Raw genomic sequence first — 56,936 nt, 5'->3', positions numbered from 1 at the left:
GTCACCCGGCGCATCTCGCGCAGCGCCCGCACCGGGTCGCCCACGTGCTGGAGCACCTGGTGGGCGTGGACCAGGCAGAAGGTGTCGTCGGGGAAGTCGAGCGCGTGCGCGTCGGCGACGGCGAAGTCCACGTTGCCCAGCCCGCGCGCGCCGATCTCGGCCCTGGCCAGCGCCAGGGCGTCCTCGGTCACCTCCGACGCCGTCACGTGGGCCACCAGCGCGGCCAGGTCCGCGGTGATCGTGCCGGGCCCGCTGCCGACGTCGAGGACCTTCATCGCGGGCCGCAGGTGCGGCAGCAGGTACGCGGCCGAGTTCTCCGCGGTGCGCCACCGGTGCGAGCGCAGGACGGACTCGTGGTGCCCATGGGTGTAGACGGCGTCCATCGAAAGACTCCTTCACGACGATGTGTGCTCCGACCCTAGCGCGAGTCTCATCTATCGAGAGGATGTGTCTTTCTATGTGAGACTGCGTCGTGCGTCCGGCGGCGCTCATAGACTGGTCGCGGCAATGTTTCGGCAAAAGGAAGGCGTGGTCGTGGGAGAGGTCCGGCCGATCGTGCACGTGGGCGATCCGGTGCTGCACCATCCGTGCGAGCCGGTCACCCGGTTCGACGGCGAGCTGGCGGCGCTGGTCGACGACATGTTCGCGAGCATGTACGCGGCCGAGGGCGTGGGCCTGGCCGCCAACCAGATCGGCGTGCCGCTGCGCGTGTTCGTCTACGACTGCCCCGACGCCGAGGGCGTCGGCCACAAGGGCGTCGTGGTCAACCCGGCCCTGGAGCTGCCCGGCCTCGGCGAGCGCCGCCTCGATCCCGACGACGAGGGCTGCCTGTCGGTGCCCGGCCAGTTCGCCCCGCTCCCCCGCCCCGACCACGCCACCGTCCACGGCTTCGACGCCGAGGGGCGGCCGGTCACGGTCGAGGGCACCGGCCTGCTGGCCCGCTGCCTCCAGCACGAGACCGACCACCTCGACGGCTACCTGTACATCGACCGCCTGCCGGCCAAACGCCGCAAGCAGGTGCTGGCAGCGTACGAGCAGTCCATGGCCGCTAAAGAGGACATTTCTCCGCTATAGTGGAGGGATGCAAGGTGAAGGCGTACTGTCCAGCGGGCTGTCCCTGGCCGCGCTGGGCGGTCGCATCCGCGCCGAGCGGCGCGGGCGCGGGTTGTCCGTCGAGCGCCTGGCCGAGCTGAGCGGCATCAGCCGGAGCATGGTCTCCGACGTCGAGCGCGGCGCCAAGTCGCCGACCGTGCTGGTGCTCGACCGCCTGGCCACGGCCCTCGGCACGTCGATCTCCCGGCTGCTCGACGAACCGGCGCGCGAGGACGTGCGCGTGCTGCGGCACGACCGGCAGCGGGTGCTGCGCGACCCGTCGGGCTGGGAACGCCGGGTGTTGTCGCCGGTGCTGGCCGACGTGGAGTTCGAGTTCATGCGGACCACCATCGGCCCCGGCGTGGACGCGGGCGAGTTCGCCCCGCACGCCCGGGGCTCGCGCGAGTACCTGGCCGTCGAGCGCGGCACGCTGCGCCTGACGATCGACGACCGGCCGTACGAGCTGGCGGCCGGCGACTCGGCCGCCTACCCCGGCGACCACCGCCACGCCTTCGCCAACGACGGGGCCGACGACTGCGTCTTCTACCTGGCCATGGAGCTGAATGGCGGCCGCCACGAGACCGGTCACCACGACACCCCGAACCACGACACCCGGAGGGAATCCCCGCATGGATGAGCTGCGCCGCGCCGGCGTCAGGGCTGCCGAGATCGCGGCCGCCCATCTGGAGGGCGTCCCGGCCGGGCCGGTGTGGCGGCCGGTGCCCGCCGACGAGCGCGCCTGGCTGGGCGAGCTGCCGCTGCCCGAGGCCGGGCGTCCCCTCGACGCGCTGCTCGACGACGTGAGCGCCCATGTGCTGCCGTACCCGATGGGCAACGGGCACCCGCGCTTCTTCGGCTGGGTGAACTCGCCGCCCTCCCCCGCGGGCGTGGTGATCGAGCCGCTGGCCGCCGCGCTCAACCCGAGCTGCGCGGGCGGCGACCACGCGGGCCCGCTGCTGGAGCGTACGGCTGTGCGCTGGCTGGCCGAGCTGGTCGGCTTCCCCCACCCGCCCGGCGGCGGCCTGCTGACCAGCGGCGCGTCGATGGCCACGATCATCTGCCTGGCCACGGCCCGGCAGCGCGCCGCGCTCGCCGACGGCTGGGACGCCCGCGAGGAGGGCCTGCACGGCCGCCCGCCCATGATCATGTACGTCACCGAGGAGGGCCACAGCTGCCTGCACAAGGCGGCCCAGTTGCTCGGCCTCGGCACCCGGAACGTCCGGAGGGTGCCGGTGGACGCCGCCTTCCGCATGGACGTCGGCGCGCTGCGCACCATGATCGCCGACGACCTGGCGGCCGGCCTGCGGCCGTTCTGCGTGGCGGGCAGCGCGGGCACCGTCAACTCCGGCGCCGTCGATCCGCTCGACGCCATCGCCGACGTGGCCGCCGAGCACGGGCTCTGGTTCCACGTGGACGGCGCCTACGGCGCGCTCGGCGTGCTCGACGCGCGCTCGGCGCCCGCCTACGCGGGGCTGGACCGGGCCGACTCGCTGGCCCTCGACCCGCACAAGTGGCTCGGCGTCCCGGTGGGCTGCGGCTGCGCGCTGCTGCGCGATCCGGCCGCCGCGCGGGCCGCCTTCAGCCTGGTGCCGTCGTACCTGATCGACGACAACGCCGACGACCTGGGCTGGTTCTCCGAGTACGGGCCCGAGCAGACCCGTCCGTTCCGGGCGCTGAAGACCTGGGCGACGCTGTCGTACCTGGGCAGGCAGGGCGTCACGCGCCTGGTCGAGCACACCGGCGGCCTGGCGCGCACGCTGGCCGCCATGGTCGAGCAGGCCCCGGACTTCGAGCTGCTCGCGCCGGTCGCCACCTCCATCACGGCCTTCCGCCACACGCCCGCGACGGCCGGGCCCGGCGGGCTCGACGCGCTCAACCGGGCCCTGCCGGGGGCCGTCCAGGCGCGCGGCAACGCCTTCCTCACCGGCACCCGCCTCGGCGGCCGGGACGCGCTGCGGGCCTGCTTCCTGCATCCCGACACCACCGAGGACGACCTGGCGATCCTGCTGGAGGAGATCCGCCTGGCAGCGAAGACGCTCTGAGCCCCGGTAAAGGGCTTCTCCACGGACGTACCGGACACGCACGGCCGGACGCCGGGATCCGACAAAGCCCTGTGAGCGGTCCCCCGGCCCGGGTAGTAAGCGGCCGGGACGTGAGCAAGCAGGAGGATCCCATGGCAGAGACCGTGGCAGACGTGATGACTTCCCACCCGGCGACGGTCGAGTGCGACCAGCCGGTGTCGGCCGCCGCGGCGCTCATGCGCGACAACGACGCGGGCGCGGTGATCGTCAACGAGAACGGGCGCATGAAGGGCATCGTCACGGACCGGGACATCACGATCCGGGTGGTGGCCGACGAGCGGGGGCCGGAGACGCCGGTCAGGGAGGCGTGCAGCCCGTCGGTCGAGGCGGTCGGGCCCGACACGAGCATCGACCAGGCCGTGCAGATCATGCGCTCGCACGCCGTGCGCCGCCTTCCGGTCGTCGAGGACGGCCGTCCCGTCGGCATCGTAAGCCTGGGCGACCTGGCGGTGGAGCGCGACCCGGACTCCGCCCTCGCCGACATCTCGGCCGCGGAGGGCAACCGCTAACGTGGCCGTGTGATCACCGTCGAGGACGTCCGGCGCTTCGCGCGCACCCTTCCGCGCTCGTCGGAGCACCTGATCCGGGACCGGGTCAAGTTCCGCGTGGGAAAGATCGTCTACGTGGCGTTCTCGCGGGACGAGACGCTGATGGGCTTCGGGTTCCCGAAGGAGGAACGCGAGGCCCTGGTGGCGGCCGAGCCCGGCAAGTTCCTCATGCCGGGCGAGTCCGACCTGCGCTTCAACTGGGTGGTCGCCCGCATGGACGCCCTCGACGCGGCGGAGATGCGGGAGCTGGTGCTGGAGGCGTGGCGCATGTGCGTCCCCAAGAAGGTCCGCCTGGAACAGCAACTCCAGACCGGCCCCTGACCCGTCCGGCCCGGTCCGGCCGTGCACGCCGGCCGGTGAAGGCCGCGTACACCGGCCCGTGAACCACCCCTGAGGCGCGCCACCGGCCGATCCTGCCCGTGCGCGCCTCTTTCGGCGTGCCCTGTCCACCGTGCCCTGTCCGCCGTGCCCTGTCCGCCGTGCCCGATCCGGCGAGCCGTGCCTCGGCAGGGGGGACGATGGGCCCCCGCGGAATGGGACCCCTGTGGCATGGCCCCCTTTCGGGAACGAATCCCACAAAAAGGGCAGAAGCCTGTAAGTCAGATAAGTCCCCCTTCTCTGCATATTTCCGTTGAGTCGGCAGCCCTGGGCCAGAACCCGACTTCTTCCATTCGGATTCAACAGGCAATTCTTGGCACCAGTCACACCAGCACCACCCGTAACACCCCGAATCCTCCCGATTCGGGCTATACACCGCTTACCCGCATTGCTGCGGGTTGGCAGGTCACGACATGCGCCAGCATTCCAGGCGCGACCCTCACCCGAAGCCTATTCACATTACCGACAATCCGGACAGCATCCCCCAAAGGCTACTCCTGCCCTGGAATTTAGTTCGGATCACAGTGAAGTAACAAACCCTCCTAAATGTCGTCTAATTCGGTCAGTATGGCCGCTAAAAATGAGAGGGATACGCGTCTCGAACGGGGCGAGACCCATTCATGCCCTCATCTGGCAACGCCTTTTCACCGAAGGACTCGGATATGACATCAGCCTTGCGCTGCCGGGCGACGCGCGCTCTCGTCGTCATGGCGGGGGCGCTGGCGCTCGCGCTGCCGGTACCGCCGCACGCCCTACCCGCCCGCGCGGCGGCGGCCGCCGCCCCGGAGACGCTGCCCCTGGACATGGTGGTCGCGGTCGACGAGTCGGGCAGCCTGTCGGCCGGGGCCGTGTCCCGGGAGATCGAGGCCACCTCCACGATCGCCCAGAGCGTGCTGAACCCGCAGAGCAGGGTCACCGTGATCGGCTTCGGCAGCAACAACGGCCGGCCCGGTCAGAACGCCGTCGACCAGGTGTGCCGGCCCACCGTCGTGGGCGACGGCGTCAGCCTGCAGTACCTGGCGGAGTGCGTGAAGGGCCTGCACCGGCGGACCGACGAGGAGGGGAACGACACCGACCACGTGGCGGCGCTCACCCAGGCGCTGGCGACGCTGCGCGACGGGTCGCCCGCCAACGCGCTCAAGGTGGTCTTCCTGCTGACCGACGGCCACCTGGACGTGCCGCGCAGCCCCGCCTACGGCAGCGGCTCCGAGAGCGACCCGGTGGTGCGGCAGCGCCGCAACGAGGGCGCCGCGCAGCAGCTCGGCGACGTGATCGGGCAGACCCAGCGGGAGGGCGTGCAGATCTGGCCGCTGGGCTTCGGCGCGGGGGTCACGCAGGAGAACCTGGACAGGTTCGCCGCCGGCGGCTCGCGCGCCGGGTGCGACGCCCGCGCCGAGTCCCGGCCGCGGGCCCGCATCGTCCGCGACGACAGGGACGTCACCCGCTCGCTGTTCGAGGCGTACGCCGCGGCCAGCTGCTCGGGGCTGACCCCGACGGACTCCACCACCGTCGAGGACGGCCAGGTCCGCGAGCTGAAGGTCGAGATCCCGCTGATCGCGACCGACGGCACCATCACGGTCAGCAAGAGCGACCCCCGAGTGCTGGCCGAGTTCGTCGACCCCCGCGGCCGTACGGTGACGACCGGCACGGACGGCGACTCCACCTTCGCCCACAGCGGCGCGAACACCGCGACGGAGGCGCTGCGCATCGTCAACCCGCTCAACGGCACGTGGACGGTCCGGCTCAAGGCGCCCCAGCGGCTCAGCCGGCGGCTGGTGAGCGCGACCGCGCTGTGGCAGGGCGCGGTGCAGGCCACGATCGTGCCGGAACCGCCCTCGGCCCGCGCCGGGCAGGAGGTCAGGATCCGGCTCTCCCTGGTCACCCGCAAGGGCGCGATCACCGACGAGGAGGCGCTGCGCGGCCTGACGTTCTCGGTGACCGCCACCGGGGGCGGCCTCGCGCAGCCGCAGACCGTCCAGGTCAGGGACGACGGCAGCGCCCCGGACGACAGGGAGCACGACGGCCGGTACGCGGGCGTCTTCGCCGCGCCGCGGGGGCCGGGCGACGTCACCCTGACGGGGGTCGTCGCGGGCATCGGCATCAGGGCCGAACGGGTGCCGACCACCGTCACGGTGGGCTCCGCGGAGACCGTCGTCCAGGGCCAGATCGAGTTCGACGGCGACGGCACCGTGCGTCAGGGGGAGGTCGTGCGCGGCCGGGTGACCGTGCACAACGGCGCCTCCTCGCCCAGACGGGCCCGCCTGGCGCTCCGGAGCGTCGCCGGGGTGCGCGCGACTCCCGCCCCCGACGGGCCGGTCACGCTGCCGCCCGGCGACTCCACCACCCCCTTCGCCATCGGCTTCGGCAAGGACGCGGCGCTCGGCGGCGCGTCCGTGGAGGTGCGGCTGGCCGACGACGGCGACCCGGCCGTGGCGTACGCCTCCGGGCTGCTCACCGTCACGGTCGAACGCCCGCCCACCTGGTGGGAGACCTACCGCAGGTACATCGCGGCGGCCGCGCTCGTCCTGCTGCTGGCGGCCGTGACGCTGCTGATGGTCCGCGCCGCCCGCCGGCGCAGGGTGAACGTGCGCGGCCTATCCGTCGCGCTGACGCTCGACGGCGAGCGCACCGGCGCGGAGCTGAAGGCGCCCAGCAGCTGGTCCCCCCGCTTCCGGTTCGCGCTGCGCGGCGACACCTACGCCGCGCGTCTCGTGCCGCCCAGGCCCGGCGACGACGACCAGGCGTTCACGGTCTGCCGGGCCGGCGCGGGCGTCACCGTCGAGACGCCCGAAGGCGACCGCTACCCGCTGGGGATGGGGGTGGAGAGCGAGCCCCTGCCGAGCGGGCACCGGCTGGTCTTCCGGGACGCGGCGAAGCGGCGCGGCACGACCCGGCGCACCGGGCTCCGCCGCCCTCCGGACCCGGCCACGGCGGTCCCCGAACCCGGCCCAGACCCCGGCCCAGACCCCGGCGGCGAGCCGCGGGACCGGGAGGACTCCTGGCAGCGGACCGCCCCCGACTACGACAGCCCCTGGCTCTGAGGCCGCGAGGAGACACCCCATGAAGCTCTACCAGCCCCTGCTCTTCGTCGGCCTCGGCGGCACCGGCTGCGCGATCGGCGCCGGCCTGGAGCGCCGACTGCGCGAGGAGATCTGCGGCCCCGACGGCAGCCTCTTCCAGCGCAAGCGCGAGGACGCCCAGCGCTACCAGCTCCCGGCCTGCCTGCAGTTCGTCTACGCCGATGTCAACCAGGCCGAGCTGGACCGGCTGCCGCTGAGCGTCGTGCCCGGCCCGCAGCACGTGCACACGGCGCAGCTCACCGCCCACTACGTGCGCGGCCTGGTGCCGCAGGTGGACTCCTACCCCCAGGTGGCGGTGAACCTGCGGCTGGCGGCCGGGGAGGCCGTGCGCGGCTGGCTGCCGCCCAGCCACGGGGAACCGCGGGTGCTGCCCCTGCAGAAGGGCGCCGGGCAGATGCCGACCGTCGGGCGGGCGGCCCTGTTCGAGACCTTCCGCGACGGGATCGGCCCGGCCATCCGCGACATCAACGCGGCCATCGGCAACCTGTCCGGCAACCAGGCGGCCACCGACCTGTTCCGGCTGGCCGACGGCGCGACGATCAACCCGAGGGCGGTGGACGTCTTCGTGGCGTTCTCCGTCGCCGGGGGCACCGGCGCGGGCATCTTCTACGACTACCTCCACCTGATCAGCAGGCAGTTCCAGGAGACGGACCTGAAGCCCAAGATCTACCCGCTGGTGCTGATGCCCTCGGCCTTCGAGTCGGGCGCGGGCGGCGGACGACCGGCCGAGCTCAACGCCGGCCGGGCCCTGCTCGACATGTTCCAGCTGGTGGACCACCAGAACACCGCCGACGCCGTACGCCACCTGCCCGGTCTGGAGGGTGACCAGGCCGACCCGGAGGAGATCGCGGTGCGCTACCCGCTGGAGGGACGCGTGGCGATGCGGCCGGGCGTCGCCCAGACCGCGTTCCTGTTCTCCCGCCCGACCGGCGCCAAGCCCGGCGACCTGCGGCGCTCGGTGGTGTCGCTGGTGATGTCGCTGATCGGCACCGAGCTGAGCCCGAAGGTCCGCAACGACGGGGAGCAGCACCAGTCCTTCGCCGACAGCTTCATCAACTCCGTCGCCCAGCGGCAGACCATGGCCGAGAACGGCGTGGGCAACCGCGGGGTGTCCACGGCGCTGGTGACGTCCCTGACCACGCCGGTGGAGGAGCTGGCCGACGTCGTGGCCGGACGGCTGCTGCGGGCCGCCGTCGAGGAGCTGCGCGAGCCGCCGCCGGGCGCGGAGAGCAACCGGGCGCTGATCGAGGAGTTCTTCACGCTCTCCCACATCCACCAGGTCTTCGCCCGGCGGCAGGTCGAGTACGCCGAGCCCGGACCGGCCACGGGCGCCCGCGAGGTGCTGGCGGCGCTGGCCGACCGCCTGGCCGCGATGCGGATCGGGCTGAACGAGCTGCGGGCCCAGCTCGACCAGGCCGTCCCCGCCATGGTGAGCCAGTTCGACCCGGGCAGCGCGGTGCTCGGGCTGCTCGGCGCGAACGACCCGTTCCGGGTGCGGCGCGTGCTGTTCGGGCACGCCTCGCTCGCCGACCCGGTGGACCGGTTCGGGGCCAAGGGCCTGATGCAGCGCCGCAGCGTGCCCCCGCCGCCGCCGCCGGGCATCCGCGAGGTGCCGCCCGCCCTGCCCCAGCTGCGCGACCGCTCGCTCGGCATGGTCAAGGTCAAGTGGACCGACGACGCCCCGGCCGAGGCCCGGCAGCAGCAGGAGAGCTGGTACAGCTGGCGCAGCCGGGTGTTGTGGACCGAGCCGTGGGCGTCCCAGCACCAGCGGTGGGAGCGCGCGCTCGGCGTGGCCGAGGACCACCTGCGCGCGCTCAACCAGACGCTGCACGACCTGGCCCGGCAGGACCCCGACCGGTTCAGGGAACGTTCCGAACATCTGTACCGGCCCCGGGTCGGCGTGGTCTTCCACCTGCCCACCGGCAGCCTGGAGCAGTTCTACCGCAACGCCGTGGGCCGCATCCGGGAGCGGCTGATGATCGAGCCGACCGCGGACGACGCCGAGGTGCTGCGCCGCCTGATGGGCCAGGACGGCTGGCAGCGGATCTACCGCCAGTCGATCGAGACGACCCCCGAACGGGCGGTCCACGAGCTGCGCGAGCGGATCAAGACCGACGTCAAGACGTACCTGCAGGAGGAGACGCAGGGGCGCGCGACGCTGCTGCCCAAGCTGCGCGACCTGCTGGACCAGGCGGCGGGGCTGGGCTCGGACCGGCCCCGGTTCGGGGAGGCGGAGCTGGAGGAGTTCCGCAGCCGGCTCACCGGCCTGGTGCCGGCCAACTTCACGCCGCAGGGCACGGGGCCGCTGAAGGTGCTGGTGTCCTATCCGGGCGCCGAGAACCCGGCCGTCGCCGCCTACCTGCGCACGTCGTTGCAGCTTCCCGCGGGACCCGGCATCACCTTCGAGTTCAGCGGCACCACCGCCGAGTCCGTCTCGGTCGTGCTGTTCCGGTCCTCGATGGGCATCACCGACGTCAAGGAGGTCCGGCACGTCCTGCGGACCTGGGCGGACGCGGTGCACCGGCCGCGCCGGGACGACTTCCTGCCCTGGCGGCAGCGCACCGGCTACGACTTCGGCTACCTCGCCACCCGGGAGGAGCACCGGGTGCTCATCCTGCACCGGCTGCTGTGCGCGATGTGGAACGGCGACGTTCGGGTGCTGGGCGACCCGGCCTCGCCGTCGCAGGCCGAGGTCCGGCTCAATGAGGTGGCCATGTCGCTCGGCCTCAAGGCGCTGGAGGACGCCTCCTCCTGGGGCAGCCTGCTCCAGGCGTACGAGCTGTGGACGCTGGCCGACAACGACGACGCCGCCCGGGTGTTCTGCGCCCAGCTCATGCAGGCGGCGCCGTACAAGCTGGACGAGGGCACGCAGCCGCCGTCGAAGCTGTTCGAGCTGGTGGTGGGGCTGGCCGGGGAGCAGGTCGACTGCCTGGACCGGATGCTCGTCGAGATCGCCCCGGCGAACCGGGCCAGGGCCCGGATGCTGCGCCGGTTCTGGCACGAGACGCTGCCCGCGGCGATGGCCGTCAAGTTCGAGCTGCCCGGCGCGACGCGGGAGAACCTGCACGCCCTGTACGAGGCGTACAAGCGCCGGACGGGCGGCGCCGCGTGAGCGGGCGGGTGGTCCGGCTGAACCTGCGGGGTCTCGGCGAGGAGGGCGCGGCCGGCGAGGTGGCGGCGCTGCTGTCCGACGACGGCCAGGAGGACCTGACGTCGCTGCTGGTGGTGGACGACGTGGCGGCCCTGGCCGGGCACCGCCGCGCCTACGAGATGCTGCTGGCCTCCCGCTACACCGACGAGGTGCTGTGCGTGGCGGTGGGCCGGCCGCGGGACGAACCACACCGGATCGTGCTGCCGGGCAGCCTGACCCAGGCGGCCGGGGTGTTGTGGGTGCCCGATCCGTACGGGATCGACTGGCGGCCGGCCGCGGCGGCGCCCGCGGTCCGGCGGGACCGGGCGGAGGGCGCCGAGGCGGGCCTGCTGCGCCTGCTCGACGTGCTGTCGCTGAGCGAGGTGTTCCACGACGCGCTGCGCCGGGTCGAGCGCCTGCCCGGCCGCATCGCCAATCCGGGGATCCGGCTGGCCTGGACGGGCGCGGGCGGCGGCGACCTGCGCCAGGCGCTCGCCGCGGCGGGCGGGCGGCTGCTGGCCGCCGCCGGCGGCGGCGAGCTGCCCGAGCCCGCCGGAGCGCCGGTGGGCCCGCCGGCGCAGCCCCTGCGGCCGGCCCCCGGCGGCGTCCTGGCGAGCCTGGTTGCCCAGGCCCGCACCGCCCTGGACGAGGCGGCCGCCCTGGGCGACGAGCTGGGCGACGACCTGTCCCTCATGCTCGGCCCGGTCCCCGCGGAGCCGGCGGCGACCGCCGCCGGGCAGGCACTCGGCCGGCTGCGGGAGCGGCTGGAGGAGCTGTTCGTCGCGGCACACAGCGGCGCCAGGCCCGACGCCGGCTCCCGGGCGGCCGTCACCGCGGCCGGGATCGTGCCCGCCGAGCCGGAGGAGTTCGACGCCGCCCGCGTCCGCGCCTCGATCCGCCGGTACCTGGACCATGGCCTGCGGGCCGGCACGCCGCTGCCCCGCCTGGTCGAGGGCCTGGACCGGTGGCAGACGCGGCTGATGCCGCGCGGCAGCCGGGCGCTCGTGCCGCGGCTGCGGGAGGTCTGCCCGGACGCGCTGGTGGCGGGGCTGCGCGATCCCGAGCCGATGGCGGGTCCGCAGCCGTGGCTGCCCGTCGTCGGCCTGGTGAGCGCGGCGCTGGCCGGGCTCACCCCGTTCGGGGTGGCCAGCGGGCTGGTGATGGCGCTGCTCTGGGCGCTGTCGGTCGCGCTGACCGTGCTGCGCGGGCCCGGCGGGCGGCCGGGCGGGCACCTCGGCGCGCTCGCCGCGAACGCCGCCGCCGCCGTGGTGGGCGGCGTCGCGGGCGGGCTGGCCGGCGCGGCGCTGGAGGCGGCGGGGATCCTGCCGCAACCGGCGTGGGCGCTGGTGCTGATCGTGGCGCTGGCCGGCGCGGTGCTGGCGATCCGCGGCTCCTGGCGGCGGCGTACGGCGGCCTGGGCGGCGGCGCGGCGCTTCGACGCGGCCGCGAAGGCGGTCGACGACCTGCTGTCCGTCGTCGGCGCCGCCGACCGTGAGTGGGCGCGGGCGGGGGCCGGGGTGGACGCCGCCGACGCGACGGCCCGGGTGAGCGCCGCGCTCGCCCACGTCGCCGCCGTCGTCGCCGAGCGCACCCGGCCGCCGGGCGGCGCGGCGGACGACGTCCCCGGGCGGCGGGACCGGCGGGTCGAGCGCTTCCTGGCGGACCTGGTGCTCGAGGCGGCGGCGCCGGCACTGCGCGGGCTGGCCGCAGGCTCGACCGCCGAGCACGGCGAACGGGCCGGCGGCAGGGCCGCCGAGCTGTTCTCGGTCTGGGAGAAGCACGTCGCCGAGCACGGCCTGGACGATCCGCCGCCGTTCGCGACGGAATGGGCGGTCGAGGCCGACGGCGCCGCGCCGGAGGAGGACCTGCCGGAGCTGGCCTCGGCCGCGGGGCACGACGTGTCCGCCGTCATGTGGCAGCTCTGCCTGGCCCGCGACCTGTCGCTGCTGGACGTCGGCGCCGGGCCGCCCGCCGCCGTGCGCTTCGCCCCGCGCCCCTGCCGGGCCGCGCTGGAGGAGTCGCTGCCCGCCGGGACGGTCTGGGTGCCCTCGGCCCGCCACGCCGGGACGCTGCGCCTGGTCCCGGTACGGCCGGGCGTCGCCCGCCAGACCTGGGCGGACGAGCCGGAGCCCGTCCAGGAGGGCGAGCGCCGATGACCGCACCGACGACGGCGCCGACGCCCGAACCGGGGACGGTGCTGCGCTTCCGCGACCGCCACGGCGCCCCCGCCGAGGTCACGGTGACCGCCCGCCGCGAGGATCCCCATCCGCCCGCGCCGCCGCTGCGGTCCTGCCTGCTCGCGCTCTCCTGGCCCGGCGGGAGCCAGCGCGAGGTCCGCCACGTCGGCCCGTCGGCCGCGGGTCCCGGGTCCGGGTACGACGCCCTGGACAACGAGATCCTGGCGGGCCTGCGGCTGAGCAGGCTCTGCGGCTCGGCGCCGTACCCGCCGGAGGTGTCCCGGCTGATCGGCTACGAGGCGGACGGCGAGCTGCCGTTCGTGCTGCTGGAGCCCTGCCGCGGCAAGCCCGTCGGCGGCACGCTGGGCCGGATCCTGCCGAGTGAGAACCTGCCGTTCCAGCGGAGCCTGCTGACCGGGCTGCGGTGGACGAGCGCCGCCGGGATCGCGCACCGGGCGCTGTCGCCCGAGACCGTCCACTGGGACACCGTGTGCGCGCAGATCACCGGCTTCACCGAGGCCGCCCTGGCCGGGACGCCCCGGTCGGTGGCGGGCGCGCCGCCCTGGTGGGCGCCCGAGCAGCGGCCAGGCCAGACCGCCGGCGTGGTGACGGGCGAGGACGACGTCTGGGCGGCGGGACGGCTCATCTTCTGGGTGGCGACCGGCCGCGCCCCGGAGCGGGCCGACCTGGCCGACGCGCCGCCCGACCTGGCGCGCCTGCTGCGGGGCGTCTTCGGCCCGCCCGAGGGGCGTCCGTCGGTCCGCGAGCTGCTGCGGCGGCTCGACGTCCCCGACCCGGTGCCGCGCGGGATGTCGCCGGACGTGGCGCTGGAGCGCGGCAGGGCGGACTTCTTCGCGCTGCGGGCGCTCAAGCACCCGCAGACCGCGCCGGTCGCGCCGGCCGAGCCGGTCCCGGCCGCCCCGGCCGCCCCCGAAGAGCCGTCCCGGCGCGGGCGTCCCTGGAGGCGGCGCAGATGAGCGTCCTGCACCAGGTCACCTACGGATGGCAGCGCTCGGCGTCGGGCCCGGCCTTCGGGCCCACCGCCTCCACGCTCCGGCCGGACGAGCTCGCGCGGCTCCACCGCCGGGTCGAGCACTGGCTGCGCACCGATCCCGGCGGCTCGCCGGGGGTCAGCCACGTCTACGCGATCTTCGACCGGCAGGCCGTGCTGGTCCGGCGCGAGCAGCCGCACGGCGGGCGCAGCGCGCTGGCCCGGCTGCTCGTGGGCGCGCCCGAGCTGCTGACGCCCCGGCTCGCGCTGGAGCTGCGCGACTGGCGCTGGCTGCGCGGGCCGGGCGGCCGCCTGATGCCGCTCACCGGGCGCGGCGTCGAGCCGTACCGGGCCGGCCTGGACGCCGAGGCCCGCTCGCCGGAGTCGTTGGCGCAGCTCGTGCCGCTGCTGTCGCACGTGCTGGCCGGCGCGGAGGGCCCGATCGAGCTGCCGCCGTCGCGGTGCGCGCACGCGCTGCTGTGGGGGCTGGACGCCGTCCTCGGCGCGGCCGCCGGCGAAGCGGGGCGCACCCTCCGGCCGCTGGCCTTCGAGACCTACGACGACCGGGCCAGGCCGCCCAGCCATCCGGGGCTGCTCGTCCGGTTCCGCCGGGGCGCGGTGACGCTGTCCCCGCATCCCGTCCATGACAGCGTCGCCGGCCGGCTGGTGGCCGGCTACGCGCGCAGAGCCAACGGAGCGCCCATGCCCCCTTCCGCACCGTCCGGCCCGGCCGCCCGCGAGGCGAGCGGCCCCCTCGTGCCGTGCCCGATCTGCGCCGCGACCCTGACCTGGGACGAGCGCGAGCTCTACCGCTACGACCGCGGCGAGGGCGCCTACGTCACGCTGACGATCCCGGACGGCGCGAGCCCGACGCAGCGGGCGGTGCTGCGGCGCACGGCCTTCGTCCGCTGCCCGGGGCCGGAGGAGGACGGGCCCGCGGCGGCCCACTACCTCCCGCTCGCCTACGGCGGGCACGGCACGCCGTCGGTCTATGGGTTCGTCGGCGCGACCAACTCCGGCAAGACGCACCTGCTGATCTCCATGATCGCGCAACTGGAGAAACACGGCCTCGGCCCCGGCCTGAGCCATCAGGCGATCAGCCTGGCGGCCCACCAGAGCCTGGTCGACGAGCAGGTCAGTCCGTTCCTCAACGACTCGCGGGTGGTCGAGCACACCCGGCCGGGGGCCGTCGGCCTGGTGGACGTCTTCATGGTGCGCGAGGCGGGCGGGGACGCCCGCCCGATCGCGCTGTTCGACGTGGCGGGCGGCGACCTGCTGGAGATCGAGTCGGCGCGCCGCTTCCTCGACGTGGCCGACGGGCTGATCTTCGTGGTGAACGCCGCCGAGCTGGGCCGGGACGCGCTCGGCGACCGCACCTTCGCCACCGTGCTGGAGCTCCTGCAGGGGTCGGGCCGCCTGGCCGAGCTGAGCACGGCGATCGTGCTGGGCAAGGCCGACCTGCTGCGCTTCGAGGACCCGATCGCGTGGTGGCTGCGGCAGCCGGACCGGGTGCTCGACCCGGAGTCGTCGCTGCGGGAGAGCGCCGACGTCTACGCCTACCTCCGGGCCAGGCAGGCTGACGCCTGGACGCGGCCCTACCGCGAATGCCGCAAGGCCACCTTCCACGTGGCCTCGGCGGCCGGCTCCGACACCGTGGCGGGCAAGACGTTCGTCCGCGGCGTGCGGCCCTGCCGGGTGCTCAATCCGCTGATCTCCCTGATGGCGATGACCGGCGTGCTCACCTCCCCAGAAGCCCGGAGGATCGGAATCTGATGAACGCGACGTCAGTCGACCAGGTCGAGTTCCGCTGGCGGCCGGACAAGGACTTCGGGCCCATCGCCTACTCCACCGACGATCCGCGCATCCACCACGCCTCCCGGCTGATCCTGCCCATGGCCACGCTGCCGCGGGGGGTGAGTCCCGGCCATCGCAGCCTGGTCTACCTCGTCCTGCCCGGCGACGAGCTGGCCACGATCATCGAGCGCTCGTACGACCCGGACGCGCTCGTCCTGCCCGTGCCGTCCGCGCAGGCCGGCGGCGGCCGGCATCCGCAGGTGGCGCGCGCGCTGATCGGGCCGTGCGCGGCGGTGAGCGTCGACCTGGCGCTGGCCTGCCTGTGGCAGGGGCTGGAGGCGCTGTGCCCGGCAGAGCCGCCCGGCCGGATCTCCCCGGGCCGGACGCTGGCCAAGCTGCCGGCCGACGCCCGCGAGGAGCTGACCGCCGCCTTCCTCACCCGGGCCGCCACCCGGCCGCAGCCCGTCCCTGGCCTGGCCGCCCTGGTGGCCGCCGTCCTGCGGCAGCCGGGACGGCCCCTCGCGGCGATGCTCCCGTCCGCCGACTTCCAGACGCCCGTCCAGGGCGCCTACCTGCGAGGGCTGCGGTTCACCGCCGCGGTGCTGCTCCAGGGGACGGCGCACGCCTGGCGCCCGTCGTTCTCCACCTTGGAGGCCGCGCAGGGCGACGACCGCGGCGGCCTGCAGCCGCACCTGGTCTTCCGCGTGGCCCAGGCGCACGGCGGCGCGCCGCCCACCCAGCCGCGGGAGGAGAACAGGGTCGCCCTGCGGGAGGAGCAGCGGGCGCCCGCCGACGAGTGCGACACGCTCGCCCGCTGCCTGGTCAGGGCCTACCAGGAGCTGGGCGGGACGGGCGTGGCCGGGCGGCTGGAGGCGGTCGTGTCGCAGTACCGCACGCTGGAGGCCCGGCTGGAGGCGGCGGCCGTCTGCCTGCGCCAGTACGCCGACCCGCCCGCGCCGGGCTACGTCTTCGCGGTGCAGCAGCCGGCCTCGCCCGCCGCCCCCGGGGCGCACCGCGCGCCCGGCGGCGCGGAACCGGTGAGCCCCCCGCCCGCCGCCCCCGGCGGCACGGACGAAACGGATGCCATGGACGGAAAGCTGCTGGCCGAGCTGTACCGGATGCTGCCCGCCCAGCACGGCGACGCCTTCTTCCAGCTCGTCGAGTGGATCTGCGCCGCCGCCGTCCGCCGGGTGACGGTGCCGGAGGCCGAGGCGGCGCAGATCGCCGAGCAGCTCAGTCACGTGGACTGGCACGCCGCCCGGCTGACCGAGCACTACCGCGACCTCGCCTCCTCGCGGCTGGCCGGCCTGCTGCAACCGCTGCTCGGCCCGCGGCTCGACAGGGGGCAGCCGATGCGCTGGCTGGCCGCGCGGCTGGCCCGGGAGGACGGCGCGGAGGTGTGGTCGCGGGCGGGCGCGCTCATCTACGCCCGGCTGGACGATCCGCGGCAGGCCGCCGTCCTGGCCGACCGGCTGCTGCCCGAGCTGCTGAACCGCATGGCCGAGCCCCGCCAGGAGACACCGCGCCTGCCGGCGGCGCGTCCGGCCCGGCCGCCGGGCCTGCTGCTGGACTTCTGGCTGCGGCCGGCGCGGGTGCCGCGCTGGCTGCCGGTCGGCCTGGTCCTGGCCGTGATCGTGCTGAGTCTCCTTCTGGTCCGGTGGTGAGCGCATGGGCCACGATTTCGAACGCAGGCTGGTGCTGGCGGTGCGGGCGCACGGCTACGACACGCGTACGGCCAGGATGCAGGGGCTGATCCGGGAGGGACTGAGCGGCGCGCTGGACGTGGCGGCCCGGCGGGCCCGGCTCGACCGGCCGTCCTGGGGACGGGTCGGGGAGGTCGGGGGCGAGCTGGCCGTGCTGCCGCCGGGCGAGCCGGAGCCGGTGGTGTGCGACGCGTTCGTCCACCAGGTGCTGGGCGCGGTGCGCGAGCACAACCGGGTGACCGCGCCCGAGGGGCGGCTGCGCCTGCGGCTGGCGATCAACTTCGGCATGACGGCCGGGGAGGCGGCCGGCGGGTACACCGGGCCGGGCCCGGTGGTGGCCAGGGAGCTGGCCGGTTGCGCCGCCGCGCGGGCCGTGCTGGAGCGGGGCGCGGCCGAGCTGGTGGTGGTCATGTCGGCGGACGTCGTCGAGGACACCATCGCCGGGCAGCTCACCTCGCTGGAGACCAAGGACCTGCGCGAGGTCGACGCGGGCGGCCGGCGGGCGTGGCTGTGGCTGCCGGGCGGGCATCCCTGGCCCGAGGACCCGGCGGGCGCCGTCCCCGCTTCCGAAGCCGCCCCCGACACCGCCACCGCTCCTGCCCCGCCCGCCCCCGGCACCGGCAACGGCGGCGGCGGGCCGTTCGCGGGGGCGCACATCATCGCCGGCACCGTCGCCGGCCGCGACGTCCACCAGCACTTCGGAGACAGGACATGAGCGACAAGGAACCGCCGAACCAGGAGGAGCCGAAGAGCCCCGACCCCCAGAGCCCGGAAGGCGAGCCCGAGCCCGGCGAGCGCAAGCCGCACGACCTGGGCCGGGAGATCTCCGCCAGAGCCGCCACCCCCGGCGTCGTGCAGGACCGGCTGGGCACCGAGGCGGACGCCTTCTCCAGCTTCGGCGGCGCGGACGTGCGCGCGGGCCAGGCGGCCGGCCGCGACCTGTACATCACCTACCACGCCGTGTCGGCGGCCACGGACGCCCCGCGCGTGTGGCGGCTGGGACCGGCCGACCTCGAACACGCGGACAAGCGGTTCGTCGCCCCGGCCGACTTCGACGCCCTGGCCGAGGCGGCCGGGACGCGCCCGGTGCTGTTCCTGCGGGCCGACCCCGGCAGCGGCAGGTGCATGGCGGCCACCAGGCTCCTGCTCGGCTGCGCGGCGGTCTACCGGCTGCACGCCGACACCCGGTTGAGCGCGCTCACCCCCGACGTGCTGGCCAAGGGATGCGGCTACATCCTGGCCGACCTGCCGGGCTCCGCCTGCCGCGAGCTCACCGCCGACGACCTCGGCCAGCTCGCCGACGTGTTCGAACGCGCCCACGCGCGGCTCGTCGTGACGATGTCCGCCGGCGGCCGGATCACCGGCTCCGGAGCCGGCGCGCTGGTCGTGGAGCTGGGCGAGGTGACCGACCGCGTCGAGGTCTTCTACCGGCACCTGAGCCGCGACCTCGACGACGAGGCCACGGAACGGGTCTTCGGCGACCGGGAGATGATGGCGCTGCTCCGGAGCGAGCTGGACAAGAACTCCTCGCCCGCGCACGCCGCCCTGGTCGCGGCGTACGCCGCCGAGGCGTACAAGGCGGGCGAGCCGCTGGCCGAGACCGTCGGCGACCGGCTGGCGATGCTGGACGCGGCCGAGTTCGAGAGGTGGGCCGAGGGCCTGCCGGACCTGCCCACCCAGAGCATGGCGGTGGCGGTGTCGGTGCTGGGCGGCGAGCCGTACGAGACGGTCTCGGCCGCGGCCGAGCTGATGCGCGAGAGCCTGGAGCCCGAGCACCCGCTGGAGAGCGCGGAGCCGGCCAGGGACGCCCCGCTGGTCGCGCGCAAGCGGGCCCGGTTGCGCGCGCTGCGCGCCCACGTCGTCCGCTCGACGGTGCAGACCCGGCACGGCGGCGCGCCCACCGAGGTCGTGCGCTACCGCGACCCGAGCTTCCAGCAGAAGTACCTGCTCTACTTCTGGAACGAGTACGACCAGGCGCGTCCCACCCTGCTGGCCTGGTTGCGCGTGTGCGCGCGGCACGAGCTGGAGTCGGTCCGGGTGCGGGCGGCGGTCGCCACCGGCGTCCTCGGGGCCAGGTCCTTCGACCACGTCCGGGCGCTGGTGATCAGGCCGTGGGCGGAGGGCGACGACCCCGACCTGCGGGACGCCGCCGCGCGGGCCCTGCGGCACGCCGCGATGGCCGACCCGGACCTCGCGCCGCCCGTCCGGAACCTGGTGCACGCCTGGTCGGCGGACGAGTCGCCGGAGCTGCGGGCCACCGCGGCCCGGTGCTGGCGGATCGAGTACGACGCGGCCGGCCCCGCCGCGGCCATGAAGGCCCTGGAGGAGCTGGCCTCCTCCGCCGACCTGGACGTGATGACGGCGATCTGCAACAGCCTCACCGAGATGTGGGAGGTCGACGGCGAACGTCTGGAGGCGCCCGCGCTCCTGCTGCGCTGGCTCGGCAAGAGCTCGCGCAAGCCGATCGCCCGCCTGGCGTTCCTGCTGGCCGCGGCCGACCTGGTCCGCCAGGTGAGCGGCGCCACCTGGCCGGCCCTGCTCTACATCGCCACCCGGGACCCCGTACGGCACCGGGAGATCGCCGCCCTGTGGCGGGACGCCGTCACCGCACCCCACCTGAACCCGCACGCCAAGGAGATCCTCGCCGAGTGGGCGCACACCGTGGACGCCCATCCCCTGGCCCGCAGGTCGTTCGCGCGTCTCATGCAGGCGGTCGCCGAGACCCCGCGCAGCGCCACGATCCTGGCCCACGAGGCCGGCAAGTGGGCCAAGGGCTCGCGTCCCGCGCCCGCCGCCGCCGCGGAGGTCCTCCGCCTCGTCCGAGAAGAGAGTTGACCGCAGTGAACCAGCCCATGCCTCCCCAGCCCATGCCTCCCCAGCCCCTGCCCGGGAACGGCGGCCCGCCGCGGCACCACGGCGGCGCCGGCCCGCAGCCGGTGCCGCCCGGCCCGGCCCTCCCGCAGAACTACCCGGCCGGGATGACCGGCCCGCTCCCCCAGGGCCCGCCGGTGCCGCCGCACTCGCGCAGCCCCCGCGAGCACCTGCCCCAGCACGCCGCCGAGGACATCTGGGGGCCGCCCGCCCCGCCGCCGGTCCCGCTCATCCTGGTCGAGCAGACGGTGCAGGAGGCGGGCCGCGCGCCCATCCAGCCGGGACGGGCGCTGCTCTACAGCGACGACTCCGGCCAGGTCTTCCATCTGGCCAAGCCGCCCGGCATCTTCGTCCGCCGCTACCGGTGGCGGTACGAGGTGGACATGTCCGACCACTACACCGCGCTGCACCTGGAGCTGGCCAGCAGTTCGCGGGCGGCCAGGTTCCGGCTGCGGATCGACGTGGGGTGGCGGGTCACCGACCCGGTCAAGATCGTGACGTCCCGGATCCAGGACGGCAACGCCCTGGTGCAGTCGCGGGTCCGCGAGGCGGTCTCGCCCGTCTGCCGCGGCTTCGACATCACCCGCGACGCCGACCTGGAACGGCAGCTCATGGCCGACTTCGGCAACGACCGGGTGCAGAGCTACCCCCAGGAGGGCATCTCGCTGTTCCGCTTCGCCGTGCAGGTCAGCCACGACCGCAAGGCGGCCGGCTGGATGGCCGCCCAGGCGGACGCCCGCATCGAGGGCCAGCTTGAGGCCGAGGGCATCACCGGCCTGCGGCACCAGATCACCTCCGAGGACGACCTGATGCTGCTGCTGCTCCACCGCGCACCCGAGCGGGTGGCCGACGTCATCGGCGACATCCGCAAGCGCAAGGAGCTGAGCATGCAGGCCCGCATCGACCTGTTCAACAAGCTCGTGGACAACGACATGATCCAGGAAGCGGAGATGGACACGATCCGCAAGCTGATCATCGAGCCCATCGAGGGGATCGCCAGCGCCGCGCCGATCGGGGCGTTCGGGATCGAGCAGATCGGCGCGCGGGAGCCGCGGCCCGCCCTGCAGCCCCCTCCCCCGCCGGCGGCCGGCCCCCGGGACGACGGCGAGGACGTGCTGCCGTCGCAGGTGGTGCCCGGATCGGTGGACCACGTCACCGGCTGGCAGCCGGCGCCCTGGCAGCGCGGCCGCCACCACAACGGCCACGCCGCCGGTCCCCGCACGGGCGAGACGTACGACGACGGCTTCGACAGCGGCTTCGAGGACGGGTTCGGCGGTGGCCCGCACGTCGTCGGGGAGCCGTGATGCCCTGGCCCTTCCGCAAGGCGCCGCCTCCCGTCCCCGCCGAGCCCGCGGCGCCGGCGTCCTCGCCCGCGGCGCGGCTGCCCTGGCGGCTGCCGGACGAGCCGGCCCTGGCCGGGATCGCCGCGGACGCCGTCAGCGTCGGCGACCTGACGGTGCGGGCGGTGTCGCTCGTGGGCCCCGGCCACCGGTGCGCCGAGCCCGCCGTGCCCCGGCAGGACGCCTACCGCCTCGGCAGGGACACCGCCAAACGGCACCTGATCGTGGCGCTCGCGGACGGCATGTCCGACAGCAGGCAGTCGCACCTGGGCGCGAACGTCGCGGTCACCGCCCTGGTCGGCCGGGTCAGAGCGGACCTGGACCGCGGCGGCCCCCTGCGCGCCTGCGACGTCTTCCTCGACGCGGCCCGGCAGATGGCCGGCTCGGCGGTGCGGCACGGCGTCACCGAGCACGACGTGCGGGCGGCGGCGCTGGTCGCCGTCGTCCCGGTGAGCCCGGATCCCGGCGGGCGGCGCACGGCCAGGCTGATGGCGCTGGCCGACGTCGGCGGCTGGCTCCGGCTCCCGCGGGGCTGGCGGCGGCTGATCGGCGAGGAGAAGGCCGGGCTGGACGCGGGCCGGCTGACGGAGTTCCTGCCCTTCCATCCCGACCAGGTCACGAGCGTCACCGTCGAACTCGCGCCGGACGCGGTGCTGGCGCTGGCCACCGACGGCCTGGGGGACGCGCTGGCGCCCGGCGACCCCCTGGCGGGCTGGTTCGCCGGCCGGTGGAGCGCGCCGCCGCCCATCGCCGAGTTCCTGCGGGACGTCGGCTTCGAGTCCCCCGGCAGGCTCGACGACCGCACCGCCGTCGTCGTGTGGTGCGCCCCATGACCGGCAGGCGGGCGCAAGGGAGGTGCGGGTCGTGAGGGCATGGTCGGACAGCCCGTTCGAGGCCGTCACACCGATCGCGGAGGTCGCCGAGCGCGGCGCCGTGCTCGCGGCCGAGAACGGCGAGTCGGAGATCGTCTACGAGTGCGCCGCCCACCCCGGCTGGCTGGTGAAGCTCTACCGGCCTGGTCACACCCCCGGGGCGGCCGGCGTGCTGGAGCGGCTGATCGCCCTGCCGGCCGGGATGCCGGCGGCCGATCGGGCGCTGATCGACCGGAGCGTGTCCTGGCCGGTCACCCGGGTCGTGGACGGCGCCAGGACGGCCGGGGTCGTCGTCGCCAGGGCGCCGGCGGAGTTCGGCGTCCCGATGCGGATGATCTCGGGATCGACGACGGTCCGGCTGCTGGAGGTCGACCATCTCGTCCAGGCCGATCCGGGGTTCTTCGCCCGGCGCGGCTGGGAGACGCCGGCCCCGGCCGAGCGGCTGGCCGTCGCGCGCAACCTCGCCGCCGTCGGGGCCCTGCTGGAGCGGCACGACGTCGTCTACGGCGACTGGTCCTACGCCAACGCCTTCTGGACGCGCCGCAGCGGCCGGGTGTTCGTCATCGACGTGGACTCCTGCGGGTTGACGGACCGGCCGTGGGTGGAGTCCAAGATGTGGGACGACCCCCGCGTGGCGCCCGGTGACCGGCTGACCGTCCGGACGGACCGGTACAAGCTGGCGGTGCTGGTCGTGCGCTGCCTGACCGGGGTGCGCGGACCGGACCCCGAAGCCGCCCACGCCGCGCTGCCGTCGGCCGTGCGCGACGGGCCGCTCGGCCAGGCGCTGCACCGGTCGCTGACCGCCGCCGACCCCGCGCGGCGTCCTGCCGTCGCCGAGCTGCTGGCCCTGCTGGAGACGGCGCGCCCGGAGCAGTTCGTCCGGATCCCCGTCCCGCGCCCGCCGCTCGGGCCGGTCACGGACGTCCCGCCCGACCGCCCCGCCTCCCCCGCAGCCCGGCCCGCTGCCCCTCCGGACCGGGCCGCCTCCCCTGCGGGCCCGCCCGCTGCCTCTGTGGGACGGGCCGCCTCCCCTGCGGACCCGCCCCCTGCTTCTGTGGACCGGGCCGCCGGTGCGACCGGCGGGCGGGCAGGGCGGCCGGAGCGCCGGCCCGCGGACGCCGCCCCTTCCGAGGGCCGGCCGACGACGGCTCCTGGCGGGGTCCTCTCCCCGGGACGCCTGCTGCCCGTGGTGATCGTGGTCTGCCTCGCCGTCCTTGTGCTGCTCGCCGGCGCCGGGCTCGTGGCGTCCCTGTTCGCCTGAGCCGGCGTCCGGCCCCCAACGACGTCAGATCTGGAGCCCCCGTGAACGATCCAAGCCCCGGCCAGGCCGGGCAGCAGGTCCTGCCGACCTATCTGGTGCTCGACGTGTCCAAGTCCATGAAGCCGCACGAGAGCCTGCTCAACCGCACCCTTGAGGACATCGTCAACACGCTCTACTCCAGCCCGCGCATCTCGGAGTTCGTCCATCTGTCGATCCTGACCTTCAGCACCCGGCCGCACGTGGTGCTGGCGATGACGGAGATCGCCGCCCTGACCGGCCTGCCGACCGTGGAGTGCCGCGGGTCCACGTACTTCGCCCCGTTGTTCGAGACGCTGCGCGACCGCATCGAGCTCGACCTGTCCGGGCTGACCGCGCGGGGGTCGCGTCCGCTGCGGCCCGTCGTGTTCCTGCTGACCGACGGCGCGCCCGCCGACACTCCCGCGCAGAGATGGGTGGAGGCGTTCGAGGCGCTGACCGACCCGCGGTGGCGTCCGCATCCGCACGTCCTCACCTACGGGTTCGGCGAGGCGGTCGAGGGGGTGTTGCAGCGGATGGCCACGGTCGCGGCCTTCATCGCCGAGCCCGGCGCGGCGACCGACACCGAGGCGATCACCTCCGCGCTGAACACCATGCTCAACTCCCTGGTGGCCACCGCCGCCGGCAACACGTTGCAGGTCCCGGAGCGGGTCGCCGGCTTCCGCGAAGTCCCCCTCGACCACGTCGAGTTCTGATGACGGGCCGTGCTGACGGGACCTGTCCCCGGCCGGATCGGAGGCTTGCGTGGACGGTGTGTGCGTGACCGCCCGCATCGACGAGCGCGCCCCCGGGACGGCCGCCGCCCGGGCCCGGCTAGAGACGGCGCTGACCACGGCGTTCGACTCCGCCTCACGGCCCAGCACTGACGCCGGGGGCGGGCGCGAGGCCGGGGGCCAGGCCGGGGGCCAGGGCGGCGGGGAGCAGCGCTGGTTGCCGGACCACGGTGTGCACCTGCTGCTGCCGGTCGGCGGTGACTCGCTGGACGTGCTCTCGCGCCTGCTGCGGGAGGTCGGCGCCGCGCTCGACGACGCCAACCGAGCCTGCGGCGCCCGGTCCGGGATCAGGCTGCGGCTGGCGCTGGCCCGCGGGCTGGTCCTGCCGCCGGGGATCGCGGGCCACGCCGTCGCCGAGTGCCTCCGGCTGCTGGACAGCGACGCGGTCCGGGCCACGACGGCGAACCTGACCGTGGTCGCCTCGGACTCCTTCTTCCAGAACGTGGTGGCCCGGGGGCTGCTGGACCACCGTCCCGAGGACTACCGTCCCGTCCGGGTCGGCCGTGGCGCGTCCCCGATCGCCTGGCTGCACGCCCCGGACGGGCCCGCCCCGGACAGGCCCGTCGCGGACGGGCCGTGCCGTTCGCGGGCCGGGGAGATGGCGGCGCGGGCCGGGCGGCTGCTGGGGCGGGGCGAGTACCGGCAGGCGATCCTCGACCTGGAGGAGACGCTGCGGCTGCTGCCCGGGGCGGACGGCCCGGACGCCGAGGAGTCGCTGCTGCGGCTCGGCGACTGCCACCGGCGGCTCGGCGACGTCGAGGCCGCGGCCCAGACGTGGTCGTTCCTGCTGGCACGCAGGCCGCTGTGCGCGGCGGTGTGCCAGCGGCTGGGCCGCCTGGAGCTCGAACGCCACCGCACCCACCTCGCGCTGGTCTACCTCACCGAGGGCCTGCGCCTGATCCGAAGCCGCCCGCTCCCAGCGCTCCCAGCGGTCCCGGCGGGAACGGCGGGAACGGCGGGCGCGGCCGGGGCGGCCGGGGCGGCACAGACGGCGGCACAGACGGCGGCGCCGACGGGAACGACGGGAACGCCGGCGGACCGGCTGGCCTGCGCGCTGCTGCTCGACCTGTCATGCGTGCGCACCGCGCTGGGCGACCTCGCCGTCGCCGACGCCTTCCTCAACGAGGCGGCCGAGGCCGACCCCCGCAGCCCGCTGCCGCTGGTGCCGCTCGCCTTCCGGGCGGCCCGGCGCCGGGACCTGCAGACGACCCGGCGGCTGCTCGGCACCGCCCTGATCCGGGTTTCCGGTGAGGACAGAAAGGACTTCCTCCGGGAAGTTTGCACAGGTGCCGCATCCCGGGAAGGCGGCGACGTCATAATCAGGGTTCTCCAGGAGCACGGCCTGTACCCGGCGGCGTCCCCCTGGACGACGAACGTCCCCCGCCCCCCACCCGCATGATCCGAGGTGACGCGCATGCCTCCCGACCTGTGGCCCAAGACCTCCTTCCTCGGCGCGCTGGACGAGCTGACCCGCAACGCGCTGCTGCGCCTGGGCCGTGTCAAGACGTACGGCTCGGGGGAGGCCGTGGTCCACCAGGGCGATCCGGGCGAGGCGGTCTTCCTGCTGCTCACCGGCCGGGTCAACGTGCACGCGACGGTGGAGAACGGCGCGGAGACGCTGCTGGCGATCCGCCATCCCGGCGACATCCTGGGCGAGATGGCGGTGTTCGGGGACATGCCGCGCACCGCCACGGTGACCGTCCGGGTGCCGGCCACCATGCTGGTGGTGGGCGGTGAGGCGTTCAAGCAGTTCGTCGGCTCGCAGCCGAGGGCCGCGGTGGCGCTGACCGCCATCACCGCCGACCGGCTGCGGCAGGCCAACATCTTCCGCGCCGACGCGGCCGGCTACGAGGTGGACCAGCGGCTCGCCCGCGCCGTGCTCTACCAGGTGCAGCGGTACGCCAACGTCGTGGACGGCCACTGGGCCGCCGACCTGCGCCAGGCGGAGCTGGCCATGCTGATCGGCGCGAAGGAGGGAACGGTGCAGAAGGCCATCGCCGCCATGAAGGAGCTGGTCGTCAGCCAGCGCGGCCGGGTGGTCATCCTGGACGTGGCCGGGCTGGCCGCGCTGGCCGACATGGACGTCCCGGACCACCTCCTCGGCGATCCCCCACGGTGAGCGCCGGCAGGGGCCGCCCGGGACCCCCTCCCGTCCCGCCGGCCCCTGCGCGGCGGGCCGGGCTTCCACCAGGATCGCCGCTGTCCGGGCCGGCTTCCCCGCACCAGTAGGGGTTGCCGGTCGCGGGCCCCCCGGACAATGACCTCGACCATCGACAGGAGAGGACGCGCATGTCATCGCCGCGAAGAGTGCTCTGCGGAGCCGTCGACATCAAGGGCTGGAGCGGACGGCCCGTGCCCGAGCAGATCCGCGCCCAGCAGAGCCTGGTCACGGTCGTGTACGCGGCCTGCCGGGCCGCCGGGCTGCCTGAGGAGATCGTGCAGAGCAGCGGCGACGGCGTGCTGATCATGCCCCCGAGCGACATCGACGAGACGGCGGTCGTCCCCGAGCTGGTGCACGGGCTGACCGTCGCGCTGCGGCAGGAGAACCGGCTGCTGAGCGAGGGCGCCCGGATCCGGCTGCGGCTGTCGCTGACCAACGGCGTGGTGTCGACCGGGCCCACCGGCTTCAGCGGCCCGGCGATCATCGAGTGCTTCCGGCTGCTCGACAGCCCGGCGGTCAAGTCGGTGCTGGTGGACCATCCGGCCGCCGAGCTGGCGGTGGTCGTCTCCGACCATCTCTACCAGGACGTGATCCGGCACGGCTTCCGCTCCTTGCGTCCCGATGAGTTCTGGAAGGTGGACGGGACGATCCCGGAGCGGGGCTTCTCGGCGACCGCGTGGGTGTGGGTGTCGGAACGGGCGCAGGGCGGCGTGCCCGGCGCCGCCCGTACGGCCGGCGCCGCCGACGGGGTCGCCTCGCTGGAGGAGCTGCTGCGGGCCGAGCCTGCCCCCTCGCCCTCCACGTTGCTGCGGCTGGGCCGCGCCCAGCTCGACGCGGGTGAGGCGGAGGCGGCGCGGCTGACCTACACGTACCTGATCGAGCGCGCGCCGCGGGAGGCCACGGCGTATCTGGAGCTCGGCCGGCTGGAGCGGCTGGCGGGCCGGCCCGCCGCCGCCCGGCACTACTTCGCGACGGGGGCCGGCCTCCTGGACGACGGCGGCCTGCTGGCGCGGCTGGTGCGGGAGCTGCTGGAACTGTCGGCGTGACCGGCGGCGGTCAGAGGTTCTGCACCACCGCGATGACGGCCGTGACGGTGAGCATCGCCAGGCCGGCCAGCAGCGCGCCGAGCGCCAGGCCGGCCCAGCGGTACTTCTTCCTGGCCACCCTGGCGTTGGCCCAGACCTGGTGGGCGAGGGCGGGCACGAGCTCCTCGGGCCGGGCGACCAGGCCGCTCAGCTCGCCCATGTACGTCTCGGGCCGGGCGCCGAAGCGCGTGGCGACGTGGTGGTAGTGCAGCGCGTTGGTGGGCTCGCTGCGCACCCTGGGGATCAGCGCCAGCGCGGCGGCGAAGGCCGCGGCCAGGACGCACACCGCGCAGGCCGCGGCCGCCAGCCCGAAGGCCGCCCCGGTGCGGGGGACGCTCCTGATGAGCGTGTAGACCAGGCCGCCGACGGCCCCCGCCGCGGCCAGGGTGAGGCCCGCCTTGGTCTCGGCGTGCTTGACCAGGTCCACGACGAGCGTGAGCGCCTTCCAGGCGTGCTCGGCCCCCGGCTCGGCCGGCGGCCCGGCGGGCGGCACGGCGGGCGCGACGGCGGGAGGGGACTTCTTGACGGGAGCCCGCTTCATGAGGGCGTTCCCGGGTGCGGATGCGCGCGCCGGCCGGGCCGCCGGGGCTGTCCTGGACGGGTCACGGAGCTAGGTCGCTTTCCAGCCGGTGCGGGCCGCCCAGTCCTCGGCGGTCGCCACGACCAGGTCGACGACCGGGTTCTTCATCTCGGTGTAGGCCGCGCCGTCGGTCACCGTCTCGGCCAAGGACCGCTTGAAGGCCGCGTAGGCGGGCACCGCGGCCGGATGGGCCCGGAACCAGTCGCGGAACAGCAGGGCGAAGCGCTCCCCCGCGCCGCCCGCCGCGCGCAGGTGCAGGTTGACGTCGGGCCCGGTGTGGCCGCGGCGCATCCAGAGCCGCTTGCGCCACAGGTCGGGCGGGCCGGCCGAGCCCGCGGGGACGTGGTCGTGGAAGTAGGCGGTGCGGGCGAAGCCCAGCGCGCGCAGCGCCTCGGCCAGAGCCTCCTCGGCGTCGTCGAGGTCGGGCACGCTCACCTGGAGATCGAGGATCGGTTTGGCGTCCATGCCGGGGATGGAGGTGCTGCCGATGTGCTCCACCCGGAGCGCGGGGGGCGTCAGCGCGTCGAGCAGCTCGGCGGCGAGCGCCTTTCCGGCCGATTCCCAACCCGGATCGTTTCTCGCGATGTCCACGCTAGGCACAGACAAATGGTAACCCCGCCCGCGCGGCACACCTAGAGCTTTTCTCTTTTCACGTTCGACGCCATTTTCTTACCGCTACGACCAGGGGTTTCACCAGAAGAAAACGCCTCCGGAAAAGAGGCCCGACAGCCCGCGGGAACGATTTCCCGGCGGGCTCCCGGCATTTCCCGATTTTGTTTACGGCGTCACGAGACCGAGCGATGGAGGGCCGCGGTCAGGTCGGTGACGCGTTTGACCGAGCCGCTCCACGCGCTGCCCGCCGGATGGGCCGTGAGCACCGCCATGACCAGACGGTCGCCCGCGCCGGCCAGCCCCGTCGTGTGCAGCACGGGCCGCCCGTAGTCGGGCACGCCGGAGCCGGTCGCGCGCTGCGCGATCCAGGAGACGGGCGCCGCCAGGGCCTTGGGGTCGCACCTGCCGGGCGGCGTCGTGCCGAACCCCGACCAGCCCTGCTTGACCGCCCACGGCCTCGGCACCGCGCGCGGGATGCCGAAGGTCTGGTCGAAGCCGTCGGTGCCGCACGGCGTGGAGGCGCGCAGGTGGCCGAGGACGAGGTCGCGCACCCGGGCGTCGGCGGTGTCGAGCAGGTAGCGGTAGGTCCGGACGACGTCGTACGCGCTGAGCGAGGTGTAGCCCCAGAAGCCGGGCTTGGACGCGGGCGGCGGGGTGGTGTCGGACAGGCCGAGCCGGCGGGCCATCCGGACGATGATCTGCCCCTTGCCGTCGCGGTCCCAGAACGCCGAGGCGGCGTCGTCGTCGCTGGAGCGCAGCATGATCTTCAGCAGCCGGGCGTCGGCCGGGGGCACGCTCTTGCGCCGTTCCAGGTAGTCGATCGCGATGAGGATCTTGACGACGGACGCCGAGCGGAACTTGCGGTGGGCGTTCCGGACGGCGACGATCTTGCCCGCCTTCCTGTCGAACACCACCCAGGCCGCCGTGGTGCCCGGCGGCACCTGGATCGGGCGGGCGACGGCGGCGTGGGCGGGCGTGGCCAGGGCGACGACGGGGACGACCGCCGCCGCGGCGGCCAGGGGCTTCATTCGCACCCGCCTATAACTACCAGATTGTGTCGTCCAGCCCTTGACCCTCCAACGAAAGCGGGTATAAACACAGGAGAAACCAAACCGAAACGGCGGTGAACCAACATCATGTACGCCGAGGAGCGGCAGCAGGAGATCCTCCGCAGAGCGCGGGACGCGGGCCGCGTCGACGTGGTGCGCCTGGCCGCCGAGCTCGACGTGACCACCGAGACGATCCGCCGCGACCTGACCGCGCTGGAGCGGGCGGGCGTGCTGCGCCGGGTGCACGGCGGCGCGATCCCCGTGGAGCGCCTGGGCTTCGAGCCCGCGCTGGCCGCCCGCGACGAGGTGATGACCGCCGAGAAGGAGCGCATCGCCAAGGCGGCCCTGGCCGAGCTGCCCGAGGACGGCTCGGTCATCATCGACGCCGGCACCACCACCGGCCGCCTGGTGCAGGCGCTGCCCGCCGACCGCGAGCTCACCGTGATCGTCAACTCGCCGCCGCTGGCCACCGTCCTGGCCTCGCGGGCCAACCTCCAGGTGATCGTGCTGGGCGGGCGGCTGCGCGGCAAGACGCTGGCCACGGTCGACGACTGGGCGCTGCGCCCGCTGGCACACCTCAACGTCGACGTCGCGTTCATGGGCGCCAACGGCTGCTCGCCCGCCCGGGGCCTGACCACGCCCGACCCGGCCGAGGCGGCGATCAAGCGGGCCATGGTCCGGGCCGCGCAGCGCAGCGTGCTGCTGGCCGACCACACCAAGTTCGGCAACACCTACCTGGCCACGTTCGCCGAGCTGGGCGAGATCGACGTGGTGATCACCGACGCCGGGATCGACCCGGCGCTGGCCGCCGACGTGGCCGCCGCCGGGCCGGAGGTGATCCGCGCGTGATCCTCACGTTGACGCTCAACCCGAGCCTCGACCGCACGATCGAGATCGCCGCCCTGGCCAGGGGCGCGGTGATCCGGGCCGCGCGGGCCCGGCTCGACCCGGGCGGCAAGGGCGTCAACGTCTCGCGGGCGCTGCTGGCCAACGGCGTCGCCGCCCGCGCCGTGCTGCCCTTCGCCGGGGACGAGGGCGCGCAGCTCGTCCGCCTGCTGGCCGCCGAGGGCCTGGACATGGTCACCGTCCCCGTGGCGGGCACGACCCGGTCCAACGTGGCGCTCGCCGAGCCCGACGGCACCGTCACCAAGATCAACGAGCCGGGGCCCGCGTTGTCGGCGGCCGAGCTGGACACGATCGCCGAGACCGTGCTGGCCGCGGCGCGGGAGGCGGACTGGGTGGTGGCCTCGGGCAGCCTGCCGCCCGGGGCGCCCGCCGACGTCTACGCCCGGCTGTGCCGCCGCTTCGCCGCCGCGGGCCTGCGCGTCGCCGTGGACACCAGCGGCCCGGCTCTCGCCCGTGCGCTGGAGGCCGGTCCGGCGCTGGTCAAGCCCAACCTCGACGAGCTGGCCGCGGTGACCGGCCGGCCGTTGTGCCGGGTCGGCGACGTGGTCGAGGCGGCGGCCGGGCTGCGCGCCGCGGGCGCCCGCACGGTGCTGGCCAGCCTCGGGGCCGACGGCGCCGTCCTCGTCCAGGACGACGGCGTCTGGTACGGCGAGGCCGCGGTCACCGGCCCGCGCAGCTCCGTCGGCGCCGGCGACGCCATGCTGGCCGGGTTCCTGGCCGCGGGCGGGCACGGCGTCGCCGCCCTGGCCGAGGCGCTGGCCTGGGGCGCGGCGGCGGTCCGGCTGCCCGGCAGCAGGATGCCCGGCCCCGCCGACATCGACCGCGCCGGGGTGCGCACGGGAGCCCCCGACCCGGCCCGCCCGCTCACCGTCCCGCACGCGCCGGCCGTCCCGGAGCCGGTCGCCCCCTCACCGCACGGCTGATCCACTGCTCATCCCCCCGAAGGAGCACGTCCATGGCCGACAGTTACACCCCTCCGGTCTACGGCACCGGAGTCAAGGCCACCATCCAGCGCCTAGGCGGCCATCTGGCCGGGATGATCATGCCGAACATCGGCGCGTTCATCGCCTGGGGCCTGATCACCGCGCTGTTCATCCCCACCGGCTGGCTGCCGGACAAGGAGCTGGCCGCGCTGGTCGACCCGGTCATCAAGGCCCTGCTGCCGATCCTCATCGCCTACACCGGCGGCCGCATGGTCCATGGGCAGCGTGGCGCGGTCGTCGGCGCGGTGGCGGCGATGGGCGTGGTCGTGGGCTCGGACATCCCGATGTTCCTGGGCGCGATGATCGTCGGCCCGCTCGCCGCCGTGATCCTGAAATATGTGGACAAGTTCACTGAGCAGCGGACCCGGGCCGGGTTCGAGATGCTGGTGGACAACTTCACCGCCGGCATCGTGGGCGCCGCGATGGCCGTGGCCGGGGTGCTGGGCATCGGGCCGGTCGTCCGGGTGGTCACCGACGCGGCGGGCCAGGCGGTCGAGTGGCTGATCACCAACAACCTGCTGCCGGTGGCCTCGGTGCTGATCGAGCCGGCCAAGGTGCTGTTCCTGAACAACGCGGTCAACCACGGCGTGCTGGGGCCGCTGGGGGTGGCCGAGGCGGTGCGGCAGGGCAGGTCGATCCTGTTCATGCTGGAGTCGAACCCCGGTCCGGGGCTCGGGCTGCTGGTGGCGTACCTGCTGTTCGGGCCGCGTCCGCTGCGGCCGAGCACGCCCGCCGCGATGATCATCCACTTCTTCGGCGGCATCCACGAGATCTACTTCCCGTACGTGCTGATGAAGCCGCGGCTCATCCTGGCCGTCATCGCGGGCGGCGCGGCCGGCGTGTTCACCTTCATGATCACCGGCGCGGGCCTGGTCGCCACGCCCTCCCCCGGCAGCATCTTCGCCTACCTCGCGGTGACGCCGCGCGGCGGCTGGCTCGGCTCGATCGCCGGGATCGCGGTGGCCACCGCCGTGTCGTTCGCCGTCGCCGCCGTCCTGCTGGGCTTCGGCCGGGGCGAGAAGGAGCCGACGCCGGACGTCCCCGGCCCGCAGGACGCCGCCGCGGACCCGCCGGCGCCCGCGCCCCAGAGCCCCGAACCCGCCGGCACCGAACCCGCGAGCACCCGACCCGTCCGGACCGAACCCGTCAGCAAGGAGGCGTGAGCCGTGGCCGGCATCGACAGCAAGGACATCCACAAGATCGTCGTGGCCTGCGACGCGGGCATGGGCAGCAGCGTCATGCTCGCCTCCCAGCTCCGCAAGCAGCTCAAGGAGAGCGGCGTCACCGTCGAGCACACCCCGGTGAACTCCATCCCCGCCGACGCCGACGTCGTCGTGTGCCACGCCGGGCTGGCCGCCCGCGCCAGGGCCGCCGCGACGGGCAAGGCGCTGGTGTCCTTCCAGGTCTTCCTCGGCGACCCGGCGGTGACCGCGCTGGTGAACACCATCAGGAACGGCGGCACCGTCGATGCGTGAGGACCTGCTCGACGCGCGGGCGATCCTGCTGCACGAGAGCGCGGCCTCGCGGGAGGAGGCCGTCCGCCGGTGCGGGCGGGTGCTGGTGGAGGTGGGGGCGGTCGCGGAGCCGTACGTCGAGGCGATGCTCGAACGCGAGCGCACGATCTCCACCTACGTCGGCGAGGGGGTGGCCGTCCCGCACGGCACGGCCGCCTCCAAGCGGGACGTCACGCGCGACGCGATCTGCGTCGTGCGCTTCCCCGGCGGGATCGACTGGGACGGCGAGCGCGTCACGCTGTGCGTGGGCATCGCCGCCGCCGGCGACGGGCACGTGCCGCTGCTGGCGGCGCTGGCCGAGATCCTGCTCGACCCCGACCGGGCCAGGGCGTTGCGCGAGGCGACCGAGCCGGCCCAGGTGCTGAAGGAGCTGACGTGAAGGTAGCCAGGTTCCACGCCCCGGGCGACATCAGGATCGAGGACGCGCCGGAGCCGCAGGCCGGGCCGGGCGAGCTGAAGATCCGGGTGCGCAACTGCTCGACCTGCGGCACCGACGCCAAGATCTTCCGGTACGGCCACCACCACATCAGGCCGCCGCGCGTGATGGGCCACGAGATCGCCGGCGAGGTCGTCGGCACCGGGGCGCGGGTGCAGGTGATCGCCGCCATCCCGTGCGGGACGTGCGCGGAGTGCCGCCGGGGCCGCCTGACCGTCTGCCCGCGCCAGGAGTCGATGGGCTACCACTACGACGGCGGCTTCGCCGAGTACGTGGTCGTCCCGGCCAAGGTGCTGGCGGTGAACGGCGTCAACCACGTCCCGGACGGCGTCGGGTTCGCCGAGGCGTCGGTGGCCGAGCCGCTGGCCTGCGTGCTCAACGGCCAGTCGCTGGCCGGGGTGGGGCCGGGCGACGACGTCGTGGTGATGGGCGCGGGCCCGATCGGCTGCCTGCACGTACGGCTGGCGCGGGCGCGCGGCGCGTCCCGGGTCTTCCTGGTGGACGTCAACGCCGACCGGCTGGCGATGGCGGCCGAGCTGGTGCGTCCCGACGCGGTGATCGACTCCGACGCCGTCGGGCAGGTGCTCAAGCTGACCGGCGGCCGCGGCGCCGACGTCGTGATCACCGCGGCGGCCTCGGGCGCGGCCCAGGAGCAGGCCGTCCGGATGGCCGCCCGGCAGGGGCGCGTGAGCTTCTTCGGCGGCCTGCCGAAGGACGACCCGGTCATCGCCCTCGACGCCAACCTGGTCCACTACCGGGAGCTGACCATCGTGGGCGCGAACGGCTCCAGCCCCGCGCACAACGCCGAGGCCCTGCGCCTGGTGGCCGAGGGCGCCGTCGTGGTGTCCGACCTGATCACCCACCGGCTGCCGCTGCCCCGGGTGCTCGACGGGATCGACCTCGTCAGCACGGGCAGAGCGATCAAGGTGACGATAGAACCCTGAAGGAGGTTGGCGATGGCGAGTCGAACGGTGGCCGTGGCCTCGGCCGGCGGCCTGCACGCGCGTCCGGCGAAGGTGTTCGTGCGGGAGGCGGCCCGGCTCGGGGTGCCGGTGCGGGTGCGGCTCGGCGAGAAGTCGGTGCCGGCCGGCAGCATGCTGGGGGTGTTGTCGCTGGGCGCGGTGCAGGGCACGGTGGTGACGCTGGAGGCCGAGGGCGCGGGGGCCGAGGAGGCGCTCGACGCGCTGGCCGCCCTGCTGTCCCGCGACCTCGACGCCGTCCCCGCGCCGGGCGCGGGCGCGGCGGCTGAAGCCGCGACCGGGGCCGGTGAGGCGCTCGATGCCTGAGGCGACGCTGAAGGGCGTGGGGGTCAGCCAGGGCCGCACCGCCGGGCCCGTGGTGCGGATGGCGGCCCCGCCGGTGCTGCCCGCCCCCCGCCGGGTCACCGACCCCGGCGCCGAGGCGGCCGCCGCCGCGAAGGCCCTCGACGCCCTCGCCGCCGACCTGGAGCGCCGCGCCGCCCACGCCGGCGCCGAAGGGGCCGAGATCCTGGAGGCGCTGGCCATGATGGCCGCCGACCCGGAGCTGCGCGAGCAGGCCGAGGCGCACGTGCGCGACGACGGCCTGGACGCCCCCCACGCCCTGGACGCCGCCTTCTCCGCGCACCAGGAGGCCCTGGCCGCGCTCGGCGGCTACCTCGCCGAGCGGGCCGCCGACCTCGACGACCTCAGGGCCCGCGCGGTGGCCGCCGCCCTGGGCCTGCCCATGCCGGGCGTGCCCGACCCCGGCCATCCGTTCGTGCTGGTGGCCGCGGACCTGTCGCCCGCCGACACCGTCGGCCTGGGCCCGCGGGTGCTGGCGCTGGTCACCGAGCGCGGCGGGCCCACCGGTCACACCGCGATCCTGGCCCGCGGCCGCGGCCTGCCCGCCGTGGTGGCCTGCGCCGGGGTCATGGACGTCCCCGACGGGACGGTGGTCGGCGTCGATGGCGTCACCGGCGAGGTCACGGTCGGCCTCACCGGCGCGGAGGCCGACCGCGTACGGGAGTCCGACCGGCGCGACCGCGAGCGGCTGGCCACCAGCGCCGGTCCGGGCAGGACCGCCGACGGCCACCCGGTGAAGCTGCTGCACAACATCGGCTCGGCCGCGGACCTGCGGCCGGGCGCGGAGGGCGTGGGCCTGTTCCGCACCGAGTTCCTGTTCCTCGACCGCAGGCTGCCGCCCTCCCACGAGGAGCAGGTCGCCGCGTACGCGGAGGTGTTCGCGGAGGCGTTCGCCGCGGGCGTGCCGGTGACCGTGCGCACGCTCGACGCCGGCACCGACAAGCCGCTGCCCTTCCTGGGCCTGCCGGACGAGCCGAACCCGGCGCTGGGCGTGCGCGGCCTGCGCGTCGACCGCGTGCTGCCCGGCGTCCTGGACGCCCAGCTCGACGCCATCGCCGAGGCCGCCCGCGCCACGGGCGCCGACGTGCGGGTGATGGCCCCGATGGTGACCACCGCCCGCGAGGCCGCCGACTTCGCCCGCCGCGTCCGCGCCCGCGGCATCCCCAGCGCGGGCGTGATGGTCGAGGTGCCCGCCGCCGCCCTCCAGGCCGACGAGCTGCTGGCCGAGGTGGACTTCCTCAGCGTCGGCACCAACGACCTGGCCCAGTACACCTTCGCCGCCGACCGGCAGCATCCCGGCCTGTCCGACCTGCTCGACCCGGCCCAGCCCGCCCTGCTGCGGCTGGTCGGCATGTGCGCCGAGGCGGGGCTGCGGGCGGGCAAGCCGGTCGGCGTGTGCGGCGAGGCCGCCGGCGACCCGGCGGTCGCGCCGCTGCTGGTGGGGCTCGGGGTGTCCAGCCTGTCGATGGCCCCGGTGTGCGTGCCCGTCGTCCGCGAGGCGCTGGCGGCCCTCACCCTGCAGGAGTGCCGCGAGCGCGCCCGCCTGCCGCGGCGCTGACCGGTCAGCCGACCGGCTCGGGGTTGTGGGCCCTGAGCCGGAGCCGGTCGTCCTCGACGTCCACGGTGACCTTGCCGCCCTCGGCCACCTCGCCGGTCAGCAGCATCGTGGACAGGCGGTTGTCCAGTTCCCGCTGCACGGTCCGGCGCAGCGGGCGGGCGCCGAACTCGGGCTGGTAGCCGCGCCGGGCCAGCCAGTCCTTGGCCTCGTCGCCGACCTCCAGGGTGACGTCCTGGCCGCGCAGCCGCTGCCGGGTGCGCTCCAGCAGCAGGTCCACGATCTGGCGCAGCTGCTCGCGTTCCAGCCGCTTGAAGATGATCACCTCGTCGATGCGGTTGAGCAGCTCGGGGCGCAGGGAGTGGCGCAGCAGGTCCATGAGCTCGTCCTGCAGGCGCGGGGTGTCGCCCTCGGCGTCCAGGATGAGCTGGGCGCCGATGTTGCTGGTCATGATGACGATGGTGTTGGTGAAGTCGACCGTGCGGCCCTGTCCGTCGGTCAGGCGGCCGTCGTCGAGCATCTGGAGCAGGATGTTCATGACGTCGGGGTGGGCCTTCTCGATCTCGTCGAGCAGGACGACGCCGTGCGGGCGGCGGCGGACGGCCTCGGTGAGCTGGCCGGCCTCCTCGTAGCCGACGTACCCGGGGGGCGCGCCGATCAGGCGGGAGACGGTGTGCCGCTCCTGGAACTCGCTCATGTCGATGCGCACCATGTGGTCCTCGCCGCCGAACAGCGCGGCGGCCAGCGCCCTGGCCAGCTCGGTCTTGCCGACGCCGGTCGGGCCGAGGAACAGGAAGCTGCCGATGGGCCGGTTGGGGTCCGACAGGCCCGCCCGGGCGCGGCGGACGGCCTCGGCGATGGCGGTGACGGCCTCGTCCTGGCCGATGACCCGCTCGTGCAGGTGCTCCTCCAGCCGCATCAGCCGCTCGCGCTCCTGCTCGGTGAGCTGGGTGACGGGAATGCCGGTACGCCGGGAGACGACCTCGGCGATGTCCTCCACCATGACCTGCGGGACGCTGTCGTGCCCCTGCCGGGCGCGGTCCAGCTCGGGACGGAGCTTGTCGATCTGGACGGTGAGCTCCTTGGCCCGGTCGAAGTCGTCGGAGGTGACCGCCTGGTCCTTGTCGCGGCGCAGCGCGTCTAGGCGTTCCTCCAGCTCGCGCACGTCGCTGGCGGGGGTGCGCGAGCGCAGCCGGACCCGGGCCGAGGACTGGTCCATCAGGTCGATGGCCTTGTCGGGCAGGAATCGGTCGGGGATGTAGCGGGCCGAGAGGTTGGCGGCGGCGTCCAGGGCCTCGTCGGTGATGCGGACCTGGTGGTGGGCCTCGTACGCGTCGCGCAGCCCGGCCAGGATCTCGACCGTCTGCTCGACGGTGGGCTCGCTGACCAGGATGGGCTGGAAACGGCGTTCGAGCGCGGCGTCCTTCTCGATGTTCTTGCGGTACTCGTCGATGGTGGTGGCGGCGATGACGTGCAGCTCGCCGCGGGCCAGGGCGGGCTTGAGGATGTTGGCCGCGTCCATGCCGCCCTCGGCCGAGCCGGCGCCGACCAGGGTGTGCACCTCGTCGATGAAGACGATGGTCTCGTCGGCGTGCGCGCGCACCTCGTCGATGACCTTCTTGATGCGCTCCTCGAACTCGCCCCGGTACTTCGACCCGGCGACCATGCCGGTCAGGTCGAGCGCGACGACGCGGCGGTCCTTGAGCGTGTCGGGCACGCTGCCGTTGACGATGCGCTGGGCGATGCCCTCGACGATGGCGGTCTTGCCGACGCCGGGCTCGCCGATCAGGCACGGGTTGTTCTTGGTGCGCCGCGAGAGCACCTCGATGGCCTGCTCGATCTCGTCCTCGCGGCCGACGACCGGGTCGATCCTGCCCTGCCTGGCCTCCTCGGTCAGGTCGCGGCCGTACTCGTCGAGCGCGGGCGTGTCGGTGGGCCGCCGTCCGTCGCCGTGCTGCTGGCGGGACGCGCCGGACACGATGGCCTGCTGCAGCTCGTTGGCCGAGACGCCCTGCTCCTGGAGCAGGCGGGCGGCCCCGGAGTCGGGGTTGGCGGCCAGGGCGAGCAGCAGGTGCTCGGGGCCGATGTAGGAGGACTGGAGGGCGCGGGAGATGCGCTGGGCGTCCAGGACGGCGCGCTTGGCCGCCGGGGTGAGCGTGGTGGGCGGCTCGGTGCCGGTGCCGGGTCCGGTCAGGGCGTCGATGCGGTCGCGCAGCCTGCCGAGGTCGACGCCCGCCGCCTGCATCAGCGGGCGGGTGGCGTCGGACTCGGTCAGCGCGTCGAGGACGTCCAGGACGTCCAGGTCCTGCGCGCCGCGCTGCCCGGCGACCTCCAGGGCCCGGCTGAGCACCTCCCTGGCCGAGGCGCTGAGGAGCTTGCCCACGTCGACCCGCTGCACGCTGGGACGGGACGGCGGCCAGCCCTCCATCCCGCCGAACACCCGCCCGGTGAGCTCCTCGAACCCCCTGAACGGATCTCCCCCGAAGAACGACCTGAACGGCATGTCCGACATTTGATCTCCCCCTAGTGCATCAGGGGGACATCTAGCCGAAGAAGCCGCAAGTCATAGCCAGCAATCGGCAAAGGGGACGCATTACTCGGTGGCCATGAGGTCGATCACGGGGGTTTCGCCTGAGACGAGCTCCAGCGTGCGATGCGCGGTGCCCGGGTTCTCCAGCAGCGCCATGACGACGGCGGCCACGTCGTCGCGCGGCACCGAGCCGGGCGGCACCTCGGGGGCCAGCCGGACCAGGCCCGTGCCGGGCTCGTCGGTCAGGCGGCCGGGGCGCAGGATCGTCCAGGCCAGGCCGTCGCGGGCGCGCAGGTCGTCCTCGGCGGCGGTCTTGGCCTCGATGTAGGCGGCCCAGACCGCGTCGCTGCCCGGGGCGGGCGGGCGGCCCGCGCCCATGGAGGAGATCTGGATGAACCGCCGCACGCCCGCCCGCTCGGCGGCGTCGGCCATCAGGACGGACGCGGCCCGGTCGACGGTGTCCTTGCGGGCCGCGCCGCTGCCCGGGCCAGCGCCGGCCGCGAAGATCACGGCGTCGGCGTCGCGCAGGATCTCCGTCACCTCGTCGGGGGTGGCCCGCTCCAGGTCGCACAGCACGGCCTCGGCCCCGGTGGCCTCGACGTCGGCCACGTGCGCGGGGTTGCGCACCAGGCCGACCGCGCCGGACCTGAGCCGCTCGGCCAGCCGCAGCGCGATCTTGCCGTGCCCACCCGCGATGATGATCCGCATGCCTCCCATGGTGTCATGGACGTCATGAGCGACTTCCCGCAGGCCCCCACGCCCGCATTCCTGTTCGACCTGGACGGCACCCTCATCGACAGCGTCTACCAGCACGTCGTCGCCTGGCGGCAGGCGCTGTCCGGGATGGGGATCGACCTGTCGGTGTGGCGCATCCACCGGCGCATCGGCATGAGCGGCGGCCTGTTCGTCAGCGCGCTGCTGCGCGAGACCGGCCTGAAGCTGACCCAGGAGCAGATCGACCAGCTCCAGGTGCACCACGCCGAGGCGTACGAGCAGCAGGTGGACTCGGTCAAGCCGCTGCCCGGCGCGGCCGAGCTGCTCGGCGAGCTGACCGCGCGCGGCGTGCCGTGGGCCATCGCGACCAGCGGCTACGCCCGTACGGCCCGGCTCGCGCTGGGCATGCTGGGCCTGCCGGAGGACACCCCGATGGTCACCCGCGACCAGGTGCGGCGGGCCAAGCCGGACCCGGATCTGTTCCTGGCCGGTGCGGCGCTGGTCCAGGTGGACCCGCTGCATGCGATGGTGGTGGGCGACAGCGTCTGGGATCTGCTGGCCGCCCGCCGGGCGGGCGCGCTCGGCATCGGGCTGCTGTCCGGTGGATATGGCAGGGACGAGCTCGAACGCGCCGGCGCCTTCCGCGTGTACGCCGATCCGGCGGACATGCTCGACAGGCTGGACGAGCTCGGCGTGCGCTCCCCGTCCTGAGCGAGGGGGGAATATCTCGCCGAACCTCCCAGCTTGATCGTGCGTATCCCCCATAGAGGAGCATTGAGATGGATTTGGCAGACATCGGCGTCACCGGCCTGGCCACCATGGGGCGCAACCTGGCCAGGAACCTGGCCAGGCACGGGTACGCCGTCGCCGTGCACAACCGCACGACGGCCCGCACCCAGCAGCTGGTCAGGGAGTTCGGCGGGGAGGGCACGTTCGTGCCGGCCGAGGAGCTGGCCGCCTTCGTGGCGTCGCTGAAGCGCCCGCGCCGGGCGATCATCATGGTGAAGGCCGGTCCCGGCACCGACGCGGTGATCGACCAGCTCGCCGAGCTGATGGAGCCGGGCGACATGATCGTCGACGGTGGCAACGCGCATTTCCTGGACACCCGGCGGCGTGAGGCGGCGCTGCGCGAGCGCGGCATCCATTTCGTCGGCACCGGCATCTCCGGCGGCGAGGAGGGCGCGCTGCTCGGCCCGAGCATCATGCCGGGCGGCTCGAAGGAGTCGTGGGAGGCGCTGGGCCCGATCCTGCAGGACATCTCCGCCAAGGTGGACGGGGTGCCCTGCGCGGTGCACGTCGGCCCCGACGGCGCCGGGCACTTCGTGAAGATGGTGCACAACGGCATCGAGTACTCGGACATGCAGCTCATCGCCGAGTCCTACGACCTGCTGCGCCAGGCCCTGGGGGCGACGCCGGCCGAGCTGGCCGAGGTGTTCAGGGAGTGGAACCGGGGCGACCTGGACTCGTACCTGATCGAGATCACCGCCGAGGTGCTGGAGCAGGTCGACGCGACCACGGGCAAGCCGTTCGTGGACGTCGTGGTGGACCAGGCCGAGCAGAAGGGCACCGGCCGCTGGACCGTGCAGAGCGCGCTCGACCTGGGCGTGCCGGTGACCGGCATCGCCGAGGCGGTCTTCGCCCGCGCGCTGTCGGGCCACCCGGAGCAGCGCGCCGCCGCCGCGTCGCTGGAAGGCCCGCAGCTGTCCGGCGTCGGCGGCCGCGAGCTGATCGAGGACGTGCGCCAGGCCCTGTACGCGTCCAAGATCGTCGCCTACGCGCAGGGCTTCGACCAGATCGCCGCCGCCTCCAAGGAGTACGGCTGGGACGTCGACCCGGGCGCCATGGCCACCATCTGGCGCGGCGGCTGCATCATCAGGGCCAAGTTCCTCGACCGCATCCGCGCCGCCTACGACGCCGACCCGCAGCTTCCGACGCTGCTGGCCGACCCGACGTTCGCCGCCGCGCTGAACGCCGCGCAGGAGGCGTGGCGGCGCGTGGTGACCACGGCCGTGCGGATCGGCGTGCCGACGCCGGGGTTCTCCTCCGCGCTGGCCTACTACGACGGGCTGCGCCGCGACCGCCTGCCGGCCGCGCTGGTGCAGGGCCTGCGCGACTACTTCGGCGCGCACACCTACCACCGGGTGGACCGGGAGGGCGCCTTCCACACCGACTGGTCGGGCGACCGCGCCGAGCACCCCGCCTGACCGACCCCGGGTCTCGGCGGACGGTCAGCGGCTGGTCAGGGCGACCGGGTTGGCCACCGCCGTGACCACGCAGAACCCGATCGGGCCGGCCGTGTCGTGCAGGGTGACCTGGCCGGTCGCGACGCCGCCGGCGCTGAGGTGTCCGGTGGCCTCGACGCCGATCAGCTCGCCCTCGGGCAGCCGGGCGAGCGTCAGCGTGTAGTCGGCGTTGATGAAGCTGACGCCCGCCGAGCCGACGTTGGCCAGCGGGCTGGCGAAGTCGGCGGCCAGGGCGGCGCGGGTGAGCGGCGTCAGCGGCTCGTCGTCCACCAGCGGGTGGGTCTCCCGCAGCCACACGCGGTCGCGGCCGCCCTGCCCCCACTCGGTCAGCCGCCACAGGTCGAACGGCGGTTTCCAGCCCTGCCCCTCGGCCGGGTCGCCGGCGGGCGGCGGCTCGTCCCAGGCGGGCGTGTGCGGCAGCCGGCCGCCTGGCTGCTCGCCCTGCCGGAGCAGCACGGCCGAGGCCCGGCCGATCACGCCCTGTTCGGTGGAGAGCACGGCGTCGGCGACCCGGATCCGCCGTCCGTCCCTGACCAGGGTGGTCTCCACCGTGACCGGCAGCATGGGGCTGTTGCGGAACAGGTCGACGGTGAGCCTGGCGAAGTGCAGGCCGGGCTCGCCGTGCCGCTCCTCCAGGGCGCTCGCCGCCAGGCCGCCGAGCAGTCGGCCGTGGAGCATGTCGGGGGACCAGGGGCTGCGCGCGTGCGGGGCGGGCACGAGCTCGCCCTCCTTGCGCGTGAAGAACGCTGACGTCGCCATCACCGAATCATATTCTGGAAGCGAGCAGCCGCCGTCCCAGGGCGTGCAGATGGTCCGTCAGCTCGGCCGGTTCGAGCACCTCGAAGTCGAGGTCGAGGAAGGCCACGGCCACGGCCATCAGGTGCAGGTCGTCGCCGCGCATGGTGAGCACGCAGGTGGCCTCGTCCACCGGCTCGACCTCGCCGCCGATGCGGCCGGCCAGCCGTCCGGCCGGGGCGTGGATCAGGAAGCGGGCCTGGACCGGCCACATCTGGTGGCCGAGCCGGTGCCGCACCCAGGCGGCGACGTCGGCCTCCGGCGGCTCGCGCGGGGCGAAGCGCGGGCCGTTGGGCGTGCGCACCTCGATCCGGTCGGCCCGGTACGTGCGCCAGTCCTGGCGGTCGACGTCCCAGCCGACCAGGTACCAGCGGCTGCCCTTGGTGACCAGGCTGTGCGGCTCGGCCCGCCGCAGCGTGACGGCGCCCTCGTGGTCGGTGTAGTCGAAGCGGAGCTGCTCGCGGTCGCGGCAGGCGGCGGTGATGCGGGTCAGCAGCTCGGGGTCGACCGTCGGGCCCTGCCCGCCGACGCGCACGGTGTGCGTCTGCAGGGCGTTGACGCGCTGCCGCAGACGGGCGGGCAGCACCTGTTCGAGCTTGGCCAGGGCGCGCAGCGAGGTCTCCTCGATGCCGGTCACCGTGCCGCCGGCGGCCGTGCGCAGGCCGACCGCGACCGCCACGGCCTCCTCGTCGTCGAGCAGCAGCGGCGGCAGCTCCGCGCCGGGGCCGAGCCGGTAGCCGCCGGCCACCCCCGGCGTGGAGCCCACCGGGTAGCCGAGGCTGCGCAGCCGGTCGATGTCGCGGCGCAGGGTGCGCGGGGCCACGCCGAGCCGTTGCGACAGCTCCGCGCCGGGCCACTCGCGCCGGGTCTGCAGGAGCGAGAGCAGGCGCAGGAGCCGCGCCGAGGTGTCGAGCACGGGTCCATTGTGGCCCATGGCGGTCCATTGGGGCCTGATCCTGGCCGCAATGCTGCCTAGCGTGGGCGGCATGAACCGATTCGTCATCGACATCCCGCAGTCCGCGCTCGACGACCTGCGGGCGCGGCTGGACCGTACGCGCTGGCCGGACGCCCTGGAGGGGGTCGGCTGGTCGTACGGCGTGCCGCCCGGGGCCGTGCGCGAGCTGGCCGCGTACTGGCTGGACGGCTACGACTGGCGGGCGCACGAGGCGCGGCTCAACGAGCTGCCGCAGCACACGACCGAGATCGACGGCCAGCGCGTGCACTTCGCCCACGTGCGCTCGCCGCGTCCCGGCGCGCTGCCGCTGCTGATGACGCACGGCTGGCCGAGCACGTTCGCCGACTTCTCCCGCGTGGCCGGGACGCTCAGCCGCGACTTCCACCTCGTCATCCCGTCCGTGCCCGGGTTCGCCTTCTCCGGCCCCACCACCGAGACCGGCTGGGGCGTGCGCCGGGTCGCCGCCGCCTGGATCGAGCTCATGGACCGCCTCGGCTACGACCGGTACGGCCTCCAGGGCGGCGACTTCGGCTCGCTCGTCTCGCCCGCCCTGGCCCGGATGGCGCCCGAGCGGGTGGTGGGCGTGCACCTGAACGCGCTGACGGCGTTCGTCTCCGACGACCTGTCCGGCCTGACCGAGGCCGAGACCGAGCGCGCCCGGCGGATCGAGCGCTGGCACCGCGAGTTCTCCGGGTACGCCGCCGTCCAGGGCACCAGGCCGCAGACCCTCGCCTACGCCCTGGCCGACTCGCCGGCCGGCCAGCTCGCCTGGCACCTGGACGCGTTCGCGAGCTGGGGCCAGGACGCCGGCGGGGTCGCCCCCGACGACATCCTGACCAACGTCACCATCACCTGGCTGACCGGCACCGCCGGCTCCTCCGCGCGCCTGTACCGCGAGAGCGGCGGCGACTGGGCGCCGCCCGCCGAGCCCGGCAGGACGCCGACGGCCGTGGCCGTCTTCCCCGGCGACAGCACGGTCCGCCGCTACGCCGAGCGCTCCCACAACGTGGTGCGCTGGTCGGAGCCGGCGCGCGGCGGCCACTACGCCGCCCTCCAGGCCCCCGACCTGCTGGCCGACGACGTCAGGTCGTTCTTCGCCGAGCTCTAGCCGGGCATCACGCAGAACGGGTGGCCCTCGGGGTCGAGCAGCACCGTCCAGTCGTCGCCGCCCGGCTGGTGGGCGGGCAGGGTGGCGCCCAGGGCGACCAGCGCCCGCCTGGCCTCCTCCACGTCGGGGACGGTGAGGTCGAGGTGCGCGTGCTTGCCGTCGTTGGGCCAGCCCGGGCCCCGGTAGCCGTCGATCCGCTGGAAGGCGAGCGGCACGGGGCCGCCGGTGACGGTGGCGTAGCCGGGGTCGGAGTCGCCGACCTGCCAGCCGGTCGCCTTGGCGTAGAAGGCCGCCAGGGCGACGGGGTCGGCGCAGTCGAAGACCATGGAGGCGATCGTTGTCGTCATGCCCCCACCTTCCCGGCGACGCCGTCCCCGGGTCTTGAACATCCTTGCACCGCGCCCGATCGGGCCGAATCTCAGCTCAGCGGGCGGGCCTCCGTCACGCGGTGCAGGTGGGCCACGATGTCGTAGGCCCTGCCGAGGGCGAGCGGCTGGTTCAACTGCTCGGGCACGTAGGTGGCCGGGACGGTGAAGGTGGGACGGGCGGCGTCCAGCCACGCGCGTACGGACGGTGTACGGCGGGCCTGCCGCAGGTCGGCGTAGTAGTCGCGGTGGCGCACCCGGTCCAGAACGGCCTCGTTGCTGTCCGGAACCGGGGCGCCGGTGTCGAAGACGCCGACTCGGCCGGTCTTGGGATCGACGGCCCGGAAGCGGCCGCTGTGGATCGTGGTGCCGATCGCCACGTAGGACGCGCCGACCTGGGAGCGCAGGTAGGCGCCCTGGGTGATCGGGTAGTGCTGGGGGAAGGCCGAGACGTAGCCGACGTGCCCGTTGTGCGCCGCCACCACGGTCTTCCCGCCGGTGTGCCGCTGCCACCACACGGTGTTGTCGGCCATGGCCTTGTCACGGTGGAGGTGCAGCTTGGGCGGTTCGAGCGTGTACATGGTGACCATCTGGGAGATGACTTTCGCCTCCTGCGCCACGTACGGGTCGGCGCCCTCCAGCAGGCGGTGGGCCGCCTCGGCGTCTGCCGCCAGCGCCTTGAGCCGCTGCGCGGGCATCGCGGCCAGGGCGGCCATGCGCCCGGCCGTGCTGCCGGGAAGGGCCAGCAGGCCCTTGTAGCGGCGGCTCAGTTCGGGGACCAGCGCGGGCCGGTGCTGCGCGGCCCAGGCGAGCACGCGCCGGTACTGGTCGGGGTGGACGTCGCCGATGTCGAAGCCCATCACGCGCAGCTTGTGCCGGGCGGTGCGGTTGTGGTCGCGCATCCACTCGTACAGCTCGGCCCATTCCCGGGTGCGCCATGCGCCGTAGTCGTTCTGGAACTCCTCGGCCATGATCTTGCGCAGGTCGCCCTTGCCGGTGCGCACGTACTCGTCCAGGCGCGCGCCGGCCGACCAGGTCGCCTCCAGCGCCAGCGTGGTGAAGCCCCGGGTCTCCACCAGGTGCCGGAACAGGCGGTGGCGCAGGGTGAACAACTCCTTCGAACCGTGCGTCGCCTCGCCGACGCCCACGATGGTGGCGCCCTTGACCATCGCAGACAACGCCCGCAGGTCGTCCGCCTGGCCGCCGGGCCGGGTGCTCCGGAGAGGCTTGGCGTGGCGCTCCAGACTCGCCACCACCCCGTCATCGACCCGACCGCCGACGGCCGTCGCCGTGACGGCCTTCGCCGTGACGGGACCGGCTTGTGCGGGGGCCGCCGTGGCAGGGGTGGCCAGTGCTGGGGTGGTCGCGGTCGCCAGGCAGGCCGCCAGCGCCAGGGTGATCGGCGCGATACGACGCACAGTGTTGTTCGCCAAGACAGATCCTTCGGATTGGTGTCGATGCAGTGGTCACCAACGTATGGATCGGCGCAGGCGACATCGATCCTGCCAGCCGCCCGATCGCCGGTGCAGCCTGCTGTAACACCCCCCACCCGCCGCCCCGACCCCACCGCCCACCGTCCCGGCACGCGGGCCGACATCCCAGGCACGCGGACCGGCTTCCCCGGCCGAGCCAGCAGAGGCGGCCGAACGCGCCCTTCGCCCCCGCCGCTGTCCCGACACCACCCTCCAGCGGACCGTCCGCGCTCATGGGGCCCTGAGCGCCGCCTCACCGAACCCCGCTCTCCTCTTCCCCACCCCCTGATGCCTCAGCCAGCACTGGACCCTCCGGAAACCGTGCACCACGCAAGCCGAGCACAGGTCGCCGGACATCGGGAACATTGCCGAGCGTCAGGCCCGGCGGCCGGGCAGGGCAGTGACGCACGGCCGTCGGGATTGTCGGTGGTGGGGCGTAACGTTCGGCGGGTGCGATCCTCCAAGCCGCTGGCCCGTGGGAAGGGCTTCACCCTCGACCTGGTGACCTGCGTCGACGACCACCGCGGCTGGTCGCGGCCCGAGGTGGGCCGGGCCCACCGCATGGTGCTGGTCCACCGTGGCGCGTTCCGTCGCATGGCCGACGGCCGCCAGGCCGCCGTCGACCCGACGATGGCCTACCTCGGCGCGCCCGGCGAGGAGGAACGCTTCGCCCACCCGGCGGGCGGCGATGTCTGCACCTCCCTCTCCCTGTCCCCCGGCCTCTGGCGCACGCTCGCGGGCGACGCCCCCCGGCTCGCCCGCTCGACGGTCTACGTCGACGCCCGCTTCGAGCTCGCGCACCGCCGCCTGCTGGCCGCCGCCCGCGCGGGCGACCCCGACTTCGCCCTGGTCGAATCCCTGCTGTCGCTGACCGGCGCCACCCTCACCCAGCTGGCCGGGCCCGCCACCCCGGCCACCGCGGACGGGGTGGCCGCGGCGCGCCTGCCCACCCCGTCCCCTGCCCGCTCCACCGCGGCCATCGCCGACGCCGCCCGCGAGGCGATCGCGGCCGACCATCCGGCGGCCGCCGGGCTGCTGCCGCTGGCGGAGCTCCTGGCGGTCTCCCCCTACCGGCTCAGCCGTGCCTTCACCCGCGAGCTGGGCGTCTCGCTGACCCACTACCGCAACCGGGTCCGCGTCAGCCGGACGCTCGACCGGCTGGAGAGCGGCGAGACCAGCCTGGCCGCGCTCGCCGCCGACCTCGGGTTCGCCGACCAGGCCCACCTGACCCGTACGATCCGCCGCCACGTCGGCCACACCCCGACGGTCCTACGCCGCCTGCTGGCCTCCCCCGCTCCCCTCGGGCGGGTGGATTTCGGGTCGCCTGCCGCCGTAAGCTCCCCCAATGCATGATGCAGGTGAGGACCCCCGGCCCGCCCGGGGCGTCGTACGCGAGGTCCACTCGCTCAACGGTCCCGTCACTCTGGCCTACTCCCCCGACCTCGACGGCCTGGCCGATCCGGGGGAGATCGTGTGGGCGTGGGTGCCGTACGAGGAGGATCCGTCACGGGGCAAGGACCGGCCGCTGCTGGTCGTGGGCCGTACCGGACGCAGGCTTCTCGGCATGATGTTGTCCAGCAAGGGCGACGACGGCTCCGACTGGCTGGAGGTCGGCGCGTGGGGCCGCGACGGGCGGGTGTCATACCTGCGGCTCGACCGCGTCTTCGTGCTGGACGAGGGCGACATCCGCCGCGAGGGCGCGGTTCTCGACGGCGACCGGTTCGCCCGGGTGGCCTCCGTCCTCATGCAGACGCACGGGTGGGGCGTGGACTGACCAACGCGCACCCCCGCCCCCGCCCGCACCAAATCCTCTCCACCCCTGCCCGCGCGCCCCGCCCTTCCGCGCACTCCCCACCCCGGTCTCCCACCTCCCCGCCCGGGGCCAGCCTCCCCACCCCACCTCCCCGCCCTGGCCTCCTCCGCCCCCGGCCTTCCCCCCGCCGGCCCGCTCCCACAGCGGCGAGCGGTCCCACAGCGGGGGGTGGCCCCACAGCGGGGGGTGGCCCCACAGCGGGGGACCCATGCCGAAAGAGGGCGATCCCTAAGCAGGGGTGGGTCCAAAGCGAAGCGGGCGGTCGTGTAGCGATGGGCGGGCCGTCCCGTAAGGATTGGCGGTCGTGCAGCGGTGGCTGATCCCGTCATGGCGGGTGGTCCCGTTGCGGTGCGTGGTCCCGTAGCCCCCCGGGATGGGCGTGAGGGAGTATCCGGATGGTAAGCGCACGATCCGGTCATCGTCCGAAATCACCCCCGCCTGCGATCATGGGTGCATGCGTGTTGTGGTGATCGGCAGCGGGATTGTCGGGGCGAGCGCGGCCTACTACCTGAGTGGCCGCGGCGTGGCCGTGACCGTGGTGGACCGCGGTTCCCAGGGCCAGGCGACCCAGGCGGGCGCGGGCATCGTGTGCCCTTGGGTGGACCATCCGGAGGATGACTCCTGGTACCGGCTGACCAGCGAGGGCGCCCGCCACTACCCGAGGCTGGTCGAGGCGCTGGGCGAGGACATCGGCTACGCCAAGGTCGGCGCCCTGCTCGTGGCGGAGGACCCGGTCGATCTCGAACCGGTGCGGGCCCTGCTGCGCCGCCGCTACGCCGACGCGCCCGAGATGGGCGAGGTCACCGACGTGCTGACGCCGTCCGACCTGTTCCCGCCGCTGTCCGACGACCTCAGCGCGCTTCTCGTGCCGGGCGCCGCCCGGGTGGACGGCAGCGCCGTACGCGACGCGCTGCTGCGCGCCGCCGTCGCCCGGGGCGCCGAGGTGCTGCCCGGCAGCGCCGTCCTCACCCCGGACGGGCAGGTGCGCCTGCATGCCGCCGACGAGCACATCCCGGCGGAGAACGGGCCGCAGTGGGGCCAGCCGGGGCCGGCAACCGGCGCGGTGAGCGGCGGGACCACCTCCTGGCGCCAGGCCGCTCCTCTCCCTCCGGACTTCACGCCGTCCGCCACCGGCGACCTGACCGAGAGCCCTCTTGAGGCGTCCGCCGAGGGACCGATCGGCGCCGCGGGCGACGCGCCCTTCGGCGGCCCTCCGGACGGCTCCCCAGGGGGCCCCGCCCAGGCCCCCGCGCCCGTCCCGCCCGTGGAGCCGGACGTCCCCATGCCACTGGCCGAACCCGTCGCCCCTTCCGCGGCCGAACGCGTGCCCGTCGGCGAGGGCGTCCCCCTGGAGGCGGACGTCGTGATCGTGGCGGCCGGGGCGTGGACGGGCGAGGTGTGCCGTCCGCTCGGGGTGGAGCTGCCGGTGTTCCCCCGGCGCGGGCAGATCCTGCACGCCACCCTCGACGGCGTGGACACCGCGTTCTGGCCCATCGTGCTGCCCAGGAGCGGGCCGTACCTGCTGGGGTTCCCCGGCTCGCGGGTGGTGATCGGCGCGACCGTGGAGGACGTCGGGTTCGCGCCCCGGGTCACGATGGGCGGGCTCGAAGAGGTGATCGCAGCGGGGTTGCGGGTGGCGCCCGGCCTGTTCGGGGCGACGGTGTCGGAGACCAGGGTCGGCCTGCGTCCGGTCAACGCCCCCGGCCCCGCGCTCATCGGCCGGCTCACGCCGCGGGTGGTCGTGGCGACGGGACTGAGCGCGTACGGGCTGACGGCGGGCCCGTTCACCGGCGAACTCGTCGCCAAGCTGGCCCTCGACGAACAACCCCCCATCGACCTCACCCCGTACGCACCCCGCACCGCCTGACCCACCGGCCGGCCCGGCACGTCCCCCGCGCCGACCGGGCCCGTGGATGCCCGGCGGGGCGAACGTCCCGCGCAGGGCAATCCATCGGCCGCCGCCCCAGAGCGTTCCAGCGGGAGAACACCAGCGGTCCAGCCCAGAAAAGACAACGGCCGGCGAAGCCATGCCGCGGGCCTACCCAGCACAAGAACGGCCCAGCGGAGCCACTCCGCATCCAAGCGGCAGGCCGCCCCAGGACGAGAGCGCCCCAGCAGGCCACTCCCTGTCCAAGCGGCAGGCCGACCCAGCATGAGTGCGGCCCAGCGGAGCCCAGTCCAAGCGGCAGGCCGACCCAGTACGTGAGCGGGCCGTGCCGCCCTCCAGCCGGTGGGCCTGACAAGAACGAGAGCGGCGAGCCGCGTTCGCATGGCGGGCGTTGGCGGTAAGTCGGCGTTAGTCAGACCCCGGCATGATCCAGGCAACACTGCGCGGATATGGTGGATTTCTCCCCACCGTGATCTCGTGGGGAGGCCGCGTTGCCGCTGTTCGCGCTGCTGATCATTCTGCTGCTGGCCGCCGGATGCGCCTCCGCCCCCGAACGAACGGAAGGGCCCGAGCGCCCCGCCGAACGGCCCGCTCCCGCCGTCACACCTCCGCCGCGCCCCTCGATCCCCGCGCCGATCCCGCTCCCCGCCGAGCACGTCAAGATCCCGTACGCCGCCTCGGGCTCGTACGCCGTGGTGCCCGGCAGCGCGCCCGCCCGAGCCGGAGACGGCGAGGTGGTGCGGTACCTGGTGGAGGTCGAACGCGGCCTGCCGATCGACGGGACCGTGTTCGCGGCCGCCGTGCACCGCACCCTCAACGACCCGCGCGGATGGGCCCGCTTCCAGCGCGTCGACCACGGCCCGGTACGGGTGCGGGTGGCGCTGTCCAGCCCCGGGCTGACCGTCAGCCAGTGCCTGCCGTTGCGCACCGGCGGCACGTTGTCGTGCTGGAACGGGACGCGCTCGGTCATCAACGCGCTCCGCTGGGCCGACGGCGTCCCCCAGTACGAGGGCGACCTGGCCGCCTACCGCGACTACCTCATCAGCCACGAGGTCGGCCACAGCCTGGGACACGGCCACCGCGCCTGCCCCGGCCCCGGCCTGCCGGCTCCGGTGATGGTCCAGCAGTCGAAGTCGCTGGGCCGCTGCCGTCCGAACCCGTGGCCGCACCCCGAACGCCACCCGGACGAGCGCCGCGACGCCATGGCCCGAAACCCCTGACGGAAGGCCGACCACGAGCCCGAAGGCCGCGAACCTGGCTATCCCGAAGGGCTCGGAGCGGCGGGAGGAGGACTCACGTTCGCGGGCGCGGCAGAAGGAGGACTCGAGGCGGCCGGCGGAGTGGGAGCAAGTCCGGAGCCTTGGCCCACGCCGCGCAGCAAGGTGTCCACCAGCCGCCCCGCCAGCGCCTCCGGCTCGCCGTCGCGGCTCTGCGCCGCCTCGTGGATCAGCGCGTAGTACACCCGGCGGGCCCACTCCGGCTCCACGTCCTCCCGCAGCACCCCGGCCGCCCGCGCCTGCTGGAACAGCCGGTCGCACCTGGCCTCGACCTCGGAGTACACCTGGGCCACCTCGGCCCCCGCCGACGGCCCGCGGCTCATCGCGAACCCCCAGTCGATCTTCACCCGCAGCACGTTCGCCGTCACCTGGTAGAGCGCGACCAGCGGCGGCGCCTGCTCGGGGCGGGCGTCGTCAACGGCGGCGGCGAACTGCCGGGTGGCCCACTCGGCCATCGCCTCCACCAGCGACTCCCTGGAGGCGAAGCGCCGGTGGACGGTCGTGCGCGCCACCCCGGCCGCCTCGGCGATCTGCTCCATGCTGGCCGCCGGGTTCCTGCTGAGCACCCGTTCGGCTGCCTCCAGGATCGTCCGGACGGTCCGCTCAGCGTCGGACCGCAGGGCCCGCGTCGTCCCACTCACACTCCAGAGGATACAGGACGGTACCCCTTCGATTCGAAGTTGCGTCATCAGTGTTGCAAGTTCTAGAGTGATCGCATCACCGCTGATGCAAGAAGGGCGATTCACATGGACATGCGACTCACCGGCAAGACCGCCGTCGTCACCGGGGCGAGCAGGGGGCTGGGGCTGGCGATCGTCGAGGCGCTGACGGCTGAGGGCATGCGGGTCGTGGCGGCGGCGCGCACGATCTCCCCCGAGCTGGAGCGCACCGGCGCGATCACCGTGACGGCCGACCTGTCCACCGCGGCGGGCCCGGCCGAGCTGGTCGAACGCGCGCTGGCCGAGCTCGACGAGATCGACCTCCTGGTCAACAACGTGGGCGGCGGCGACGGCGGCCGGGAGCAGGTCAACGGCTTCCTCGGCTTCGACGACGACGCCTGGCGCCAGTCGTACGACCTGAACTTCCTCAGCGCCGTGCGGGCCACCAGGGCCGCGATGCCCAGCCTGTTGCGGCGGGGCGGCACTGTGATCAACATCTCGTCCAACGGCGCCCGCGTGCCGCACATGGGGCCGGTCGTGTACACCACCGCCAAGGCCGCGCTGACGGCGTTCGGCAAGGCCCTGGCCGAGGAGTTCGGGCCGCGTGGCGTGCGGGTCGCCACCGTCTCCCCCGGCGCCTCGCGCACCTCGATGTGGGAGGCTTCCGACGGTTACGGCGCCGCCCTGGCGGCCTCGCTCGGCATGGAGCACGAACAGTTGCTCGCGGGGCTGCCGTCGGTCACCGGAATGACGACCGGTAGGTTCGTCGAACCGGAAGAAGTCGCCTCCTTGGTGACGTACCTGGCCTCGCCGCACGCCGGGAGCGTGAACGGCGCCGACTACGTCATCGACGGCGGAGCGATCAAGACGGTATGAACTATCGCGATATATCGTAGAACGGGAACACCGGGGAATCCCGCCCGGTTGGGCGGGATGGACATCATCTCCAGGGGAGTGTGGGCAATGGCAGGAATGCGGACCGCACGGCGGATCCTCGCGGGCGGCGCGCTCGCCGCCGCGGCCGGGTGGGCGTTGCGCGGGATACCGGCGGAGCTGGGCGTGCGGCCTTTGACGTCGGGGCCGGACCGGGTGAGCAGGATGCGGCGCTCGCCGCAGTTCAGGGGCGACACGTTCGTCAACCCCATGTCCGAGCCGACCGCCTTGATGACCACGCCCCCGGTGGGCCTGCTGGCCGAGCTGGCCAGGAACAAGGAGCAGCGGCATCCCGCCGGGCCCATCCCGCTGCGCCTGCCGCCGTCCGGCCCGCCGCCGGCCGACGGCCTGCGCGCGGTCTGGTACGGCCACGCCTCCACCTTGGTGGAGATCGAGGGCAGGCGGGTGCTGTTCGACCCGGTGTGGAGCAACCGGGTCTCGCCGTCCCAGCTCGTCGGCCCCAAGCGGCACCACCCGCTGCCGGTGGACATCGGCGACCTGCCGCAGGTCGACGCGATCGCCATCTCGCACGACCACTACGACCACCTCGACATGGCCACCGTGCGCTCGCTCACGCGCACCCAGAAGGCGCCGTTCCTTGTCCCGCTGGGCATCGGAGCACACCTGGAGCGGTGGGGCGTGCCGCTGTACCGGATCATCGAGCTCGACTGGGACGAGGAGGCCGAGGTGGCGGGCCTGCGCTTCGTCGCCACCGCCGCCCGGCACTTCTCGGGGCGGGCCTTCACCAGGAACGACACCCTGTGGGGCTCGTGGGTGGTGGCCGGGCCGAGCAAGCGGGTGTTCTACGCCGGCGACTCCGGATACTTCCAGGGCTACCGGGGCATCGGGGCCGCGCACGGGCCGTTCGACCTGACCCTGATGCCGATCGGCGCCTACAGCCCGGCCTGGCCCGACATCCACATGAACCCGGAGGAGGCCGTCAACGCCCACCTCGACCTCGGCGGCAAGCTGCTGCTGCCGGTCCACTGGGCGACGTTCACGCTGGCGCTGCACCCGTGGGCCGAGCCGGTGGACCGGCTGTGGCGGGAGGCGAAGGCACGCGACGTCGAGATCGTGGTGCCCCGGCCGGGCGAGGGCGTCGACGTGACCGCCGCCCCGTCCGTGGACGGCTGGTGGGAAACCCTGGGATAGCCGTCCCGTCCGTAGACGGCTGACGGGAGTCCCTGCGATAGCCGTCCCGTCCCTGGACGGCTGGTGGGAGACCTTGGGGCAGCCGTCACGGCCGGGGGACGCCGGGTGTGGGGGGCCGTACGGCCCCCTACAGTCGTGGGGTGAGCAACATGGAACGTGACCCCCGCGAACTCCGCTGCGCCGCCGACGGCGGCGACCACAGCGAGGTGCTGACCGGACGCGAGGTGCCGCTGGGCGGCCCGCGCGCGATGCGGGTGAGCAGGACGCTGCCCGGCGTGCACCGGCGGATGATCGGCGCCTGGTGCTTCGTCGACGCCTACGGTCCCGAGCCGGCGCTGATGCGCGTGCCGTCCCACCCGCACACCGGCCTGCAGACGGTGACCTGGCTGGTCGCGGGCGAGGTGCTCCACCGCGACAGCGTCGGCAGCCTGAGCCGGGTGCGTCCCGGCCGGCTCAACCTGATGACGGCCGGACGCGGCATCTCCCACTCGGAGGAGTCGCCCGGCACGACGCTGCACGGCGTGCAGCTCTGGGTGGCCCTGCCGGAGGCCCACCGGCACACGGCCCCCGCCTTCGAGCACCACGCCACCCTGCCCGTGTTGTCCGGCCCCGGCTTCGACGCCACCGTGATCATGGGCACGCTCGGCGGCGTGACCTCGCCCGCCACCACCTACACCCCGCTGGTGGGCGCCGAGGTGACGGTCGACGGCACGGGCGAGGTGCCGCTCGACCCCGCCTTCGAGCACGGGCTGCTGCTGCTCGACGGCGAGGTCGAGCAGGCCGTGCCGGGGGCGCTGCGCTACCTGCCGCCGGGCCCCGGCACGTTGCGGCTGTCGGGGCGCGGGCGGGTGCTGCTGATCGGCGGCGAGCCGTTCGGCGAGGAGATCGTCATGTGGTGGAACTTCGTGGGGCGCTCCCACGAGGAGATCGCCGCCTTCCGGAAGGAGTGGGCGGAAGGCGAGGGCTTCGGCACGGTCGAGGGCTTCGACGGCGAGCCGCTGCCCGCCCCGGCGCTGCCCTCCATCCGCCTGAAGCCGCGCGGACGAGTACGCCCCGAGACGCGCTAGTAGACCGAGATGTGCGGATGGTCGAAGTGGTTGGCCGTCGTGCCGCCGCGGTTGGACATCGTCCGCCAGGTGCCCGTCCTGGCGTGCCAGATGCGCTGGCGGTAGATGATGTACATGATCCCGAGGCGCCGGGAGTTCTTGATGGCCCAGTCGGCGATCTCGTAGCCGCGCTTGACCTCGGCCGCCGACGGCATCGCGCCGCCGTGGCTGAGCATGAAGTCGCAGGCGCGGCCGAGCGGGTGCTCGCCGCCGTCCTGGATCGTCCGGTAGCAGCCGATCCCGAACGGCACCACGAACCGTTCCTTGATCAGAGTCTTGACCAGGCGCATGCGGGGCGTGATGTTCTCGGAGCCGTCCGGGAGCTGCGGCACCCACGTGCCGTCCGGACGCCGCACGCCCGGGGCCGTGTAGAGCTTGTCGATCCGGTCCTTGATCTTCTCGATCAGCTTCTCGGCCTTCTTCTTGCGCCCCTCCAGGTCGGCCACCGCGGCGCCGAGTTCCTCGGCGCGGGCGGCGGCCTCCTGCTCGGCCTTGCGACGTTCGTCCCTGACCTTGGCGTAGCCGCGCAGCCGGGCGTCCTGGACGTCGATCAGGTGGCGGCTCAGCGCCAGGCGGCTCAGCAGCACGTCCGGGTTCTGGCTGCCGGTGAACAGGGCGATCTGGTTGGGTTCGCCGCCGATGTACTGGGCCACGGCCAGCGTCCTGAGCTGGAGGGATTCCCGGTCGTAGACCTCCTGGGCGGCGGCCAGCCGCTCGCGCGCGCTCTTCTCCGTCTTCTCGGCCTGCTGCTGGGCGCGGCGGCTGTTGTAGTACTCCTCGATGAGCCGGTCCGACTCCTTGCTCAGCGCGGCCAGCTCCTTCTTGAGCTGCTTCACCGAGGGCTTGGGGGCCGCGCGCCCGGCTGAGGCGTTGCCCGCCGTCATCGGCAGCCCGGCGGTCACTGCGACGAGTGCGGCGACCAGCACGGCGACCACGGCCCGCACCACGTTGCCCACGGCGGAGGAGGCGACCGCCACTGTCCTCCTTAGCCTGAGCCGCAGGGCGGGTTCCGGTCAGGAGCTAATCAGAGTCCGGGACGCCCTCTTTCCGACGCTGATAGTAGGGGATCAAGCATCATTCCCTGCAACTCATGACTTTTCCTGACTACGTGATTTTCGTGCGCGTCTTACCGCGATGCGGCCTCCGACCAGGGCCGATCCCGGCACCACGAGCATGCCTAGCAGGCTGGAGCCCAGGCCGACGTCGAGGTCGGCGTCCAGCAGCCCGCCCCCGCCGCCGCCGAGCAGCGACCCGCCGAGCGACAACCCGACCGAGACGGACAGGAGCGGTTCGTGGCTCTTGGCGGGCGGCTTGGCGGAGGGCTCCGGGGCGGGTGCGCTCGTGGCGGGCGGCTTGGGAGCCGGGCCCCCGGTCGCGGACTGCCGGGTGGACGCCGGCGACGACCGCGTGGGCGGCGGCCCCGAAGCCGGCTCCGACTCCGACGGGCCCGAAGGCGGCCCCGACTCCGACGGCCCGCTGGTCGGCCTCGGCGGCCGGCTGTTCGGTGCCCTCGTGGCGGGCGGCGCGGACGACGCGGGCCCCGCGGTCGGCACACCGGGCACCGTCGGCATGGCAACCACGGTGGGCATGGTGGGC

The 56,936-nt window shown here is 74.4% G+C and carries 51 protein-coding genes (2 of these 51 only partly in view); 38 read left to right on the top strand and 13 right to left on the bottom strand.

Going from position 1 to position 56,936, the window contains the following annotated elements:
* Positions 1-383 carry the beginning of a class I SAM-dependent methyltransferase gene (locus ACIBST_RS21680; RefSeq protein WP_397173948.1) on the bottom strand. Its footprint begins 412 nt before the window's first position, so the window shows 383 of its 795 coding nt (coding positions 1-383); it begins with the start codon at positions 381-383; its stop codon lies beyond the left edge, outside the window.
* A 151-nt stretch (positions 384-534) separates the two neighbouring features.
* Here ACIBST_RS21680 and def point away from each other — a divergent pair, with 151 nt between their 5' ends.
* The 20 genes from def (at position 535) to ACIBST_RS21580 (ending at position 27,334) form a co-directional block, all read left to right on the top strand.
* Positions 535-1,074 (top strand): peptide deformylase, encoded by a 540-nt coding sequence (def, locus tag ACIBST_RS21675; protein ID WP_397173947.1) that lies wholly within the window; start codon positions 535-537, stop codon positions 1,072-1,074.
* A 7-nt stretch (positions 1,075-1,081) separates the two neighbouring features.
* Positions 1,082-1,729: a helix-turn-helix domain-containing protein gene (locus tag ACIBST_RS21670; protein ID WP_397173945.1), complete on the top strand. Its 648-nt coding sequence runs from the start codon at positions 1,082-1,084 to the stop codon at positions 1,727-1,729.
* A complete protein-coding gene (locus ACIBST_RS21665; RefSeq protein ID WP_397173943.1) occupies positions 1,722-3,134 on the top strand; it encodes a pyridoxal phosphate-dependent decarboxylase family protein in 1,413 nt (470 codons plus the stop codon). The genes ACIBST_RS21670 and ACIBST_RS21665 overlap by 8 nt, the downstream gene beginning before the upstream one ends.
* 131 nt (positions 3,135-3,265) lie before the next feature.
* Positions 3,266-3,682 carry a CBS domain-containing protein gene (locus ACIBST_RS21660; protein WP_352325227.1) on the top strand — a complete coding sequence of 139 codons (417 nt, stop codon included), beginning with the start codon at positions 3,266-3,268 and terminating at the stop codon, positions 3,680-3,682.
* A 9-nt stretch (positions 3,683-3,691) separates the two neighbouring features.
* The gene (locus tag ACIBST_RS21655; protein ID WP_364088265.1) at positions 3,692-4,042 is read left to right on the top strand and encodes an MmcQ/YjbR family DNA-binding protein; all 351 of its coding nucleotides are present in this window, start codon (positions 3,692-3,694) and stop codon (positions 4,040-4,042) included.
* A 719-nt stretch (positions 4,043-4,761) separates the two neighbouring features.
* Positions 4,762-7,140, top strand: coding sequence for a vWA domain-containing protein (locus tag ACIBST_RS21650; RefSeq protein WP_397173941.1), 2,379 nt, complete (start codon positions 4,762-4,764; stop codon positions 7,138-7,140).
* A gap of 19 nt (positions 7,141-7,159) precedes the next feature.
* Positions 7,160-10,291, top strand: coding sequence for a tubulin-like doman-containing protein (locus ACIBST_RS21645; protein WP_397173939.1), 3,132 nt, complete (start codon positions 7,160-7,162; stop codon positions 10,289-10,291).
* Positions 10,288-12,465, top strand: a complete 2,178-nt coding sequence (locus ACIBST_RS21640) for a hypothetical protein (protein WP_397173937.1) — start codon at positions 10,288-10,290, stop codon at positions 12,463-12,465. The genes ACIBST_RS21645 and ACIBST_RS21640 overlap by 4 nt, the downstream gene beginning before the upstream one ends.
* Positions 12,462-13,463, top strand: coding sequence for a hypothetical protein (locus ACIBST_RS21635; protein WP_397173935.1), 1,002 nt, complete (start codon positions 12,462-12,464; stop codon positions 13,461-13,463). Before ACIBST_RS21640 ends, ACIBST_RS21635 begins: the two co-directional genes overlap by 4 nt.
* Positions 13,460-15,250, top strand: coding sequence for a hypothetical protein (locus ACIBST_RS21630; RefSeq protein WP_397173934.1), 1,791 nt, complete (start codon positions 13,460-13,462; stop codon positions 15,248-15,250). Before ACIBST_RS21635 ends, ACIBST_RS21630 begins: the two co-directional genes overlap by 4 nt.
* On the top strand, positions 15,250-16,935 hold the full coding sequence (locus tag ACIBST_RS21625) for a hypothetical protein (protein ID WP_397173932.1): 1,686 nt from the start codon (positions 15,250-15,252) through the stop codon (positions 16,933-16,935). The genes ACIBST_RS21630 and ACIBST_RS21625 overlap by 1 nt, the downstream gene beginning before the upstream one ends.
* 4 nt (positions 16,936-16,939) lie before the next feature.
* The gene (locus tag ACIBST_RS21620) at positions 16,940-17,689 is read left to right on the top strand and encodes a hypothetical protein (protein ID WP_397173930.1); all 750 of its coding nucleotides are present in this window, start codon (positions 16,940-16,942) and stop codon (positions 17,687-17,689) included.
* A complete protein-coding gene (locus tag ACIBST_RS21615) occupies positions 17,686-19,809 on the top strand; it encodes a hypothetical protein (RefSeq protein ID WP_397173929.1) in 2,124 nt (707 codons plus the stop codon). The genes ACIBST_RS21620 and ACIBST_RS21615 overlap by 4 nt, the downstream gene beginning before the upstream one ends.
* Before the next feature lie 32 nt (positions 19,810-19,841).
* The gene (locus ACIBST_RS21610) at positions 19,842-21,149 is read left to right on the top strand and encodes a hypothetical protein (RefSeq protein WP_397173927.1); all 1,308 of its coding nucleotides are present in this window, start codon (positions 19,842-19,844) and stop codon (positions 21,147-21,149) included.
* Positions 21,149-22,018, top strand: coding sequence for a protein phosphatase 2C domain-containing protein (locus ACIBST_RS21605; RefSeq protein WP_397173925.1), 870 nt, complete (start codon positions 21,149-21,151; stop codon positions 22,016-22,018). The genes ACIBST_RS21610 and ACIBST_RS21605 overlap by 1 nt, the downstream gene beginning before the upstream one ends.
* Positions 22,019-22,049: 31 nt before the next feature.
* Positions 22,050-23,318: a hypothetical protein gene (locus tag ACIBST_RS21600; RefSeq protein ID WP_397173923.1), complete on the top strand. Its 1,269-nt coding sequence runs from the start codon at positions 22,050-22,052 to the stop codon at positions 23,316-23,318.
* A gap of 41 nt (positions 23,319-23,359) precedes the next feature.
* Entirely contained in the window at positions 23,360-24,049 is a 690-nt protein-coding gene (locus ACIBST_RS21595) for a hypothetical protein (protein ID WP_397173921.1), read from the top strand.
* Positions 24,050-24,113: 64 nt separating this feature from the next.
* Entirely contained in the window at positions 24,114-25,526 is a 1,413-nt protein-coding gene (locus tag ACIBST_RS21590) for a tol-pal system YbgF family protein (RefSeq protein WP_397173919.1), read from the top strand.
* Positions 25,527-25,541: 15 nt separating this feature from the next.
* Positions 25,542-26,246: a Crp/Fnr family transcriptional regulator gene (locus tag ACIBST_RS21585; RefSeq protein ID WP_397173917.1), complete on the top strand. Its 705-nt coding sequence runs from the start codon at positions 25,542-25,544 to the stop codon at positions 26,244-26,246.
* A gap of 170 nt (positions 26,247-26,416) precedes the next feature.
* Positions 26,417-27,334 carry a tetratricopeptide repeat protein gene (locus ACIBST_RS21580; RefSeq protein WP_397173916.1) on the top strand — a complete coding sequence of 306 codons (918 nt, stop codon included), beginning with the start codon at positions 26,417-26,419 and terminating at the stop codon, positions 27,332-27,334.
* Positions 27,335-27,344: 10 nt separating this feature from the next.
* On the opposite strand, the gene ACIBST_RS21575 is transcribed toward ACIBST_RS21580, so the two are convergent.
* From ACIBST_RS21575 to ACIBST_RS21565, 3 genes are all read right to left on the bottom strand, one after another.
* Entirely contained in the window at positions 27,345-27,914 is a 570-nt protein-coding gene (locus ACIBST_RS21575; protein WP_397173914.1) for a Pycsar system effector family protein, read from the bottom strand.
* A 69-nt stretch (positions 27,915-27,983) separates the two neighbouring features.
* Positions 27,984-28,553, bottom strand: a complete 570-nt coding sequence (locus ACIBST_RS21570; RefSeq protein WP_397173912.1) for a GrpB family protein — start codon at positions 28,551-28,553, stop codon at positions 27,984-27,986.
* A 185-nt stretch (positions 28,554-28,738) separates the two neighbouring features.
* Positions 28,739-29,593 (bottom strand): hypothetical protein, encoded by an 855-nt coding sequence (locus tag ACIBST_RS21565; RefSeq protein ID WP_397173910.1) that lies wholly within the window; start codon positions 29,591-29,593, stop codon positions 28,739-28,741.
* Between the two features lie 108 nt (positions 29,594-29,701).
* Between ACIBST_RS21565 and ACIBST_RS21560 the strand changes: the two genes are divergently transcribed.
* From ACIBST_RS21560 to ptsP, 8 genes are read left to right on the top strand one after another with little or no spacing between them, the layout of a single operon-like run.
* Positions 29,702-30,463, top strand: a complete 762-nt coding sequence (locus ACIBST_RS21560) for a DeoR/GlpR family DNA-binding transcription regulator (RefSeq protein WP_352350975.1) — start codon at positions 29,702-29,704, stop codon at positions 30,461-30,463.
* Positions 30,460-31,443, top strand: a complete 984-nt coding sequence (gene pfkB / locus ACIBST_RS21555; protein WP_397173909.1) for a 1-phosphofructokinase — start codon at positions 30,460-30,462, stop codon at positions 31,441-31,443. The genes ACIBST_RS21560 and pfkB overlap by 4 nt, the downstream gene beginning before the upstream one ends.
* A gap of 32 nt (positions 31,444-31,475) precedes the next feature.
* On the top strand, positions 31,476-32,666 hold the full coding sequence (gene mtlA / locus ACIBST_RS21550) for a mannitol-specific PTS transporter subunit IIC (protein WP_397173907.1): 1,191 nt from the start codon (positions 31,476-31,478) through the stop codon (positions 32,664-32,666).
* 3 nt (positions 32,667-32,669) lie between these two features.
* On the top strand, positions 32,670-32,978 hold the full coding sequence (locus ACIBST_RS21545; protein ID WP_397173905.1) for a PTS lactose transporter subunit IIB: 309 nt from the start codon (positions 32,670-32,672) through the stop codon (positions 32,976-32,978).
* Positions 32,971-33,396 carry a PTS sugar transporter subunit IIA gene (locus tag ACIBST_RS21540; RefSeq protein ID WP_397173903.1) on the top strand — a complete coding sequence of 142 codons (426 nt, stop codon included), beginning with the start codon at positions 32,971-32,973 and terminating at the stop codon, positions 33,394-33,396. The genes ACIBST_RS21545 and ACIBST_RS21540 overlap by 8 nt, the downstream gene beginning before the upstream one ends.
* Positions 33,393-34,397, top strand: coding sequence for a zinc-dependent dehydrogenase (locus tag ACIBST_RS21535; protein WP_397173901.1), 1,005 nt, complete (start codon positions 33,393-33,395; stop codon positions 34,395-34,397). Before ACIBST_RS21540 ends, ACIBST_RS21535 begins: the two co-directional genes overlap by 4 nt.
* 12 nt (positions 34,398-34,409) lie before the next feature.
* Positions 34,410-34,739 carry an HPr family phosphocarrier protein gene (locus ACIBST_RS21530; RefSeq protein ID WP_397173899.1) on the top strand — a complete coding sequence of 110 codons (330 nt, stop codon included), beginning with the start codon at positions 34,410-34,412 and terminating at the stop codon, positions 34,737-34,739.
* Positions 34,732-36,333, top strand: a complete 1,602-nt coding sequence (gene ptsP / locus ACIBST_RS21525) for a phosphoenolpyruvate--protein phosphotransferase (protein WP_397173897.1) — start codon at positions 34,732-34,734, stop codon at positions 36,331-36,333. The genes ACIBST_RS21530 and ptsP overlap by 8 nt, the downstream gene beginning before the upstream one ends.
* Before the next feature lie 4 nt (positions 36,334-36,337).
* On the opposite strand, the gene ACIBST_RS21520 is transcribed toward ptsP, so the two are convergent.
* Together ACIBST_RS21520 and ACIBST_RS21515 are read right to left on the bottom strand one after the other, a co-directional pair.
* A complete protein-coding gene (locus ACIBST_RS21520; RefSeq protein ID WP_397173896.1) occupies positions 36,338-38,842 on the bottom strand; it encodes an ATP-dependent Clp protease ATP-binding subunit in 2,505 nt (834 codons plus the stop codon).
* Between the two features lie 81 nt (positions 38,843-38,923).
* Complete coding sequence (locus ACIBST_RS21515) at positions 38,924-39,568, bottom strand: SDR family oxidoreductase (RefSeq protein ID WP_397173894.1); 645 nt, start codon at positions 39,566-39,568, stop codon at positions 38,924-38,926.
* Between the two features lie 24 nt (positions 39,569-39,592).
* Here ACIBST_RS21515 and ACIBST_RS21510 point away from each other — a divergent pair, with 24 nt between their 5' ends.
* The gene (locus ACIBST_RS21510; protein ID WP_397174256.1) at positions 39,593-40,285 is read left to right on the top strand and encodes an HAD family hydrolase; all 693 of its coding nucleotides are present in this window, start codon (positions 39,593-39,595) and stop codon (positions 40,283-40,285) included.
* A gap of 68 nt (positions 40,286-40,353) precedes the next feature.
* Positions 40,354-41,778 (top strand): NADP-dependent phosphogluconate dehydrogenase, encoded by a 1,425-nt coding sequence (gndA, locus tag ACIBST_RS21505; RefSeq protein ID WP_397173892.1) that lies wholly within the window; start codon positions 40,354-40,356, stop codon positions 41,776-41,778.
* Positions 41,779-41,802: 24 nt separating this feature from the next.
* On the opposite strand, the gene ACIBST_RS21500 is transcribed toward gndA, so the two are convergent.
* Both ACIBST_RS21500 and ACIBST_RS21495 read right to left on the bottom strand, forming a co-directional pair.
* Positions 41,803-42,576, bottom strand: a complete 774-nt coding sequence (locus ACIBST_RS21500; protein ID WP_397173890.1) for a thioesterase family protein — start codon at positions 42,574-42,576, stop codon at positions 41,803-41,805.
* 7 nt (positions 42,577-42,583) lie between these two features.
* Positions 42,584-43,528, bottom strand: coding sequence for a helix-turn-helix transcriptional regulator (locus ACIBST_RS21495; RefSeq protein WP_397173888.1), 945 nt, complete (start codon positions 43,526-43,528; stop codon positions 42,584-42,586).
* A 70-nt stretch (positions 43,529-43,598) separates the two neighbouring features.
* On the opposite strand from ACIBST_RS21495, the gene ACIBST_RS21490 reads away from it, so the two are divergent.
* On the top strand, positions 43,599-44,675 hold the full coding sequence (locus ACIBST_RS21490) for an epoxide hydrolase family protein (protein ID WP_397173887.1): 1,077 nt from the start codon (positions 43,599-43,601) through the stop codon (positions 44,673-44,675).
* Here the strand turns inward: ACIBST_RS21490 and ACIBST_RS21485 are convergent.
* A complete protein-coding gene (locus ACIBST_RS21485; protein ID WP_397173885.1) occupies positions 44,672-45,022 on the bottom strand; it encodes a VOC family protein in 351 nt (116 codons plus the stop codon). The genes ACIBST_RS21490 and ACIBST_RS21485 overlap by 4 nt on opposite strands.
* A gap of 71 nt (positions 45,023-45,093) precedes the next feature.
* Complete coding sequence (locus tag ACIBST_RS21480; RefSeq protein ID WP_397173883.1) at positions 45,094-46,473, bottom strand: erythromycin esterase family protein; 1,380 nt, start codon at positions 46,471-46,473, stop codon at positions 45,094-45,096.
* A gap of 489 nt (positions 46,474-46,962) precedes the next feature.
* Between ACIBST_RS21480 and ACIBST_RS21475 the strand changes: the two genes are divergently transcribed.
* The 4 genes from ACIBST_RS21475 (at position 46,963) to ACIBST_RS21460 (ending at position 51,433) form a co-directional block, all read left to right on the top strand.
* A complete protein-coding gene (locus ACIBST_RS21475; protein WP_397173881.1) occupies positions 46,963-47,865 on the top strand; it encodes a helix-turn-helix domain-containing protein in 903 nt (300 codons plus the stop codon).
* Positions 47,858-48,286: a type II toxin-antitoxin system PemK/MazF family toxin gene (locus tag ACIBST_RS21470; protein ID WP_397173879.1), complete on the top strand. Its 429-nt coding sequence runs from the start codon at positions 47,858-47,860 to the stop codon at positions 48,284-48,286. The genes ACIBST_RS21475 and ACIBST_RS21470 overlap by 8 nt, the downstream gene beginning before the upstream one ends.
* Before the next feature lie 493 nt (positions 48,287-48,779).
* On the top strand, positions 48,780-50,192 hold the full coding sequence (locus ACIBST_RS21465; protein WP_397173877.1) for an NAD(P)/FAD-dependent oxidoreductase: 1,413 nt from the start codon (positions 48,780-48,782) through the stop codon (positions 50,190-50,192).
* Positions 50,193-50,704: 512 nt separating this feature from the next.
* Complete coding sequence (locus tag ACIBST_RS21460; protein WP_397173875.1) at positions 50,705-51,433, top strand: DUF3152 domain-containing protein; 729 nt, start codon at positions 50,705-50,707, stop codon at positions 51,431-51,433.
* Between the two features lie 38 nt (positions 51,434-51,471).
* Here ACIBST_RS21460 and ACIBST_RS21455 read toward each other — a convergent pair whose 3' ends face one another.
* Positions 51,472-52,131 carry a TetR/AcrR family transcriptional regulator gene (locus ACIBST_RS21455; RefSeq protein ID WP_397173874.1) on the bottom strand — a complete coding sequence of 220 codons (660 nt, stop codon included), beginning with the start codon at positions 52,129-52,131 and terminating at the stop codon, positions 51,472-51,474.
* A 105-nt stretch (positions 52,132-52,236) separates the two neighbouring features.
* Between ACIBST_RS21455 and ACIBST_RS21450 the strand changes: the two genes are divergently transcribed.
* The 3 genes from ACIBST_RS21450 to ACIBST_RS21440 all read left to right on the top strand — a co-directional run bounded on the left by ACIBST_RS21450 (position 52,237) and on the right by ACIBST_RS21440 (position 55,301).
* Positions 52,237-53,025 carry an SDR family NAD(P)-dependent oxidoreductase gene (locus ACIBST_RS21450; RefSeq protein ID WP_397173872.1) on the top strand — a complete coding sequence of 263 codons (789 nt, stop codon included), beginning with the start codon at positions 52,237-52,239 and terminating at the stop codon, positions 53,023-53,025.
* An 87-nt stretch (positions 53,026-53,112) separates the two neighbouring features.
* Complete coding sequence (locus tag ACIBST_RS21445; protein ID WP_364337478.1) at positions 53,113-54,234, top strand: MBL fold metallo-hydrolase; 1,122 nt, start codon at positions 53,113-53,115, stop codon at positions 54,232-54,234.
* Positions 54,235-54,374: 140 nt separating this feature from the next.
* Positions 54,375-55,301: a pirin family protein gene (locus ACIBST_RS21440; protein ID WP_397173870.1), complete on the top strand. Its 927-nt coding sequence runs from the start codon at positions 54,375-54,377 to the stop codon at positions 55,299-55,301.
* Here ACIBST_RS21440 and ACIBST_RS21435 read toward each other — a convergent pair.
* Together ACIBST_RS21435 and ACIBST_RS21430 are read right to left on the bottom strand one after the other, a co-directional pair.
* A complete protein-coding gene (locus ACIBST_RS21435) occupies positions 55,298-56,317 on the bottom strand; it encodes a coiled-coil domain-containing protein (RefSeq protein WP_397173868.1) in 1,020 nt (339 codons plus the stop codon). The two genes, ACIBST_RS21440 and ACIBST_RS21435, sit on opposite strands and share 4 nt — an antisense overlap.
* Positions 56,318-56,428: 111 nt before the next feature.
* A protein-coding gene (locus ACIBST_RS21430; RefSeq protein ID WP_397173866.1) for a protein kinase crosses the window boundary here: on the bottom strand, positions 56,429-56,936 show its final stretch. It continues 1,193 nt past the right edge of the window; 508 of the gene's 1,701 nt are visible here — the last part of the coding sequence; the start codon falls outside the window, past its right edge; it ends in the stop codon at positions 56,429-56,431.

The sequence above is a fragment of the Nonomuraea sp. NPDC049684 genome (assembly GCF_044465345.1).
Lineage (GTDB): Bacteria > Actinomycetota > Actinomycetes > Streptosporangiales > Streptosporangiaceae > Nonomuraea.
Note: the sequence above shows the minus strand (reverse complement) of the source record. Positions and strands in the feature narration are given on the sequence as shown.

Excerpts from the sequence above, each read along its gene's own strand:
- ACIBST_RS21670 (WP_397173945.1), top strand. The coding sequence starts at position 1,082 with ATGCAAGGTGAAGGCGTACTGTCCAGCGGGCTGTCCCTGGCCGCGCTG.
- ACIBST_RS21665 (WP_397173943.1), top strand. The coding sequence starts at position 1,722 with ATGGATGAGCTGCGCCGCGCCGGCGTCAGGGCTGCCGAGATCGCGGCC.
- ACIBST_RS21660 (WP_352325227.1), top strand. The coding sequence starts at position 3,266 with ATGGCAGAGACCGTGGCAGACGTGATGACTTCCCACCCGGCGACGGTC.
- ACIBST_RS21650 (WP_397173941.1), top strand. The coding sequence starts at position 4,762 with ATGACATCAGCCTTGCGCTGCCGGGCGACGCGCGCTCTCGTCGTCATG.
- ACIBST_RS21645 (WP_397173939.1), top strand. The coding sequence starts at position 7,160 with ATGAAGCTCTACCAGCCCCTGCTCTTCGTCGGCCTCGGCGGCACCGGC.
- ACIBST_RS21635 (WP_397173935.1), top strand. The coding sequence starts at position 12,462 with ATGACCGCACCGACGACGGCGCCGACGCCCGAACCGGGGACGGTGCTG.
- ACIBST_RS21630 (WP_397173934.1), top strand. The coding sequence starts at position 13,460 with ATGAGCGTCCTGCACCAGGTCACCTACGGATGGCAGCGCTCGGCGTCG.
- ACIBST_RS21625 (WP_397173932.1), top strand. The coding sequence starts at position 15,250 with ATGAACGCGACGTCAGTCGACCAGGTCGAGTTCCGCTGGCGGCCGGAC.
- ACIBST_RS21620 (WP_397173930.1), top strand. The coding sequence starts at position 16,940 with ATGGGCCACGATTTCGAACGCAGGCTGGTGCTGGCGGTGCGGGCGCAC.
- ACIBST_RS21615 (WP_397173929.1), top strand. The coding sequence starts at position 17,686 with ATGAGCGACAAGGAACCGCCGAACCAGGAGGAGCCGAAGAGCCCCGAC.
- ACIBST_RS21610 (WP_397173927.1), top strand. The coding sequence starts at position 19,842 with ATGCCTCCCCAGCCCCTGCCCGGGAACGGCGGCCCGCCGCGGCACCAC.
- ACIBST_RS21605 (WP_397173925.1), top strand. The coding sequence starts at position 21,149 with ATGCCCTGGCCCTTCCGCAAGGCGCCGCCTCCCGTCCCCGCCGAGCCC.
- ACIBST_RS21585 (WP_397173917.1), top strand. The coding sequence starts at position 25,542 with ATGCCTCCCGACCTGTGGCCCAAGACCTCCTTCCTCGGCGCGCTGGAC.
- ACIBST_RS21580 (WP_397173916.1), top strand. The coding sequence starts at position 26,417 with ATGTCATCGCCGCGAAGAGTGCTCTGCGGAGCCGTCGACATCAAGGGC.
- ACIBST_RS21575 (WP_397173914.1), bottom strand. The coding sequence starts at position 27,914 with ATGAAGCGGGCTCCCGTCAAGAAGTCCCCTCCCGCCGTCGCGCCCGCC.
- ACIBST_RS21565 (WP_397173910.1), bottom strand. The coding sequence starts at position 29,593 with ATGAAGCCCCTGGCCGCCGCGGCGGCGGTCGTCCCCGTCGTCGCCCTG.
- ACIBST_RS21560 (WP_352350975.1), top strand. The coding sequence starts at position 29,702 with ATGTACGCCGAGGAGCGGCAGCAGGAGATCCTCCGCAGAGCGCGGGAC.
- mtlA (WP_397173907.1), top strand. The coding sequence starts at position 31,476 with ATGGCCGACAGTTACACCCCTCCGGTCTACGGCACCGGAGTCAAGGCC.
- ACIBST_RS21540 (WP_397173903.1), top strand. The coding sequence starts at position 32,971 with ATGCGTGAGGACCTGCTCGACGCGCGGGCGATCCTGCTGCACGAGAGC.
- ACIBST_RS21530 (WP_397173899.1), top strand. The coding sequence starts at position 34,410 with ATGGCGAGTCGAACGGTGGCCGTGGCCTCGGCCGGCGGCCTGCACGCG.
- ptsP (WP_397173897.1), top strand. The coding sequence starts at position 34,732 with ATGCCTGAGGCGACGCTGAAGGGCGTGGGGGTCAGCCAGGGCCGCACC.
- ACIBST_RS21520 (WP_397173896.1), bottom strand. The coding sequence starts at position 38,842 with ATGTCGGACATGCCGTTCAGGTCGTTCTTCGGGGGAGATCCGTTCAGG.
- ACIBST_RS21515 (WP_397173894.1), bottom strand. The coding sequence starts at position 39,568 with ATGCGGATCATCATCGCGGGTGGGCACGGCAAGATCGCGCTGCGGCTG.
- ACIBST_RS21510 (WP_397174256.1), top strand. The coding sequence starts at position 39,593 with ATGAGCGACTTCCCGCAGGCCCCCACGCCCGCATTCCTGTTCGACCTG.
- gndA (WP_397173892.1), top strand. The coding sequence starts at position 40,354 with ATGGATTTGGCAGACATCGGCGTCACCGGCCTGGCCACCATGGGGCGC.
- ACIBST_RS21500 (WP_397173890.1), bottom strand. The coding sequence starts at position 42,576 with ATGGCGACGTCAGCGTTCTTCACGCGCAAGGAGGGCGAGCTCGTGCCC.
- ACIBST_RS21490 (WP_397173887.1), top strand. The coding sequence starts at position 43,599 with ATGAACCGATTCGTCATCGACATCCCGCAGTCCGCGCTCGACGACCTG.
- ACIBST_RS21485 (WP_397173885.1), bottom strand. The coding sequence starts at position 45,022 with ATGACGACAACGATCGCCTCCATGGTCTTCGACTGCGCCGACCCCGTC.
- ACIBST_RS21470 (WP_397173879.1), top strand. The coding sequence starts at position 47,858 with ATGCATGATGCAGGTGAGGACCCCCGGCCCGCCCGGGGCGTCGTACGC.
- ACIBST_RS21465 (WP_397173877.1), top strand. The coding sequence starts at position 48,780 with ATGCGTGTTGTGGTGATCGGCAGCGGGATTGTCGGGGCGAGCGCGGCC.
- ACIBST_RS21450 (WP_397173872.1), top strand. The coding sequence starts at position 52,237 with ATGGACATGCGACTCACCGGCAAGACCGCCGTCGTCACCGGGGCGAGC.
- ACIBST_RS21445 (WP_364337478.1), top strand. The coding sequence starts at position 53,113 with ATGGCAGGAATGCGGACCGCACGGCGGATCCTCGCGGGCGGCGCGCTC.